Origin of the sequence: Streptomyces sp. NPDC090032, from assembly GCF_044748025.1 — a bacterium.
Taxonomy (GTDB): Bacteria; Actinomycetota; Actinomycetes; order Streptomycetales; family Streptomycetaceae; genus Streptomyces.
In genome coordinates, this window is record NZ_JBIVFF010000005.1 from 352,439 (window position 1) to 408,618 (window position 56,180).

General features: G+C 68.3%; 53 protein-coding genes and 1 riboswitch (2 of these 54 running past the window's edge). Of the genes, 25 read left to right on the forward strand and 28 right to left on the reverse strand.

Annotated elements, in window-relative coordinates; translation table 11 throughout:
- The 7 genes from yidD to ACIPWY_RS14350 form a co-directional block, all read left to right on the forward strand.
- Positions 1–337, forward strand: partial view of a membrane protein insertion efficiency factor YidD gene (gene yidD, locus ACIPWY_RS14320; RefSeq protein WP_100597227.1) — the 3' portion only. Its footprint begins 23 nt before the window's first position; only the last 337 of its 360 coding nucleotides appear in the window; the start codon falls outside the window, past its left edge; it ends in the stop codon at positions 335–337.
- 3 nt (positions 338–340) lie between these two features.
- Positions 341–1,633 carry a membrane protein insertase YidC gene (gene yidC, locus ACIPWY_RS14325; protein WP_393699273.1) on the forward strand — a complete coding sequence of 431 codons (1,293 nt, stop codon included), beginning with the start codon at positions 341–343 and terminating at the stop codon, positions 1,631–1,633.
- 15 nt (positions 1,634–1,648) lie between these two features.
- Positions 1,649–2,161 carry a R3H domain-containing nucleic acid-binding protein gene (locus ACIPWY_RS14330; RefSeq protein ID WP_362907759.1) on the forward strand — a complete coding sequence of 171 codons (513 nt, stop codon included), beginning with the start codon at positions 1,649–1,651 and terminating at the stop codon, positions 2,159–2,161.
- A 106-nt stretch (positions 2,162–2,267) separates the two neighbouring features.
- The gene (rsmG, locus tag ACIPWY_RS14335) at positions 2,268–2,984 is read left to right on the forward strand and encodes a 16S rRNA (guanine(527)-N(7))-methyltransferase RsmG (protein ID WP_362907760.1); all 717 of its coding nucleotides are present in this window, start codon (positions 2,268–2,270) and stop codon (positions 2,982–2,984) included.
- A gap of 507 nt (positions 2,985–3,491) precedes the next feature.
- Complete coding sequence (locus ACIPWY_RS14340; protein WP_362907846.1) at positions 3,492–4,568, forward strand: AAA family ATPase; 1,077 nt, start codon at positions 3,492–3,494, stop codon at positions 4,566–4,568.
- Positions 4,565–5,668, forward strand: coding sequence for a ParB/RepB/Spo0J family partition protein (locus ACIPWY_RS14345; protein WP_362907761.1), 1,104 nt, complete (start codon positions 4,565–4,567; stop codon positions 5,666–5,668). The genes ACIPWY_RS14340 and ACIPWY_RS14345 overlap by 4 nt, the downstream gene beginning before the upstream one ends.
- 321 nt (positions 5,669–5,989) lie before the next feature.
- The gene (locus ACIPWY_RS14350) at positions 5,990–6,607 is read left to right on the forward strand and encodes a GNAT family N-acetyltransferase (protein ID WP_362907762.1); all 618 of its coding nucleotides are present in this window, start codon (positions 5,990–5,992) and stop codon (positions 6,605–6,607) included.
- A 107-nt stretch (positions 6,608–6,714) separates the two neighbouring features.
- Here ACIPWY_RS14350 and trxA read toward each other — a convergent pair whose 3' ends face one another.
- The 7 genes from trxA to ACIPWY_RS14385 form a co-directional block, all read right to left on the reverse strand.
- Positions 6,715–7,047: a thioredoxin gene (gene trxA, locus ACIPWY_RS14355; RefSeq protein WP_362907763.1), complete on the reverse strand. Its 333-nt coding sequence runs from the start codon at positions 7,045–7,047 to the stop codon at positions 6,715–6,717.
- Positions 7,048–7,094: 47 nt separating this feature from the next.
- Positions 7,095–8,057 carry a thioredoxin-disulfide reductase gene (trxB, locus tag ACIPWY_RS14360; RefSeq protein ID WP_393699269.1) on the reverse strand — a complete coding sequence of 321 codons (963 nt, stop codon included), beginning with the start codon at positions 8,055–8,057 and terminating at the stop codon, positions 7,095–7,097.
- A 143-nt stretch (positions 8,058–8,200) separates the two neighbouring features.
- Positions 8,201–9,256, reverse strand: coding sequence for an anti-sigma factor family protein (locus ACIPWY_RS14365; protein WP_393699267.1), 1,056 nt, complete (start codon positions 9,254–9,256; stop codon positions 8,201–8,203).
- The gene (gene sigM, locus ACIPWY_RS14370) at positions 9,253–9,978 is read right to left on the reverse strand and encodes an RNA polymerase sigma factor SigM (RefSeq protein ID WP_393699265.1); all 726 of its coding nucleotides are present in this window, start codon (positions 9,976–9,978) and stop codon (positions 9,253–9,255) included. The genes ACIPWY_RS14365 and sigM overlap by 4 nt, the downstream gene beginning before the upstream one ends.
- A gap of 28 nt (positions 9,979–10,006) precedes the next feature.
- On the reverse strand, positions 10,007–11,725 hold the full coding sequence (locus tag ACIPWY_RS14375; RefSeq protein ID WP_362907767.1) for a protein kinase family protein: 1,719 nt from the start codon (positions 11,723–11,725) through the stop codon (positions 10,007–10,009).
- A gap of 119 nt (positions 11,726–11,844) precedes the next feature.
- The gene (murJ, locus tag ACIPWY_RS14380) at positions 11,845–14,073 is read right to left on the reverse strand and encodes a murein biosynthesis integral membrane protein MurJ (protein WP_393699262.1); all 2,229 of its coding nucleotides are present in this window, start codon (positions 14,071–14,073) and stop codon (positions 11,845–11,847) included.
- A 45-nt stretch (positions 14,074–14,118) separates the two neighbouring features.
- A complete protein-coding gene (locus ACIPWY_RS14385; protein WP_362907769.1) occupies positions 14,119–16,455 on the reverse strand; it encodes a DUF6049 family protein in 2,337 nt (778 codons plus the stop codon).
- A 193-nt stretch (positions 16,456–16,648) separates the two neighbouring features.
- Between ACIPWY_RS14385 and ACIPWY_RS14390 the strand changes: the two genes are divergently transcribed.
- Positions 16,649–18,100 (forward strand): CCA tRNA nucleotidyltransferase, encoded by a 1,452-nt coding sequence (locus ACIPWY_RS14390; RefSeq protein ID WP_362907770.1) that lies wholly within the window; start codon positions 16,649–16,651, stop codon positions 18,098–18,100.
- A gap of 104 nt (positions 18,101–18,204) precedes the next feature.
- Here the strand turns inward: ACIPWY_RS14390 and ACIPWY_RS14395 are convergent, their stop codons facing one another.
- The 4 genes from ACIPWY_RS14395 to ACIPWY_RS14410 form a co-directional block, all read right to left on the reverse strand.
- The gene (locus ACIPWY_RS14395; RefSeq protein ID WP_362907771.1) at positions 18,205–18,693 is read right to left on the reverse strand and encodes a hypothetical protein; all 489 of its coding nucleotides are present in this window, start codon (positions 18,691–18,693) and stop codon (positions 18,205–18,207) included.
- A gap of 114 nt (positions 18,694–18,807) precedes the next feature.
- A complete protein-coding gene (locus ACIPWY_RS14400) occupies positions 18,808–20,064 on the reverse strand; it encodes an MFS transporter (protein WP_393699259.1) in 1,257 nt (418 codons plus the stop codon).
- A 116-nt stretch (positions 20,065–20,180) separates the two neighbouring features.
- Positions 20,181–21,263 (reverse strand): inositol-3-phosphate synthase, encoded by a 1,083-nt coding sequence (locus tag ACIPWY_RS14405; RefSeq protein ID WP_393699257.1) that lies wholly within the window; start codon positions 21,261–21,263, stop codon positions 20,181–20,183.
- A 43-nt stretch (positions 21,264–21,306) separates the two neighbouring features.
- Positions 21,307–21,987, reverse strand: a complete 681-nt coding sequence (locus ACIPWY_RS14410; protein WP_362907774.1) for a helix-turn-helix transcriptional regulator — start codon at positions 21,985–21,987, stop codon at positions 21,307–21,309.
- A 385-nt stretch (positions 21,988–22,372) separates the two neighbouring features.
- Here ACIPWY_RS14410 and ACIPWY_RS14415 point away from each other — a divergent pair, with 385 nt between their 5' ends.
- Both ACIPWY_RS14415 and ACIPWY_RS14420 read left to right on the forward strand, forming a co-directional pair.
- Positions 22,373–25,126: a transglycosylase domain-containing protein gene (locus ACIPWY_RS14415; protein WP_393699255.1), complete on the forward strand. Its 2,754-nt coding sequence runs from the start codon at positions 22,373–22,375 to the stop codon at positions 25,124–25,126.
- 141 nt (positions 25,127–25,267) lie between these two features.
- Positions 25,268–26,779 carry a glycosyltransferase 87 family protein gene (locus ACIPWY_RS14420; protein ID WP_362907776.1) on the forward strand — a complete coding sequence of 504 codons (1,512 nt, stop codon included), beginning with the start codon at positions 25,268–25,270 and terminating at the stop codon, positions 26,777–26,779.
- Positions 26,780–26,863: 84 nt separating this feature from the next.
- On the opposite strand, the gene ACIPWY_RS14425 is transcribed toward ACIPWY_RS14420, so the two are convergent.
- From ACIPWY_RS14425 to ACIPWY_RS14435, 3 genes are all read right to left on the reverse strand, one after another.
- Entirely contained in the window at positions 26,864–27,895 is a 1,032-nt protein-coding gene (locus tag ACIPWY_RS14425; RefSeq protein WP_326774958.1) for an alanine racemase, read from the reverse strand.
- Positions 27,896–28,014: 119 nt separating this feature from the next.
- Positions 28,015–29,136 carry a peptidoglycan bridge formation glycyltransferase FemX gene (gene femX / locus ACIPWY_RS14430; protein WP_362907777.1) on the reverse strand — a complete coding sequence of 374 codons (1,122 nt, stop codon included), beginning with the start codon at positions 29,134–29,136 and terminating at the stop codon, positions 28,015–28,017.
- Between the two features lie 116 nt (positions 29,137–29,252).
- The gene (locus ACIPWY_RS14435; protein WP_362907778.1) at positions 29,253–29,567 is read right to left on the reverse strand and encodes a hypothetical protein; all 315 of its coding nucleotides are present in this window, start codon (positions 29,565–29,567) and stop codon (positions 29,253–29,255) included.
- Between the two features lie 266 nt (positions 29,568–29,833).
- Between ACIPWY_RS14435 and rpsF the strand changes: the two genes are divergently transcribed.
- The 4 genes from rpsF (at position 29,834) to rplI (ending at position 31,567) form a co-directional block, all read left to right on the forward strand.
- Complete coding sequence (gene rpsF, locus ACIPWY_RS14440; RefSeq protein WP_052578287.1) at positions 29,834–30,124, forward strand: 30S ribosomal protein S6; 291 nt, start codon at positions 29,834–29,836, stop codon at positions 30,122–30,124.
- Between the two features lie 75 nt (positions 30,125–30,199).
- Complete coding sequence (locus ACIPWY_RS14445) at positions 30,200–30,808, forward strand: single-stranded DNA-binding protein (protein ID WP_383890063.1); 609 nt, start codon at positions 30,200–30,202, stop codon at positions 30,806–30,808.
- Between the two features lie 57 nt (positions 30,809–30,865).
- On the forward strand, positions 30,866–31,102 hold the full coding sequence (rpsR, locus tag ACIPWY_RS14450; RefSeq protein WP_003949403.1) for a 30S ribosomal protein S18: 237 nt from the start codon (positions 30,866–30,868) through the stop codon (positions 31,100–31,102).
- Between the two features lie 18 nt (positions 31,103–31,120).
- Positions 31,121–31,567 carry a 50S ribosomal protein L9 gene (gene rplI, locus ACIPWY_RS14455; protein WP_362907780.1) on the forward strand — a complete coding sequence of 149 codons (447 nt, stop codon included), beginning with the start codon at positions 31,121–31,123 and terminating at the stop codon, positions 31,565–31,567.
- A gap of 95 nt (positions 31,568–31,662) precedes the next feature.
- Here the strand turns inward: rplI and ACIPWY_RS14460 are convergent, their stop codons facing one another.
- On the reverse strand, positions 31,663–33,000 hold the full coding sequence (locus ACIPWY_RS14460; RefSeq protein ID WP_362907781.1) for an MATE family efflux transporter: 1,338 nt from the start codon (positions 32,998–33,000) through the stop codon (positions 31,663–31,665).
- A 458-nt stretch (positions 33,001–33,458) separates the two neighbouring features.
- Here ACIPWY_RS14460 and dnaB point away from each other — a divergent pair, with 458 nt between their 5' ends.
- Positions 33,459–34,934, forward strand: coding sequence for a replicative DNA helicase (gene dnaB, locus ACIPWY_RS14465; protein ID WP_362907782.1), 1,476 nt, complete (start codon positions 33,459–33,461; stop codon positions 34,932–34,934).
- A gap of 115 nt (positions 34,935–35,049) precedes the next feature.
- Entirely contained in the window at positions 35,050–36,435 is a 1,386-nt protein-coding gene (locus tag ACIPWY_RS14470; protein WP_362907783.1) for a serine hydrolase domain-containing protein, read from the forward strand.
- Between the two features lie 122 nt (positions 36,436–36,557).
- On the opposite strand, the gene ACIPWY_RS14475 is transcribed toward ACIPWY_RS14470, so the two are convergent.
- Both ACIPWY_RS14475 and ACIPWY_RS14480 read right to left on the reverse strand, forming a co-directional pair.
- The gene (locus tag ACIPWY_RS14475) at positions 36,558–37,010 is read right to left on the reverse strand and encodes a GNAT family N-acetyltransferase (RefSeq protein ID WP_362907784.1); all 453 of its coding nucleotides are present in this window, start codon (positions 37,008–37,010) and stop codon (positions 36,558–36,560) included.
- A gap of 81 nt (positions 37,011–37,091) precedes the next feature.
- Positions 37,092–37,550, reverse strand: coding sequence for a MarR family transcriptional regulator (locus tag ACIPWY_RS14480; protein WP_362907785.1), 459 nt, complete (start codon positions 37,548–37,550; stop codon positions 37,092–37,094).
- Positions 37,551–37,691: 141 nt separating this feature from the next.
- Between ACIPWY_RS14480 and ACIPWY_RS14485 the strand changes: the two genes are divergently transcribed.
- Both ACIPWY_RS14485 and ACIPWY_RS14490 read left to right on the forward strand, forming a co-directional pair.
- Entirely contained in the window at positions 37,692–38,906 is a 1,215-nt protein-coding gene (locus ACIPWY_RS14485; RefSeq protein ID WP_362907786.1) for an MFS transporter, read from the forward strand.
- Between the two features lie 88 nt (positions 38,907–38,994).
- Complete coding sequence (locus tag ACIPWY_RS14490; protein WP_362907787.1) at positions 38,995–39,420, forward strand: heme-binding protein; 426 nt, start codon at positions 38,995–38,997, stop codon at positions 39,418–39,420.
- 113 nt (positions 39,421–39,533) lie between these two features.
- Here ACIPWY_RS14490 and ACIPWY_RS14495 read toward each other — a convergent pair whose 3' ends face one another.
- Both ACIPWY_RS14495 and ACIPWY_RS14500 read right to left on the reverse strand, forming a co-directional pair.
- Entirely contained in the window at positions 39,534–40,400 is an 867-nt protein-coding gene (locus ACIPWY_RS14495) for a GNAT family N-acetyltransferase (protein ID WP_393699247.1), read from the reverse strand.
- A 5-nt stretch (positions 40,401–40,405) separates the two neighbouring features.
- Positions 40,406–40,942 carry a DUF2269 family protein gene (locus tag ACIPWY_RS14500; protein WP_362907789.1) on the reverse strand — a complete coding sequence of 179 codons (537 nt, stop codon included), beginning with the start codon at positions 40,940–40,942 and terminating at the stop codon, positions 40,406–40,408.
- Positions 40,943–41,018: 76 nt separating this feature from the next.
- On the opposite strand from ACIPWY_RS14500, the gene ACIPWY_RS14505 reads away from it, so the two are divergent.
- Both ACIPWY_RS14505 and ACIPWY_RS14510 read left to right on the forward strand, forming a co-directional pair.
- The gene (locus ACIPWY_RS14505; RefSeq protein ID WP_362907790.1) at positions 41,019–41,651 is read left to right on the forward strand and encodes an HAD-IB family phosphatase; all 633 of its coding nucleotides are present in this window, start codon (positions 41,019–41,021) and stop codon (positions 41,649–41,651) included.
- 388 nt (positions 41,652–42,039) lie between these two features.
- Positions 42,040–43,566, forward strand: coding sequence for a globin domain-containing protein (locus tag ACIPWY_RS14510; RefSeq protein ID WP_362907791.1), 1,527 nt, complete (start codon positions 42,040–42,042; stop codon positions 43,564–43,566).
- A gap of 71 nt (positions 43,567–43,637) precedes the next feature.
- Here the strand turns inward: ACIPWY_RS14510 and ACIPWY_RS14515 are convergent, their stop codons facing one another.
- The 5 genes from ACIPWY_RS14515 to ACIPWY_RS14535 all read right to left on the reverse strand — a co-directional run bounded on the left by ACIPWY_RS14515 (position 43,638) and on the right by ACIPWY_RS14535 (position 47,343).
- Positions 43,638–44,120, reverse strand: a complete 483-nt coding sequence (locus ACIPWY_RS14515; RefSeq protein WP_362907792.1) for an NUDIX hydrolase — start codon at positions 44,118–44,120, stop codon at positions 43,638–43,640.
- 62 nt (positions 44,121–44,182) lie between these two features.
- Positions 44,183–45,088 carry a LysR family transcriptional regulator gene (locus tag ACIPWY_RS14520; RefSeq protein ID WP_362907793.1) on the reverse strand — a complete coding sequence of 302 codons (906 nt, stop codon included), beginning with the start codon at positions 45,086–45,088 and terminating at the stop codon, positions 44,183–44,185.
- 238 nt (positions 45,089–45,326) lie between these two features.
- Entirely contained in the window at positions 45,327–46,463 is a 1,137-nt protein-coding gene (locus tag ACIPWY_RS14525) for a cystathionine gamma-lyase (RefSeq protein WP_393699243.1), read from the reverse strand.
- Positions 46,460–46,951 carry a low molecular weight protein-tyrosine-phosphatase gene (locus tag ACIPWY_RS14530; protein WP_383890024.1) on the reverse strand — a complete coding sequence of 164 codons (492 nt, stop codon included), beginning with the start codon at positions 46,949–46,951 and terminating at the stop codon, positions 46,460–46,462. Before ACIPWY_RS14530 ends, ACIPWY_RS14525 begins: the two co-directional genes overlap by 4 nt.
- Positions 46,952–46,962: 11 nt before the next feature.
- Positions 46,963–47,343: a phage holin family protein gene (locus tag ACIPWY_RS14535; RefSeq protein WP_362907796.1), complete on the reverse strand. Its 381-nt coding sequence runs from the start codon at positions 47,341–47,343 to the stop codon at positions 46,963–46,965.
- Between the two features lie 80 nt (positions 47,344–47,423).
- Here ACIPWY_RS14535 and ACIPWY_RS14540 point away from each other — a divergent pair, with 80 nt between their 5' ends.
- The 4 genes from ACIPWY_RS14540 (at position 47,424) to ACIPWY_RS14555 (ending at position 49,738) form a co-directional block, all read left to right on the forward strand.
- The gene (locus ACIPWY_RS14540; RefSeq protein WP_362907797.1) at positions 47,424–47,741 is read left to right on the forward strand and encodes a cupin domain-containing protein; all 318 of its coding nucleotides are present in this window, start codon (positions 47,424–47,426) and stop codon (positions 47,739–47,741) included.
- Between the two features lie 144 nt (positions 47,742–47,885).
- On the forward strand, positions 47,886–48,098 hold the full coding sequence (locus tag ACIPWY_RS14545) for a DUF5326 family protein (protein ID WP_362907847.1): 213 nt from the start codon (positions 47,886–47,888) through the stop codon (positions 48,096–48,098).
- 248 nt (positions 48,099–48,346) lie between these two features.
- A complete protein-coding gene (locus ACIPWY_RS14550) occupies positions 48,347–49,177 on the forward strand; it encodes an IclR family transcriptional regulator (protein WP_383890260.1) in 831 nt (276 codons plus the stop codon).
- A gap of 99 nt (positions 49,178–49,276) precedes the next feature.
- Positions 49,277–49,738, forward strand: coding sequence for an SsgA family sporulation/cell division regulator (locus ACIPWY_RS14555; protein WP_362907799.1), 462 nt, complete (start codon positions 49,277–49,279; stop codon positions 49,736–49,738).
- 79 nt (positions 49,739–49,817) lie between these two features.
- Here the strand turns inward: ACIPWY_RS14555 and ACIPWY_RS14560 are convergent, their stop codons facing one another.
- Positions 49,818–51,170, reverse strand: coding sequence for a YibE/F family protein (locus ACIPWY_RS14560; protein ID WP_393699240.1), 1,353 nt, complete (start codon positions 51,168–51,170; stop codon positions 49,818–49,820).
- Positions 51,171–51,241: 71 nt separating this feature from the next.
- A riboswitch (TPP riboswitch) is annotated at positions 51,242–51,398 on the forward strand.
- Between ACIPWY_RS14560 and thiC the strand changes: the two genes are divergently transcribed.
- On the forward strand, positions 51,391–53,175 hold the full coding sequence (gene thiC / locus ACIPWY_RS14565) for a phosphomethylpyrimidine synthase ThiC (RefSeq protein ID WP_362907801.1): 1,785 nt from the start codon (positions 51,391–51,393) through the stop codon (positions 53,173–53,175). Its footprint overlaps the riboswitch before it by 8 nt.
- A gap of 87 nt (positions 53,176–53,262) precedes the next feature.
- On the opposite strand, the gene ACIPWY_RS14570 is transcribed toward thiC, so the two are convergent.
- From ACIPWY_RS14570 to ACIPWY_RS14580, 3 genes are all read right to left on the reverse strand, one after another.
- The gene (locus tag ACIPWY_RS14570; protein WP_401533329.1) at positions 53,263–54,129 is read right to left on the reverse strand and encodes a hypothetical protein; all 867 of its coding nucleotides are present in this window, start codon (positions 54,127–54,129) and stop codon (positions 53,263–53,265) included.
- Positions 54,130–54,312: 183 nt separating this feature from the next.
- A complete protein-coding gene (locus tag ACIPWY_RS14575) occupies positions 54,313–55,488 on the reverse strand; it encodes a metallophosphoesterase (RefSeq protein WP_393699759.1) in 1,176 nt (391 codons plus the stop codon).
- Between the two features lie 203 nt (positions 55,489–55,691).
- Positions 55,692–56,180, reverse strand: partial view of a LacI family DNA-binding transcriptional regulator gene (locus tag ACIPWY_RS14580; RefSeq protein WP_362907804.1) — the 3' end only. It continues 624 nt past the right edge of the window; 489 of the gene's 1,113 nt are visible here — the last part of the coding sequence; its start codon lies off the right edge, out of view; the stop codon is at positions 55,692–55,694.

Consider the following 56,180-nt stretch of genomic DNA (forward strand, 5'->3'; position numbering starts at 1 on the left):
GATCAAGCTCTATCAGTGGACCATCAGCCCTCTGCTGGGGCCTGTGTGCAAGTACTACCCGTCGTGTTCCCACTACGGCTTCACAGCGATCGACCGTCATGGTGCGATCAAGGGAACAGCTCTCACCGCCTGGCGCATCCTCCGGTGCAACCCATGGTCGCTCGGCGGTGTCGACCATGTTCCGCCGCGCAAGCGTCCGCGGTGGCACGAAATGCTGCGTAACGCCTGGCGCGAACGCAAGGGCGGGCCTTCCGCCGCCGGCGCGCCTTCAGAGTGTGGCCACACCAGCCCCTCGAGCCCCGCCGCCGAGACCCCGTCCCATGCTCAAGGAGCTTGATTAGTGGACACGATTGCCGGTTTTTTCAGCTTCATCACGACACCAGTTTCCTGGGTCATCGTCCAGTTCCACTCGTTGTACGGGGCGATCTTCGGCCCTGACACGGGCTGGGCCTGGGGCCTGTCCATCGTGTCCCTGGTGATCCTGATCCGTATCTGCCTGATCCCGCTCTTCGTGAAGCAGATCAAGGCCACTCGGGCCATGCAGACGCTGCAGCCCGAGATGAAGAAGATCCAGGAGCGCTACAAGAACGACAAGCAGCGCCAGTCCGAAGAGATGATGAAGCTGTACAAGGAGACGGGTACCAACCCGCTCTCCTCGTGCCTTCCCATCCTGGCGCAGTCCCCGTTCTTCTTTGCCCTGTACCACGTGCTCAACGGCATCGCGACGGGCACCACGATCGGTGTCATCGACGACAACCTGCTGGCGAGCGCGCGTAAGGCGCACATCTTCGGCGCCCCGCTCGCGGCCAAGTTCACCGACTCCGCGGACAAGGTCGCCTCGCTCGGCGCCACGCTGACCGACGTCCGCGTCGTCACCGCGATCATGATCGTGATGATGTCGGCGTCGCAGTTCTACACGCAGCGCCAGCTGATGACGAAGAACGTCGACATGACGGTCAAGACGCCGTTCATGCAGCAGCAGAAGATGCTGATGTACGTCTTCCCGGTCATGTTCGCCGTCTTCGGTATCAATTTCCCGGTCGGTGTCCTCGTCTACTGGCTGACCACCAACGTGTGGACCATGGGCCAGCAGATGTACGTCATCCGCCAGAACCCGACCCCGGGCAGCAAGGCCCAGGCCGCGTTCCTGGAGCGCCTGCTCAAGCACGTCACGCATGCGGAGAAGACGCGCAACCGCCGCGAGCGGGCCGTCGTCAAGGCGATCGTCGCCAAGGGCCGCGAGCGCAACGAGTTCGAGCGCAAGTTCGTCAACGGCCTGACCAAGGTGAACCTCGCGGCCCAGGCCGACGGAACCGTCATCAAGAGCGCGGCCGGCACCCTGACCGAGGACGAGGACGGGACCCAGGCCACGGGCGGCACGCCGAAGCGGCAGCAGCCCAAGCGCCAGTCCAAGTCGCAGCGCCAGCACGGCACCGCTCAGGGCGCGGCCAAGGACGAGTCCGACGCGCCGGAGCCCACGTCCCTCGAGAAGAAGGACGAGGCGGAAGACGCCAAGCCCGAGGCCAAGCCGGCTGGTGGCAGCAAGCCCGCTTCCGGCACCCCTGCCCGCAGCAAAGCCAAGTCCGGACAGCGCAAGGGCCCGCAGCGGCCCAAGTCCCCGTCCAAGAAGTAAGAAGGAGTCCATCTCGTGACGGAAGGCACCACCTCCGCCGCTCCTGAGGGCAGCGACACCCTGACTCGCCTCGAGCAGGAAGGCGAGATCGCGGCGGACTACCTCGAGGGTCTGCTGGACATCGCCGACCTGGACGGCGACATCGACATGGACGTCGAGGCCGACCGCGCCGCCGTCTCGATCGTCAGCGATGCGTCCACGCGCGATCTGCAGAAGCTGGTCGGCCGCGACGGTGAGGTCCTCGAGGCGCTCCAGGAGCTGACCCGCCTGGCGGTCCACCGGGAGACCGGAGACCGCAGCCGCCTCATGCTGGACATTGCCGGTTACCGCGCGAAGAAGCGTGCGGAGCTCTCCGAGCTGGGCGCCAAGACCGCGGCCGAGGTGAGGAGCAACGGCGAGCCGGTCAAGCTCGACCCGATGACGCCCTTCGAGCGCAAGGTCGTCCACGACGCGGTCAAGGCCGCCGGCCTGCGCAGCGAGTCCGAGGGCGAGGAGCCGCAGCGCTTCGTCGTCGTGCTCCCTGCCTGAGCGGTACGTCGCTCTACGGCCCCGTCTGTTCGCAGGCGGGGCCGATCTTTGTCAGCCTGATAGTCAGCCACCCAACGCGGTAGCGCGGTACGGAAGGACGGTCCACGTGACGGAGGCAGCAGAGCTTCCCCCGGCTCCTGAACAGGCCCGAGCGGTATTCGGCGAGCGCTACACGGACGCGGTCCGGTACGCGGAGCTGCTGGCCGACGCGGGGGTGCAGCGTGGTCTCATCGGTCCCCGGGAAGTGCCCCGGCTGTGGGAGCGGCACATCCTGAACTGCGCCGTGCTGTCCGAGGTCGTGCCGGAGGGCGTCACCGTGTGCGACGTGGGCTCCGGTGCCGGGCTGCCGGGTATCCCGCTCGCCCTGGTCAGGCCCGACCTGAAGATCACGCTCCTGGAGCCGCTGCTGCGGCGCACGACCTTCCTCACCGAGGTCGTCGAGCTCCTCGGCCTCGACCATGTGACCGTGGTGCGCGGCCGTGCCGAGGAGGTCCTCGGCAAGCTCACTCCCGTCCATGTGGTCACGGCGCGCGCTGTCGCTCCGCTGGACCGCCTCGCGGCGTGGGGCGTTCCTCTGCTGCGGCCGTACGGCGAGATGCTGGCCCTCAAGGGCGACACCGCCGAGGAAGAGGTCAAGAGTGCGGGGGCCGCCCTGAGCAAGCTCGGTGCGGTGGCCACCTCGGTGCTGCATGTCGGGGAGGGCGTCGTGGATCCGCTCTCGACCGTGGTGCGTGTCGAGGTCGGGGAGAGCCCCGGCGGTGTGCGATTCGCGGCGAAGCGCGCCAAGGCGGCTCGCGCCGGGCGGGTTCGGCGTCGGCGGTGACGGTGCTCCTCGTCGTCGAGGCCTCTGCTGTGTTCTAGGCGACAGTGCATTTCTCGCGGTGATGGCCACTCGGGTCCTCGGGACCTGAGCGGCCATTGTTTTTGAGGTGACGCTTGTCTCTTGGGTCTCCTGCGTCTGGGGCCGAGGGCTCGTGTTCTTCCACCGGTGGCTTGTGCGCTGGTTTTGGCGCTGTGGGGCTCTGGGTGGGGTGCCTCCGAGGAGCGTCCGCGGGCTGCCACTGATCCCTCCTGACGGCGACTCGTACCCCGTGAAACCTGCCAAACGTATGCATGTCGGGGTGTCGCACGGGTGCCGACCGGGCCGCGGTGCATCGTGTTTCACGTGAAACGTCGCTCACTGCTGCATGGCATCATCAGCCGCGGTCGCGCCGCGGCTGCCCCCCGCGACCGTAGGCCTCTCGGATCCCTCGAATCGGGCACGGAGTTGTCCACAGAGGCCGTTTCCTCCACAGAAGACAGGGCCTCGCTGGTTCACGACCCCGAAAGCATGGGAGGCTCTGTTCATTGCGAGCCTGAAGTCGAGGAGAGTGAATCCTTGCGGTCCGACGCCAACATCGCGGGACCGATGACCGATCCGGTCCCCGGTCCCCGTACCGAGTCGGTGGGGGAGGATGTTTCACGTGAAACACCGCCTCCGATGGACGACACCCCTATCGGTCGTGCTGCCCAGCTGGCGGTAGAAGCCCTTGGTCGAGCAGGCGAGGGCCTGCCGCGACCTGAGCAGACCCGCGTCATGGTGGTTGCCAACCAGAAGGGCGGGGTCGGTAAGACCACCACGACGGTCAACCTTGCCGCCTCGCTGGCACTGCACGGTGCCCGCGTTCTGGTGATCGACCTGGATCCGCAGGGCAACGCCTCCACGGCTCTGGGAATCGACCATCACGCCGAAGTCCCTTCGATCTACGACGTGTTGGTCGAGAGCAAGCCGCTCTCCGAAGTCGTGCAGCCCGTAGTCGATGTCGAGGGCCTCTTCTGCGCCCCCGCCACCATTGACCTCGCCGGCGCGGAGATCGAGCTGGTCTCGCTGGTGGCGCGCGAGAGCAGACTGCAGCGCGCGATCCAGGCGTATGAGCAGCCCTTGGACTACGTCCTCATCGACTGCCCTCCGTCGCTGGGCCTGCTGACGGTCAACGCCCTGGTCGCTGGCGCCGAGGTGCTGATCCCTATCCAGTGCGAGTACTACGCACTGGAGGGCCTGGGGCAGCTCCTGCGCAACGTGGATCTGGTGCGCGGGCATCTGAACCCGGATCTGCATGTGTCGACGATCCTGCTCACGATGTACGACGGCCGTACCCGGCTGGCGTCGCAGGTCGCCGACGAGGTCCGGAGCCACTTCGGGGAAGAGGTCCTACGGACGAGCATCCCGCGCTCCGTGCGCATCTCCGAGGCCCCGAGCTATGGGCAGACCGTGCTCACCTACGATCCGGGATCGAGCGGCGCACTGTCCTACCTCGAGGCGGCGCGGGAGATGGCGCTGCGCGGAGTCGGGATCCGCTACGACGCTCAGCATGCCCATACGGGCACTCAACTTGACCAGCACAGCACGGTGGAGGGTATCCAGTGAGCGAGCGACGGAGGGGACTGGGCCGTGGCCTCGGCGCACTGATTCCAGCAGCCCCCACCCCTGATAAGACGGCACCCGCCGGCGCGATGGGCGGTGCCTCCGGCTCGCCTTCCGCCGGGCCTGTCCTGACCGCGGAGCGCGGAGTGGCGGCGGCGAAGGTCGCCTCGCTTCCGCAGCCCCAGGTTTCACATGAAACAGGGGACTCTTTCGGCGGGGCGGTGGACGCTCCGGACGCGTCGGCGGGAGCATACTTCGCCGAGCTTCCGATCGAAGCCATCACGCCCAACCCGCGTCAGCCGCGCGAGGTGTTCGACGAGGACGCCCTCGCTGAGCTCGTCACCTCGATCAAGGAAGTCGGGCTTCTCCAGCCCGTCGTCGTACGGCAGCTGAGCGCGTCGCGCTTCGAGCTCATCATGGGTGAGCGTCGCTGGCGTGCCTGCCGCGAGGCCGGGCTGGAGCGCATTCCGGCGATCGTCCGGGCGACCGACGACGAGAAGCTTCTTCTCGATGCCCTCCTGGAGAACCTGCACCGCGCTCAGCTGAATCCGCTGGAAGAGGCAGCCGCCTACGACCAGTTGCTGAAGGACTTCAACTGCACGCACGACCAGCTGGCCGACCGGATCGGCCGTTCGCGGCCGCAGGTCTCCAATACGCTGCGGCTCCTGAAGCTCTCACCGGCCGTTCAGCGCCGGGTGGCTGCGGGCGTGCTGTCGGCCGGTCATGCGCGTGCCCTGCTCTCTGTGGAGGACTCGGAGGAGCAGGACCGCCTCGCTCACCGGATCGTCGCCGAGGGGCTCTCGGTGCGGGCCGTCGAGGAGATCGTGACCCTGATGGGCTCACGCCCGACGAGCACGGCGCGCGCCAAGGGTCCGCGGGCCGGGGCTCGTCTCTCGCCGGCTCTCAGCGAACTCGCCACGCGGCTCTCCGACCGGTTCGAGACGCGGGTGAAGGTCGACCTCGGACAGAAGAAGGGCAAGATCGTCGTCGAGTTCGCCTCGATGGACGATCTCGAGCGCATCCTCGGTCAGCTCGCTCCGGGTGAGGGGCCTGTCCTCCAGCACGGAGCGGCCGAGGACGAGGATCAGGAGAACGAGGGCTAGGAGAACGGGGGTTGGTCCCGTTCGCCGTAGATCTCACGAGAGCAGGCCGTGTCCGGTGTGTACCGGAACACGGCCTGCTCTTTGCTTTCTGTCGGTATCGATGGAATCGCTTCGTGGATACGATGCGACGGGAAAGAGCGCACCCCTCAAAGTCACCTCATACGGGAGGCGGGTCATGCAATCGGTGAGTCGTGCCGGGCTGATGACCGCGGGTCTCGGGCTGGGCGCGGTCGGCGGTTTCGTCGGCAGCCTGCTCAGGGAACGGAGCGCTCTGACAGCCGCCCGTGACGCGGCGGGCGAAGGAAGTGAGGAACTGCCTTCATGGGGCGTCGGCTCGTACCGCTCACACTGGACAACCTTCAGGATCTTCCCAAGCGTTGCCGGTCGTGTGTCTTCTGGGAGCTGGATCCGGTCAGCGGCCAAGCCGCGGTAAAGGCGGGCACTCCGGGGCTGGAGAAGGAGGCCTGGATCTCGGCCGTCCTCCTGGAATGGGGTTCCTGCGGACGGGTCGTCTACGTGGACGATGTCCCGGTCGGATTCGTGCTCTACGCGCCGCCGGCTTACGTTCCCCGCTCCACCGCCTTTCCCACGAGCCCGGTCTCCCCCGATGCCGTGCAGCTGATGACCGCGTGGATCACGCCTGGGTATCAGGGCCAGGGACTCGGCCGTGTGATGGTGCAGACCGTCGCCAAGGATCTGCTGCGCAGGGGGTTCAAGGCGATCGAGGCGTTCGGCGATGCGCGGTGGAAGGAACCGGCCTGCATCCTTCCCGCGGACCATCTGCTGGCCGTGGGCTTCAAGACCGTGCGCCCTCACCCCTCTTATCCGCGCCTCCGCCTCGAGCTGCGTACGACGCTCTCGTGGAAGGAGGACGTCGAGCTTGCCCTGGACCGGCTTCTCGGAGCGGTGCAGAAGGAACCGGCGCTCCGGCCTCTGTGAGCTCCACGGCAGCCGCTGCGGTCACGCGAACGGGCCAACCCGGTTGGGTTGGCCCGTTCGTGTTTCACGTGAAACATCGCCGCTCCGTCGTGGAGCCGCGGCGCCGATTACTCGGCGATGAAGTCCTCGAGGTCGCGCACGATGGCGGCCTTCGGCTTGGCGCCGACGATGGTCTTGGCGACCTCGCCGTTCTGGTAGACGTTCAGCGTCGGGATCGACATGACGCCGTACTTCGCGGCGATGGCCGGGTTCTCGTCGATGTTGAGCTTGACGATCTCGATCTTGTCGCCGTGTTCGGCGGCGATCGCCTCGAGAGACGGCGCGATCTGGCGGCACGGACCGCACCAGGCGGCCCAGAAGTCCACCAGGACGGGCTTGTCGCTCTTGAGCACGTCCTCTTCGAAGGAAGCGTCGGTCACGTTCTTGAGGTTGCCGGCCACGGCGGGCTCCTTAGTTACTTTGGTGATGCGGTGGGGCGGGTGTGGGTTCAGACAGCGGCGGCAGCGGCGGACTCGCTGTCGGTGAGAGCGGCGAGGTAGCGCTCGGCGTCGAGAGCGGCGGAGCAGCCGGTGCCGGCCGCGGTGATCGCCTGACGGTAGGTGTGGTCGACGACGTCACCGGCACCGAAGACACCGGTCAGATTCGTCCGGGTCGAGGGGGCCTCGACCTTCAGGTAGCCCTCGTCGTCCAGCTCGAGCTGGCCCTTGAAGAGCTCGGTGCGCGGGTCGTGGCCGATCGCGATGAACAGGCCGGTGACCGGGAGCTCGGAGGTCTCACCCGTCTTGACGTTGCGCAGCGTCAGGTGAGAGAGCTTCTGGTCGCCGTGGACCTCGGCGATCTCGCTGTCCCAGGCGAACTTGATCTTCGGGTCGGCGAAGGCGCGCTCCTGCATGGCCTTGGAGGCACGCAGGGTGTCGCGGCGGTGGACGATCGTCACGGACTTGGCGAACCGGGAGAGGAAGGTGGCCTCCTCCATCGCGGTGTCACCGCCGCCGATCACGGCGATGTCCTGGTCCTTGAAGAAGAAGCCGTCGCACGTCGCGCACCAGGAGACACCGCGGCCGGAGAGCGCGTCCTCGTTCGGCAGGCCGAGCTTGCGGTGCTGGGAGCCGGTCGTGACGATGACGGTCTTCGCGCGGTGCACGATGCCCGCCGTGTCCGTGACGGTCTTGATCTCGCCCGCCAGGTCGACGGAGATGATGTCGTCCGGGACCAGCTCGGCGCCGAAGCGCTCGGCCTGGGCGCGCATGTTGTCCATGAGCTCGGGGCCCATGATGCCGTCCTGGAAGCCGGGGAAGTTCTCCACCTCGGTGGTGTTCATCAGGGCACCGCCCGCGGTGACAGCGCCCTCGAACACCAGCGGCTTCAGCGACGCGCGCGCGGTGTACAGGGCCGCCGTGTAGCCGGCGGGCCCGGAGCCGATGATGATCACGTTACGGACGTCGCTCACGGCTTGATTCCTCGTCTCTGCGGGACTGCTGCGTACTGCCGGGGGAGCCCGTCTCCGGACTCTCACCCCACCCAACGGATCCTACGGGGCGCGCATTCCCGCCGTGTCCGGGAGCACACGCGAAGTGTGCCTCCGTCCGGAAGTCAGTGCCGCGCGTAGGAGTGGGTCAGCAGCAGTTTGCCGCGAGTCGTGGACGGCTGCTTCACGCAGTCCGCGTCGATGACATACGCCGAGACCTGGGCAGGATCCGACTCGTGAGGCAGCACGACGAGGTAGGCGATGGTGCCTTCGTAGTCTCCCCGCTCGATGGCGAGGGCCGGCGTCTTCTCACGGCCGGTGCCCCGCTGTATGCAGTCCGGCACCACGATGGTCTTCTCCCGCATCGGAGAATTCGTCCGAGGAGTCTTCGGCCCCGACTGCTGGATGTCGAGGGACGGCTTGGACGTCGACGAGTCGGAAGGTGCGCTCTTCGTCAGAAGGTCCTGCACCTGGCTCTCGAGCTTGTTCTCGGAGAAGGAGTGCGCGGAGCTTGCCTGACGGGTCGTGCCGCTGTCGGGAGCGCCGGTGGGCGTGCCGCCCCCGTTCTGGAGGAGAAGGACTCCCAGGCCGATCGCCGCCGCGGTGAAGACCGCTCCGAGCGCGGCGCCGCGACGGCGCCGGGTGCGGGTGCGGCCACTGCGCCCTGGACCTGTCGCGGCACGGGGGTGACCGGAGGGGCGGTCCGCGGGGGTGGCCGACGAGTCGGTCGGCGTTGTTTCACGTGAAACAGGCGACGCGGACAGCGGCCCGCGGGCGGCGTCAGACTTCTCGGCGGCTCCAGACTTGGCCGTCCCCGACTCGATCGCTCCAGACTCGGCCGTCCCGGACTCGGCGGCTTCAGACCTGGCCGCCTCGGTCTCGGCTGCCTCGGCATCGGCTTCGTACTCGGCGTAGCCAGGTGCCTCCGTGTCGAGCAGCGCCTCTGCGGCGAGCGCGGCGTCGATGCGGCCCGCGATGTCGGCAGGCATCTGGGGCGGTCCTGGGAGCGTGCCGAGCATCCCGCGGATCTCTTCCAAGGAGGCGTAGACATCGGCGCACAACTCGCAGCCGCTCAGGTGCTCCCGTACCTCCTCGGTGCGGGAAGGGGAGAGCAGGCCCTCGGTGAGTTCGGAGATCTCGGCGACTTCGGGGTGCTCGGCCGTGTCGGTCGTGGATGTCACGCTCGCCCACCTCCGCCCTTCACGGCAGCTGAATCACTTGGTCCTGCCCCGTCCCGGGGCCCTGCTGCCGGTGGGACGGATGTCCCCTGCGTCCGGTTCCTTCCGGGCGCTTCCGGGGGCGGGTTCTTGCGACTCGCGCTCTCGCCGTTGTCGGTTCTCAGATGGGTGACCAACGGCAGGAGTCTGGCTCTGCCACGCGAGCAGCGGCTCTTGACGGTGCCGGTGGGAACACCGAGAACGCGGGCTGCCTCGGCCACCGGGTAGCCCTGCATGTCGACCAGGACGAGCGCGGCCCGCTGGTCGACGGGAAGGGTGCCCAGCGCTTCGAGCAGTTCACGGTGGAGGTCGTTGCGTTCGGCGGGAGCGGCCGCGGACTCGTGGGGTTCGAGGAGCTGATCGAGGCGCTCCGTGTCCTCGACCGGAGAGGTCTTCCGCGAGGCGGCCTTGCGCGCCCGGTCGAGGCAGGCGTTCACGGTGATGCGGTGCAGCCACGTCGTGACGGCGGACTGCCCGCGGAAGGTGTGCGCCGCCCGGTAGGCCGAGACCAAGGCGTCCTGGACCGCGTCGGCGGCTTCCTCCCGGTCTCCCAGGGTGCGCAGGGCCACGGCCCACAGCCGGTCCCGATGGCGGCGCACCAGCTCGTTGAAAGCGTCCTTGTCACCCGCGACATGACGGGTGAGGAGGTCCTGATCGCTTGCTTCGCCGTAGGCGGCGTCGTCCACTTTCGAACCCCCTCCCCCAGGTGAGCCCTCAGCCGGTGAACTTCACGTCGGTGAGAGCCTGCTTGTAACCCGCTCCGTAGTAACCGTCGGATCCTGACTTCGGCAGGGCCGTCATCCACAGCAGCACATACCGCGTCTTCACCGGTTTGTCGGCGTCGATCTTCGCGGTGGTGCCCGTCGTGGTGTCCGAGCCGATGCTCTTCATGGAGTCGATCGATGTCGTGGGCGACAGCGAATCGGCCGCGTACAGGGAGACCGTCGTGTGGTCGCCGCCGTACTGAAGAGCTATCGACGCGGCCGATACATCCTTGGCCGAGCCGAGGTCGTAGACGATACCGACGCCGGGCTTGTACGGCGCCAGCTTCGGGCCGTCGTTATAGGTCTTGGTCCGCCAGAAGGTCTTGCTGTCGCCGTCGTAGGTCTTCGCCACGTCACCCGGGGCCTGTGCCTCGCCCTTGGCGACGTACTCCCTGGCGTCCTCGATGGCCATCGGCTTCGTGGGCTTGTGATCGTCGCCCTTGTCGTCGCCGTCGGTGTTGTGCGACGTGTTGGAGTCGCTCGACGTGCCGCGGTCCATCAGAGCTTCCGCGAGCTGCCAGCTGCCGAGGCCGAGGGCCACGATGAGCAACGCCGACACGGCCCACTTGAGCGCCTTGCCCGTCCGGCTCTGCAGCGGGGGCGGGGGCACCGGCGGCATGGGCCGGGCCACGCCGGGACGCGCTGCCTGACGGCCGTACGTGCCCTGCTGGTAGGTCGTCCGCTGGTACTCCGCAGGCGCCGTGAACACGGGCTCCGGGGGACGGATACGAGGCATCTCACCGACGGCCTTCACCAGGTCCTCGGTCGTGGTGCACGGCGGATCCTGCCGCGACGCCGTCGCCCCCTCGTTCACGAGGGCCCGCATGGCCAGCTCGGACAGGCCGCGGTGCACGCCGGCCCGCACCTGGTCGGGCGCGATCAGACCGATGTCCTTGGGCAGCCCGGACAAGCCGTACGCGTCGTCCTCGTAAGGCCAGCGCTGCGTCAGGGCGGCGTACAGGAGGGCACCGATCGCCTCGGTGTCCGTGCGCTGTGGTGTGTCCGAGGTGATGCCGCGCAGGGCGGCGTTCACCGCGAGACCGCGGATGCGCCACTGGCCGGTCGAGGTGCGCAGCACCGCGCTCGGGGTGAGCCGTAGATGCGCGAGGCCCTCGCGGTGCGCCGCGGCCATCGCCTGGGAGACCTGGTTGACGAGCTGGTACGCCTCGTGCACCTCGAGGGGGCCCGAGGCGAGCAGCGCGGTCAGCTCCGTGGCATCGGGCAGCCACTCGTGCACCACGTACACGAGGTCGTTCTCCTCGACCGCGTCCAGGACCTGGACGAATCGGGGGTCGCCGAGCAGCGCCGATGAGCGTGCCGCGGCGAGAACGGACCGTGCCCGCGGATGATCGGCGGGGAGCAGGTGCACCCCGACGGCCCGGCGCAACTTCTCGTCCACCGCGCGCCAGCTGCTGAATCCGTCCAGCCGGGTGACGCACTCCTCTAGGCGATAGCGTCTGGCGAGTTTGTGACCGCTGTGCAATTCGGGGGGAGCGGACGAGCCGGGGCTCGTCGACCCGTCGGTGTCCTCCGCGTCCTCGTTCGCTGCCGTGTCCCGCTCCCGGGTCTGGGCCACCCCGTCGGCCGTGGTCTGCTCCGCCTGCGCGGTCAGTGGCTCGTCACCACTGTTGTCTGCCACGTCGACGGCAGCCGTACTCCGTTCCGCCACCGTCGTTCCTGCCTCCCCATCCGTTGCGCGCTCTGCGACGCCAAAGCCAATTGTGCCCACAGTCCGGCGATAAGCACGACACGCGGCAGCCCGCGATGGTTGTGCGGCCTGCCGTGCTGCTAGCGGCCGAGACGCCCGCGGACCATTCCGACCATCGAGTTGAGCTCTTCGATCCGCATGCGCCGGGCGGCGACATAGAAGACACCCAGCAGTACGGCCCCGCCCACGACCAGCGCTGCGATCGATCCCGCCGCGCCGCTGCCGAGCGCCCTGGTGATCAGGAATCCGACCGCCCCACCGGCGACGGCCGCCGGGATCGAGGCCATGCAGAGGCGGGCGTACGTACGGATGACCTGCGTGCCGTCCAGGTCGCCGCCGAGACGCTTGCGCAGGCGCTGCCAGGCGACGCCCACACCGATCGCGTAGGCGAGGCCGTACGAGGCGGCCATGCCGACCACGGCCCACTGGGCGGGCAGGAGGAGGTAGGCGATCGCCGAGGCGGCCGCGTTGACGGCGGCCACGATGACCGTGTTGTAGAAGGGCGTCCGGGTGTCCTCGTACGCGTAGAAGCCGCGCAGCACGACGTACTGCACGGAGTACGGGATCAGGCCGAGGCCGAACGCCATCAGGATGTAGCCCATGGACTGGGCGCCCTGCGTGCCGCTGGAGCCGAACAGCAGGGTGCACATCGGGACGCCGAGGGCGACGAACATGAAGGCGACCGGGACGATCGCCACCGCGGACGTACGCAGGCCCTGGGAGATGTCGTCGCGGACCGCTCCGGGGTCGCCGTCGTGGGCCGCCCGCGAGATGCGCGGCAGCATCGCCGCCATGACGGAGACCGTGATGATGGCCTGCGGCATGCCCCAGATCAGCTGGGCGTTCGAGTAGCCCATGATGCCGGCGCCGGCCTTGCCGGACGCCTTTCCGGCGGCTGTGGCGAGCTGGGTGACGACGAGAACGCCCGCCTGGTTGGCGAGGACGAACAGCACGGTCCACTTGGCGAGCTTGACCGCCTTGCCGAGGCCGTGGCCCTTCCAGTCGAACCGCAGCCGGAACCGGAAGCCGGTCTCGCGCAGGTACGGGATCATCGCGAGCGCCTGGACCGTCAGACCGAGCAGGGTGCCGATGCCGAGCAGCCGGACACCGTCCGCGGGAATCGTGTCGACGTGCAGCTGGGAGTCCGCGGCCGTGCCGTAGACGTAGATGAACATGCCGAACGTGAAGATCATGACGATGTTGTTCAGGACCGGGGTCCACATCATCGCGCCGAATTTCCCGCGGGCGTTCAGGATCTGGCCCATGACCACGTGCACGCCCATGAAGAAGATCGTGGGCAGGCAGTAGCGGGCGAAGGTGACGGCGACGTTGTTGGCGGCCGGTTCATTGGCGATCGGCGCCGACATCAGCCGGATCAGGAGCGGTGCCGCGAAGACGGCCACAGTGACGATCACGCCGAGCGCGACCATGACGAGGGTCAGCAGACGGTTGGCGTAGGCCTCGCCGCCGTCCTCGTCCTCCTTCATGGACCGCACGAGTTGCGGCACGAACACAGAGTTGAGGCCGCCGCCCACGGTCAGGATGTAGATCATCGTCGGCAGGGTGTACGCCACCGTCCACGCGTCACCGAGCGTCGCGGAGCCGAGGGCCGCGGTGATGACCACGGTGCGTACGAAACCGGTGAGCCGGGAGACCAGGGTGCCCGCGGCCATGACGGCGCTCGACTTCAGGAGGCCCGACGCGCGTCCCCCCTGCTTCGGGGCGGGGACAGGTGCGGGTGTGGCGCCCTGGACGGGAGGCTGCGCCGGTCCTGCCGTGGGCACCGGAGCGTCGGCCGGCGGACGGCCGACGCCAGTGCTCTGCTGGTCGCGGAAGAGATGGGCGAAGGCGTCGGGCTCGTGCTGCTCCTCACCGGCCTGCGTCATCAGATCGTCGACTCCCACGAACTGTGTGGTCCTGGCGTCGTCACCGTACGGAAGGTACTGAGACGGGCCCTCCGGCTCGGGGGCCGGCGTCTGGGCCCACACGCGGGGGTCCGGGGGGTACTGGGCCGCCGGCGGCGGGGCATAGAGCGGCTGCGGGGCCTCATAGGTGCCGGGAGGCGGCGGAGGGTGCGCGGCGCGGTCGTAGAGCGCTTCCGTCACCGGATCCTGCGCGGTGAGGTCCTGGGCCTGGTACGGATCCTGGTCGTAGGCGTCCTGGAGGTACGCGTCCTGCGGATACGCGTCAGGGGCGGGGTGGGGCGGCGGGACCTGGCCGGGCGCTCCCGGATGACCAGAGGGCGGGCCCTCGGCCGAGGCTGAGCCGCCCGGGCCCTGGCCACGGTCATCGTCGTACGGCGCGTTCATGGTTACCCCACCTCATCGTCCCCGGGCCCACGGCCACGACATCGCTCAACGGTCCACTCTCTCACCAGTGCCGGACGCGTCCGTGTTTTCCGGAGCGGTTTCCGGTGTCGGGTCACTCGGCTGCTCGGGGTCGCCTTCCCCGGGCTCGGCGCCCGGGTCCCCGTTCGGTCCGTCGTCAGGGCCTTCCTCGGTGCGTTGAGCGGCGGCGCGCTTGCGCTGGGTGTACATGCGGAAGCCGGCGAGGACGAGGAGCAGGACGCCGCCGGCCATGACGAGCATCACGGTCGGCGTGATCTCGGTGACGTTCACGTCGAACCGGACCTCGGGGCCGTACGGCTGGCCGTCCTCCGTGTACAGCTGGGCGAAGACCGGGACCCTGCCGTTGGCGTTCGAGGTGGTGGTGAACTTCACCGACTGGCTGTGCCCGCCGGCGACCTTCACCTGCTGCTCATGGTACGGACCGTCGCCGATCTTGAGGCGAGTGCCGTTCGTCGACGTGAGGCGCAGGACGAGGTGCTCGACGCCCTGCACCAGGTTGTTCTGGACCGTCACAGGGATCGTCGCGCTGCGTCCCGAGAGCTTCGCCTCGGACTTGTCGATGAGCCTGACCTGCTTGGTGAGCGCCGTGAGGTAGTCGGCGACGCCGTCGCGGTACGCCCGCGCCTCGGCGGGCCGGCCCCGCCAGGACATGGACATCTGCCGGTCCATGGCCCGTCCGAACGGTGTCACCACGCGGGACGGGTCGGAGAGGATCACCTGGAAATTGGTGAGCTTGGTCTGGGTGTCCTGGATGGCCTGGAAGGCCGACGTGGGCAGTTCCTGCTTGCGCAGGTACGTGGGGTAGGACCGGGAGGAGGGGACTCGGGTCGTCGCGTCGGGGTCGGGGTCCGCCTTGGTGGCCGCGGACAGGCTCTCGGACTCCGACCAGCTGCTGTCCTGCTCGGCCTTGATCGCCTGTGCCATGGACTGCGCCTGGCTGGCGGAGGGCATGCGCTGCGGCGCGACCACGATGTTGCGCTCGTTGTCCGGCTCCTGAAGGTTGATCGTCAGGCTCTGCGCGAGGAACTGCTGCACGGCGAGCGTCGAGTTCTCGGCCTTCGTCATGTCGCCCTCGAAGGCTTCCGACAGCCGTGCGTCGGTCACCACGGCCGTCGTGCCGCTGCCGATGGGGCGGGCCGCCGACGGGGTGTACGGCATGCTGCTGGGCTCCTGAAGGCTGTCACTGCGGGTGATCACCTTGTCGGCGCCGGCGGATGTCGCGACATTGACGATGCTGGGGTCGATCGCGCCGTCGGCGGGCCAGGCGTAGCTCGTGTCGGGTTTGACGTGGAGAACCGTCTCGACCGTCGTGGTGGCCGCATCGGTGGCGTCCTTGAGGTGTCCCAGGGAACCGGTCACCTTCGTGCCGTTGTGGGCCAGCGAGGCGAGATCCGGGTCGGCGAAGGGGAGGGCGACGATCTTCTGGTCGGCGACGGCGTTCTTCAGATCGTTCAGCCACTGCTTGGCGACCGCCTGGTTCTTGCCGTTGATCTCGGTGCCGTCCGGCTCCTTGATCTTGTACGGCCTCGTCATGGCGTCGACCGAGGCGAGGAGGTCGGGGTCGATCACCCAGGTCACATCGAGGGCGGTGCCGAGGGACAGCATCTGCTGGAGACGTCCGCCCGGAGCGATCTCCTTGGCGAGGTTGTCGTCATGGAAGACGCGCGTCTGTTGTTCGTCGGATCCCGTCTCCCCCGTGAGGTGGGTCTGCGAGATGAGCGGCCACAGGAACGTCGTCTTCGTCTTCGTGTCCGCGGCCTCGGGCTGCCAGGGCAGGAAGGTCCGCTGGATGCCGAGCGTCTGCTGGTACTGCTGCGTCGCTGTCTGACCGGTCAGGGCGACACCGAGCTGGTAGACGCCGTCGGCGCCGAGATCCAGCTCCTTGACGGGGACGGAGAGGCTGAAGCCCTGCGTCGCGCCGGGGGCCAGCTTGGAGATCTTCTTGGCGTACTTGCCGCCGATCTCCGTGCCGTCCGGCACTCCCCCCGCCGCGTGTCGGGAGGCGTTGTCGATCGAGGCCCGCCCGCCGAGGGCGGAACCGAGGCGGAGCGCCACGTGGGCGTTAGTGACAGCCTGCTTGCTCTCGTTCGTGAGGGTGCCGGTGACGGTGACCGTGTCGCCGTCGACCGGTGCGCTCGGAGTGAGCGAGTTCACGGCGACATCGACGGTGCTCGTGCCGATCGGGGGGGCCGCGGGCGTCTGCGGGGAGGCAAATCCGGGGGAGCCGCCCAACAGCGTCAGGACGGCCAGGAGAGGGGCTCCGGCAAGCAACGCCCCCGTGCGCCGCCGCCTTCGACGGGCAGGTGAGGGAGTCATCCCTTGGAAGTCTGCCGCCTCGGCCACGCGCTCGCCCGTCCCTCGTCGTCGTCAGTGGTCGTCGGATAGTCCACGCATGGTAACGAGGTGCGCTGTGGCGAAGTGCCGCGGACTGCTCCACATGATCGGAAGACAGGGTAGGGGGCATCCGGCACGGCTCGCGCACACCCAGGGAAAACGGGGCGGAACCCTGGGCTCGGGCCACGTACCCTTTTCTGTTGTGCCGAACGCCAATGAAGAAAATCCCAGTGCCCTGAGCCAGGTGCAGCGCCGCGCGGTGAGCGAGCTGCTGCGGGTGGCCCCTGTCGCCGACGACCTCGCCCGTCGATTCCAGGAGGCCGGGTTCTCTCTTGCTCTGGTCGGCGGCTCGGTCAGGGATGCGCTCCTCGGCAGGCTCGGCAACGATCTGGATTTCACGACGGATGCCCGTCCCGAAGATGTGCTCAAGATCGTCAGGCCTTGGGCGGATGCTGTGTGGGAGGTCGGGATCGCCTTCGGGACGGTCGGCTGCCAGAAGGACGGCTACCAGATCGAGGTCACCACGTACCGCTCCGAGGCGTATGACAGGACCTCGCGCAAGCCGGAGGTCTCGTACGGCGACTCCATCGAGGAAGACCTCGTGCGTCGCGACTTCACGGTGAACGCGATGGCCGTGGCCCTGCCGGAGAAGGAGTTCATCGACCCGCACGGCGGGCTCGACGACCTTGCCGAGCGAGTGCTGCGTACACCCGGGACCCCCGAGGAGTCCTTCTCCGACGATCCCCTGCGGATGATGCGGGCCGCGCGGTTCGCCGCGCAGCTGGACTTCGAGGTGGCCCGCGAGGTCGTCGAGGCGATGAAGGACATGGCCGACCGGATCGAGATCGTCTCCGCGGAGCGGGTGCGGGACGAGCTGAACAAGCTGATTCTCTCCGCACACCCGCGCGAGGGCCTCACCCTCCTCGTCGATACGGGTCTCGCCGACCATGTCCTGCCTGAGCTGCCCGAGCTGCGTCTGGAGCGGGACGAGCACCACCGGCACAAGGACGTCTACGACCACACGCTGATCGTCCTCGAGCAGGCGATGGCGCTGGAGTCGGACGGACCGGATCTCGTGCTTCGTCTCGCGGCCCTGCTGCACGACATCGGCAAGCCGAGGACGCGGCGCTTCGAGGACGACGGCCGGGTCTCCTTCCACCACCACGAGGTGGTGGGCGCCAAGATGACGAAGAAGCGCATGACGGCGCTGAAGTACTCCAACGAGCTGGTGAAGGACGTCTCGCGACTGGTCGAGCTGCACCTGCGCTTCCACGGATACGGCACCGGCGAGTGGACCGACTCCGCCGTTCGTCGCTACGTCCGTGACGCGGGTCCGCTGCTGGACCGCCTGCACAAGCTGACCCGCTCCGACTGCACGACGCGCAACAAGCGGAAGGCGAATGCGCTGGAGCGCGCGTACGACGGCCTGGAAGAGCGCATCGCGCGGCTCAAGGAGCAGGAGGAGCTGGACTCGATCCGCCCCGACCTGGACGGCAATCAGATCCAGGAGATCCTGGGCATCAAGCCGGGGCCGGCGATCGGGCAGGCGTACAAGTTCCTGCTGGAACTGCGGCTCGAGAACGGGCCGATGGAGCATGACGTGGCGGTGGCGGCGCTCAAGGAGTGGTGGGCGGCGCAGCAGATCGCCGAGTGAGTGTCCTGGGTTGGTGTTTCACGTGAAACACCAACCCAGGCCGGACATGCCGAAGGGCGCTGTTTCACGTGAAACAGCGCCCTTCGGCATGGTGATGCGTGGTCTTACTTGGTTTCCTTCAGGCAGAGCACCACGTCGTGGCTGCCACCGCTCTGGTAGTAGGAGACCTCGGTGCCCTGGACCGAGTTGCACTTGTCGACATCGCTCGTGCCGTCGAACTTCTCGATGACCTTGTACTCGGAGTCGCTCGAGGAGCAGTCGACGTCCTTCAGGTCCGGAGCCGACGTCGTGCCGTTGTTGTGCAGGCAGCTGCCGACCGCGGTCGTCTCGGCGTCGCTCTGGCCGAGGTACCACTTCACGCCGTAGAGCGCGACGGCGACCACGATCAGGGCGACTATGCGGAGGGCCTTCTTCTTACCGCCACCCGACGGCCGGCCGGGCGGGATGGGCGTGCCCGGGGCGTGCGGCGGGTACGGCTGCTGAGGAACCCCGGGCTGGCCGGCGACCGGAGCGTACGGACCGCCCTGCGGCGGGCCAGAGGGCTGCTGGCCCTGGGCGAACGGATTCTGGCCCTGCGGCGGCGGAGTGGTCACTTTGGGGGTCCCCCTCGAACTTAGGCGCGATGGCGCGGATAAGACGCCCGTAAGTTATCCGTACCGACTGACAATTCTGAAGTCGGGAGGGGCCCTGTGTCATTGATGTGACACTTACTGGGTGTCAAAACGGGTCATAGCACCAGCAATTGCCGCGTAGAGCAGGGCCACTGTGAGCACGAGCGGGACCGACTGCCCGTCAGGCGGCAGTATCAGTGCGGCCACTGCGGCCGCGCCGACGAACGCGACGTTGAACAGGACGTCGTAAACGGAGAAGATCCGGCCACGGAAGCCGTCGTTCACCGAGGACTGCACGACCGTGTCGGTGGCGATCTTCGCGCCCTGGGTCGTCAGGCCCAGGACGAAGGCGGCGGCCATCATGGGGGCGGGCGCGAACGGGAGCGCCAGGGCGGGTTCGAGGGCAGCTGCCGCCCCCGCGCAGACGATGATCCACCGGGCAGGTCCCAGCCGTCCCGCGGCCCAGGGCGTGACCACGGCGGCGGCGAAGAATCCCGCCCCCGAGAACGCCACGGCGAGGCCCAGCAGAGCCAGTCCGTCGGACTCCGTGGACGACCAGGAGTAGCGGCAGAGCATGAGGACCATGACCGTCAGCGCCCCGTAGCAGAACCGCATCAGCGTGATGGCGGCCAGGGCGCGGGCGGCCGGAGGGCGGGCGGTCAGGTGGCGAACGCCTGAGGCGAGTCCCTGCGCCGTGCCGGTGAGCGCCGTCCGCAGGCCCGGCCGTACCAACTCGGGGTCCGGACCGAGGAGTTCCGCGGACATGGGCAGGGAGGCGAGCGCTGCGCAGAGGTAGAGAGCCGCCCCGACGAGCACCACGAGGGCGTCCGAGTCCGAGATGAGCAGCCGCACGGCGAACGCGAGCCCGGCGCCCAGCGTGGCGGCAAGCGTGCCGGCCGTCGGCGAGATGGAGTTCGCCATCACCAGACGCTCGTCATCGACCAGGCGTGGCATGGCGGCGGAGAGCCCGGCGAGGATGAAGCGGTTGACGGCGGTCACGCACAGGGCGGAGGCGTAGAAGAGCCAGTCCGGCGCACCGCCGAGGATCAGGACGGCCGTCACGGACGCCAGGGCGGTCCGCAGGAGGTTGCCGTAGAGGAAGACCTGGCGGCGGGGCCAGCGGTCGAGGAGGACGCCTGCGAACGGGCCGATGACCGAGTACGGCAGAAGCAGCACGGCCATGGCCGAGGCGATGGCGCCGGCCGAAGTCTGTTTCTCCGGTGAGAACACCACGTAGGTGGCCAGCGCGACCTGGTAGACGCCGTCCGCGCCCTGTGAGAGCAGCCGCAGTGTCAAAAGGCGCCGGAAGTCTCTCAGGCGCAGGAGTACCCGCAGGTCACGGACGACAGCCATGGGGCACAGCCTCACATACGGGAAAGGTCCCCGGGCACACGTCGTGTGCATCCGGGGACCTCAACAGCCCACAAGGAGAGGCGCGTTACTACGGGTACGCGCCGCACTGTGTGTGGTTAGCGCTCGACCTCGCCCTTGATGAACTTCTCGACGTTCGCGTAGGCCTCGTCGTCGAAGTGCTGCACCGGCGGGGACTTCATGAAGTACGAGGACGCCGACAGGATCGGGCCACCGATGCCGCGGTCCTTGGCGATCTTCGCGGCGCGCAGGGCGTCGATGATGACACCCGCGGAGTTCGGGGAGTCCCAGACCTCGAGCTTGTACTCAAGGTTCAGCGGAACGTCACCGAAGGCGCGGCCCTCGAGGCGGACGTAGGCCCACTTGCGGTCGTCGAGCCACTGGACGTAGTCCGACGGGCCGATGTGGACGTTCTTCTCGCCCAGGTCGCGGTCGGGGATCTGCGAGGTGACGGCCTGCGTCTTCGAGATCTTCTTGGACTCGAGGCGCTCGCGCTCGAGCATGTTCTTGAAGTCCATGTTGCCGCCGACGTTCAGCTGCATGGTGCGCTCGAGACGGACACCGCGGTCCTCGAACAGCTTCGCCATGACGCGGTGCGTGATGGTGGCGCCGACCTGGGACTTGATGTCGTCACCGACGATCGGCACGCCCGCCTCGGTGAACTTGTCCGCCCACTCCTTGGTGCCGGCGATGAAGACCGGAAGGGCGTTGACGAACGCGACCTTGGCGTCGATGGCGCACTGCGCGTAGAACTTCGCGGCGTCCTCGGAACCGACGGGCAGGTAGCAGATCAGAACGTCGACCTGCTTGTCCTTCAGGACCTGGACGACGTCGACCGGGGCCTCGGGGGACTCCTCGATGGTCTGGCGGTAGTACTTGCCCAGACCGTCGTGGGTGTGGCCGCGCTGGACGGTCACGCCCGTGTTGGGCACGTCGCAGATCTTGATGGTGTTGTTCTCGCTGGCACCGATGGCGTCGGAGAGGTCGAGGCCGACCTTCTTCGCGTCGACGTCGAAGGCGGCGACGAACTCGACGTCACCGACGTGGTAGTCGCCGAACTGGACGTGCATCAGGCCCGGGACCTTGGCGTCCGGGTCGGCGTCCTTGTAGTACTCGACGCCCTGGACCAGCGAGGCGGCGCAGTTGCCCACGCCGACGATGGCTACGCGAACCGAACCCATTCCGGTTGCTCCCTGTGTGTATCGGTGAAACCCCGAATGGGCCTCACGTGGCGGTGTCGTCGGACGGATCCGGCCGGGTGCTGTCCCGGTGCCGGGGCAGGCCGCCCGTCTCTCCAGATGTGTCCTGCTGAGCTGCGTCGGAGGGGTCGGATCGCCGCTGATCCCGCCCCGCCCGCTCGCTCTCGATGAGCTCGTTCAGCCAGCGCACTTCGCGCTCCACGGATTCCATTCCGTGCCGCTGGAGCTCAAGGGTGTAGTCGTCAAGGCGTTCCCGGGTGCGGGCGAAGGAGATGCGCATCTTTTCGAGGCGCTCCTCGAGACGGCTGCGACGGCCTTCGAGCACGCGCATACGTACGTCACGCGAGGTCTGCCCGAAGAAGGCGAACCGCGCGGCGAAGTGCTCGTCCTCGTAGGCGTCGGGACCGGTCTGCGAGAGCAGGTCCTCGAAGTGCTCCTTACCTTCCGCCGTCAACCGGTAGACGATCTTGGCGCGACGCCCTGCGAGTGGTGCGGCGAGGGCGTCCTCGGGTGCGCTCCCCGATTCCTCGATCAACCAGCCGCTTGCGACCAGCGTCTTGAGGCAGGGGTAGAGGGACCCGTAGCTGAAGGCGCGGAAGACCCCCAGCGATGTATTGAGCCGTTTCCGCAGCTCGTAGCCGTGCATCGGGGACTCGCGGAGCAGTCCGAGGACAGCGAACTCGAGGATGCCGGAACGTCGGCTCATCGTCGCCTCCTCTCTGCCGCGGTCGGGTACCACGACTACTTACGGACTCTTTATGCCGAGCTGATGTATCGACTCGATACATCACGACGATAGAACGGCCGCACGGATGCGACAAGAGGGATCACGGTGAACGGCGTCACATCACCGATTCATACCAAGCAAGTTGCCTGATTTGGGGTGAACTTCGGCCCTAGGTGGGTTTTGCCGGTGCGTAGTCTGTCCGCCATGCAGACCGCCGGGAACCAAGTGACGCCTGTGGGCGTCGTTGTCCCCGGTGCATTGCGGGTGAGTGCCAGAAGGGGCGCATCCGTATTTCGGGGGGACCGGAAACCAGCCGCCTTTTCCAGGCGCGTATCTCCGCGCCTGCCCGAGGAGTAGTCGTTCGATGAGCGAGCACCGTCGCAAACCGCCGCAGCCACAGGGCGGCGGACGTGCCGCGGCCCGTCGTGGCACGTCCGGCGCATCGCCGGGCCGTCGCGCGGCACCGCGTGACGCCACCGGATCGCCTTCTGATGCGTATGGAACGCCGGGGTCCACAGGATCGTCCGGCTCGACGGGCGACGACCGCCCGTACGGAGGCCGCGCGGAAGCGCGCCGAGCCGCGCAGCGCAGCGCCGGAGGGAGCCGCAGGAAGGCACCCGACGGCGGCGCCGGACGCGGCGGTGGCGGCGGCCGGCGCGGCGGAGGCGGCCCCGAGGGGCCGAGCGGGCCCGGGCGCGGCAGGGGCCGCGGACCCTCCCGGCCGCAGAAGAAGAGGTTCATCGACTACCCGCGCTCCGACAAGTACGGAGTGCACCGCTGGCTGCCGTCCTGGCGCCTGGTGACGGGTCTGTTCGTCGGCCTCTGCGGCAGCCTCATGGCCGCGGCGGGCATCGGGTACGCCCTGGTGGACGTCCCGAAGACGGCGGACACGGCCAAGGCCCAGAACAACGTCTACTACTGGGCCAACGGCGATCAGATGGTCGCGACCGGTGGTGAGACGAACCGGCAGATCATCAAGTACGAAGAGATCCCCGAGGCCATGCGGTACGCCGTCATGTCCGCCGAGAACAAGACGTTCGAGTCGGACAAGGGCGTCGACCCGATGGGCATCGCCCGCGCGTTCGTCAACATGGCCAAGGGTGGCGCGACGCAGGGCGGCTCGACCATCACCCAGCAGTACGTGAAGAACGCGATGCTCGACGACCAGTCGCAGACGATCTCGCGCAAGGTCAAGGAGCTGTTCGTCTCCATAAAGGTGGGCCGTACGGAGCCCAAGGAGAAGGTGATGGCCGGCTACCTGAACACCGCGTACTACGGGCGCGGTGCCTACGGTATTCAGGCGGCTGCCCGCACGTACTTCAACAAGGACGCCCAGAAGCTGGACGCGAGCCAGTGCGCATTCCTGGCATCCGTGCTCAAGGGCGCGACGTACTACGACCCCGCCGGTGCGCCGGAGATCGACCCGGTCCAGGCGACGCCCGCGAAGAACAGGGAGCGCGCGGAGAAGCGGTGGAGCTGGATCCTCGACGAAGAGGTCAAGGACAAGCGTCTGAACTCCGCGGACCGGGCGAAATTCAAGGCAGAAGGCTTCCCCAGGCTGCAGGGCCCCCGGTCCAACGGCAAGCTGGGCGGCCAGGTCGGCTACCTGGTGGACCTGGCCAAGGCCTACGCCATCAACAACAGCGATGGCAAGATCACCGCCCTCGACCTGCAGAAGGGCGGCTACGAGATCCACACCACCTTCGACAAGAGGAAGGTGGACAAGCTCGAAGCGGCCGTGAAGAAGGTCCGCAAGGAGAACATCAACGAGAAGCTCCGCCCGAAGACGGACAAGTACGTCCAGTTCGGTGGCGCCTCGGTGAACCCGGGGAGCGGCGCGATCGAGGCCATCTACGGCGGTGAGGACGCGACAACGCACTACACGAACAACGCCGACCAGACCGGTGCCCAGGTCGGCTCGACCTTCAAGCCGTTCGTGTTGGCCGCCGCGATGAGGGACGGGGTACGCGACCCCAAGCTGGGCGAGGTGCAGGGCGACACCGAGCGCACGCCGGTCTCCCCGAAGAGCCTCTACAGCGGCCAGAACAAGCTGAAGATCAAGAAGTACAACGGCGAGGTCTGGACGGACAAGAACGGCAAGGAGTGGCTCCAGACGAACGACGGCGGGGCGTCCTACAACCGGCCGACCTTCCAGATCGACCTTCGTGAGGCGATGCGGGAGTCCGTCAACTCCGCCTATGTCCAGCTGGGCATGGACGTGGGTCTGGACAAGGTGAAGCGGGCCGCGAAGGACGCAGGCATCAAGGACAACAGCTTCGCGAGCGCCAACTACCCGTCCTTCTCCCTGGGCACCTCCGACCCGAGCGCGATCCGTATGGCCGGCGCCTACGGCACCTTCGCCGCCAGAGGTCAGCGGAACGATCCGTTCTCGGTGACGTCGGTCGACCACGCCGGTGAGACGGTCTACCGGCACGAGAAGGCGCCGGTCAGGGCCTTCCAGCCGGCGGTCGCCGACAACGTCACCGACGTTCTGAGGACCGTCGTCGACAAGGGAACGGGTACCAACGCGAAGCTGCCCGACCGCCAGGTCGCGGGCAAGACCGGTACGACCGACGGCAATAAGTCCGCCTGGTTCGTGGGGTACACCCCGCAGCTGTCGACGGCCATCACGATGTACCGGATGGACGACGACGAGAACAGCAAGAAGCGCCAGTTCTTGGAGATGTACGGCACGGGTAACCAGGAGAAGATCCACGGAGCCTCGTTCCCGTCCGAGATCTGGCACGACTACATGTTGGAGGCCCTCAAGGGAGTGGAGCCGAAGACGTTCCCCGTTCCCGAGCCCATCGGTGAGATCGTCGGCGCCACTCCGAGCCCGAGCATCACTCCCTCGGCGACTCCTTCTCCCTCGGATTCGGCATCGACGGAACCGTCCCCCAGCCAGTCCTCCCCCGGCCCGTCGCCGTCGACCAGCGAGTCCTGCAGCAGCTGGTCGTGGAACTGCAACGACAACGGCGGTACATCGGACGGCGGCACCGGTGGGACTCCATCGGGCGGCACCGACGGAGGCGTCACCAGCTCGCCGTCGACGCCAGGAGGCAACGGTGGGAACAACGGAAATGGCAACGGAGGCTTCTTCGGAGGCCCAACGGGCTAGCCGGAGCTGATCTCACGCCGCCTGTTTCACGTGAAACGCTGCGTGTTCCACGTGAAACAGTGCGTGATACGCGCAAAGTGAGGGCCGCCGCACCGATCAGGTGCGGCGGCCCTCGCCCCGTTCTCAGGCGCGTACGGCAGGATGTGCGGCATGCCCAGTGCAGAGACGACGCGCACCCATGTGCAACAGCCGGACCCGGTACGGCCGACCAAGGAGGACGAGGTCGCCGCAGCGGGGAGCGAGCTGATCGGCGGACCGATCGGACGATGGGCGCTGCTCGGGAGCTCCTGGTGGACCCCCGTGCGCGTCATCGCGCTGGTGATGATCGGCATGTTCGCGCTGGGCATGGTGCAGAAGCTCCCCTGCTACGACGGCGCGTGGTTCTTCGGCGCCAGTTCGCAGTACACGCACGCCTGCTACTCGGACATCCCGCACCTCTATCAGGGACGGGGCTTCGCCGACGGCCTGGTGCCCTACTTCGACAAGCTGCCCGGCGACATGGACTACCTCGAGTACCCGGTGCTGACCGGTGTGTTCATGGAGGTCGCGTCCTGGCTGACCCTGGGCGGCGGCTCCATCCAGCACCTGGAGAAGGTCTACTGGATGGTCAACGCCGGGATGCTGATGATCTGCGCGGTGGTGATCGCCATCTGCGTGACCCGCACCCACCGGCGACGCCCCTGGGACGGCCTCCTGGTCGCCCTCGCACCCGCTTTCGCGCTGACCTCCACCATCAACTGGGATCTGCTCGCCGTGGCCCTCACAGCGGCCGCGATGCTGATGTGGTCACGGGGCCGGTCGGTGGCCTTCGGCGTTCTGCTGGGCCTGGCCACGGCCGCGAAGTTCTATCCGTTCCTGGTGCTCGGCCCGCTGCTCTTGCTCTGCTGGCGTGCCGGGCGCTGGCGCGACTTCGGGAAGGCCTTGGCCGGCTCGGTGGGCGCGTGGCTCGTCGTGAACCTGCCGGTGATGCTGCTCGCCCCTGAGGGCTGGTCGAAGTTCTACCGCTTCAGCCAGGAGCGCGGCGTCGACTTCGGGTCCATCTGGCTGATCATCCAGCAGCGGTGGGACGCGCAGATCAGCCCCGACGACGCCAACACCTACGCGATGGTGCTGATGGTCCTGGCGTGCTTGGGCATCACCGCACTCGCCCTCACCGCGCCACGCCGACCCCGCCTCGCGCAGCTCGCCTTCCTGGTCATCGCCGCCTTCATCCTCACCAACAAGGTCTACTCGCCGCAGTACGTCCTGTGGCTGATCCCCTTCGCCGCCCTCGCCCGGCCGCGCTGGCGGGACTTCCTGATCTGGCAGGCGTGCGAGGTCGCGTACTTCCTCGGGATCTGGATGTATCTCGCGTACACCACGAGCGGTGACAAGCACCGGGGGCTGCCCACGGACGGCTATCACCTCGTCGTCCTCATCCACCTGCTGGGCACGCTCTATCTGTGCGCGGTGATCGTGCGCGACATCCTGATGCCGGAACGGGATGTGGTCAGACGCTCCGGGGACGACGATCCATCGGGCGGTGTCCTGGACGGAGCGCCGGACGTGTTCGTACTCGGGCACGCCGCCCATCCCCCGCGGCATGCGGCGCACAACGAGGAGCGGCCACAAGTGAGTTGGGGCTGGGGCAAGGACGAGGAGCGTTCGCTCTGAGCGAACGCACAGAAAGGGCCGGACACCGCGATGGTGTCCGGCCCTTCCGTTTGTCCGCAGGACTCGGCGTGACGCCGGCCTAGGTCAGCGGTCGAGGATCCGGTCGAACTGCGTGGTGGTGTGCCGCAGATGAGCCACCAGCTCCTCGCCCACCCGGGGCTCGGGGGCATCGGACGGCACGAAGAGGATCGAGACCTGCATGTGCGGGGGCTCTGCGAACCAGCGCTGCTTGCCGCCCCAGACGAACGGCGACAGGTTCCGGTTGACGGTCGCGAGGCCCGCGCGGGCGACACCCTTGGCACGCGGCATGACGCCGTGCAGCGCCTTGGGAGCCTCCAGGCCCACGCCGTGCGACGTACCGCCCGCGACGACCACGAGCCAGCCGTCCGAGGCGACCTTCTGCTGGCGGTAGCCGAAGCGGTCGCCCTTGGCGACGCGTGTGACGTCCAGGATCGCGCCGCGGTACTCGGTCGCGTCGTGGTCGCCCAGCCAGAGCCTCGTCCCGATGCGCGCCCGGAACCGGGTCTGCGGGAACTGCTGCTGAAGACGGGCGAGTTCCTGGGCCTTGAGGTGGCTGACGAACATCGTGTGCAGCGGCAGCCTGGCCGCGCGCAGACGGTCCATCCAGCCGATGACCTCCTCGACGGCGTCGGAGCCGTCGGTGCGGTCCAGGGGCAGGTGGATCGCGAAGCCCTCCAGCCGGACGTCCTCAATGGCGGAGTGGAGCTGGGGCAGTTCCTGCTCGCTCACGCCGTGCCGCTTCATCGAGGACATCACCTCGACGACGACACGGGCGCCGACGAGGCCGTGCACGCCGTCGACGGAGGAGACGGAGCGGATCACACGGTCGGGCAGCGGCACGGGCTCCTCGCCCCGCCGGAACGGGGTCAGGACCAGCAGATCACCGCTGAACCAGTCCTTGATCCGGGCGGCTTCGTAGGTCGTGCCGACGGCGAGGACGTCCGAGCCGAAGCGGGTGGCCTCGTCCGCGAGCCGTTCGTGGCCGAAGCCGTAGCCGTTGCCCTTGCAGACAGGGACGATCCCCGGAAACTGCTCGAGCACGTGCTTGTGGTGTGCCCGCCAGCGCGCGGTGTCGACGTAGAGCGTGAGCGCCATGGCCGGTCCCGGAACCTTTCTCGTGGCTGCGGTGTATCAGAGGTATGAAGAAGCTTTGGAGCTACGTGAATTGTGCAGGGTCCGCCCGGGCCGTGTGGACCAGGCGGGCCGGGCGGGGCTCAGCGCCGCGACATGTAGATGTCGAGGGCCTTGTGCAGCAGCTTGTTCAGCGGGAAGTCCCACTCGCCGAGGTATTCGGCAGCCTGCCCACCGGTTCCCACCTTGAACTGGATGAGACCGAAGAGGTGGTCCGACTCGTCGAGCGAGTCGCTGATGCCGCGCAGGTCGTAGACCGTCGCGCCGAGCGCGTAGGCGTCGCGGAGCATCCGCCACTGCATCGCGTTCGAGGGCCTGACCTCACGGCCGATGTTGTCGGAGGCTCCGTAGGAGTACCAGACGTGCCCCCCGACCACCAGCATCGTCGCCGCCGACAGGTTCACCCCGTTGTGGCGGGCGAAGTACAGCCGCATGCGGTTGGGGTCCTCGCTGTTGAGGGCCGTCCACATGCGCTGGAAGTACGAGAGGGGGCGGGGCCGGAAGTGGTCGCGCACAGCCGTGATCTCGTAGAGACGCTGCCACTCGGCGAGGTCCTGATAGCCGCCCTGGACGACCTCGACGCCGGCCTTCTCGGCCTTCTTGATGTTGCGGCGCCACAGCTGGTTGAAGGCCTTGTGCACGTCCTCGAGGGAGCGGTTGGCCAGCGGCACCTGGAACACGTAGCGGGGCTGTACGTCACCGAAGCCGGCGCCGCCGTCCTCGCCCTGCTGCCAGCCCATGCGCCGCAGCTTGTCGGCGACCTCGAAGGCGCGAGGCTCGATGAAGTCGGCCTCGATGTCGCGCAGACGCTTGACGTCCGGGTCCTGGATGCCCTTCTTGATCGACGTGGCCTCCCAGCGCCGGATGATCACCGGCGGGCCCATCTTCACGGAGAAGGCGCCCTGTTGCTTGAGGTGCGCCAGCATCGGACGCATCCAGTCGTCGAGGTTCGGAGCGAACCAGTTGATGACCGGGCCCTCGGGCAGATAGGCGAGATAGCGCTTGATCTTGGGCAGTTGCCGGTACAGGACCAGGCCTGCGCCGACCATCTCGCCGGTCCGCTCGTCGAACCATCCCAGGCTCTCGGAGCGCCACTCCGCCTTCACATCAGCCCATGCCGGGACCTGCATGTGGCTAGCCGAGGGCAGGCTCTGGATGTATGCCAGATGCTGCTCTCGGCTGATGGTCCTCAGGGTCAGGCTCATTCGGGGCGCTCCTCGGGCTGGTGTGTCCCCATGGGTACAAGGGCTCCGGCTCTCGCGCCGAAGCCTACTGCGCCCTGCGAGCGCCCCGACTGGGCCTATAGAAGGTTCGCGTGCCGTCAGCCGATGACACCGCCGAACAGACCCCCGTGGGCCATGCCGATGAAGAGGCCGATCGCCGAGGCGCCGAGGCCCAGGATGAGACCGAAGCGCTCGCGCGTCGTCACGGAGATGAACTGGCCGTATGCGCCGGTCAGGACGCCCACCAGACCCGCCCAGGAACTCAGCAGGTGGAGGCTGCTGAAGAGCGAAGAGATGATGGCGATCGCCCCGAGGATCATCGCCACCGCGACCAGTGAGTCCTGGAGGGGATGGGGCTTCCCGTCCGTGGCGAAGAGAGATGTCGCGGTGTTGGGTCGCATTGCCTGTGCCATGTGGCACCTCCTGCGGAAGGCGGCGCATCGTAGCGCCATACACACCCGATGTGTACAGATTGTGCCCTCCTGCGGCCGGATTTCAACCGGAAGCCGTGGTGCGGGTAGTCTGTACCGTCTGCACCGGTGTCTGCCTCATGCCCTGACCAGGGATCCCCGCCAGCGGGGCCCGATTGTCAGTGGCGGCCGATACCGTTGCGTACGCATCACGACCCTCCTGCCACGGAACGACCGTGGCCGCTGAGTCCAAAGGAGGTGGGTTCCACATGCGTCACTACGAAGTGATGGTCATCCTCGACCCCGATCTCGAGGAGCGCGCTGTCTCCCCGCTGATCGAGAACTTCCTTTCCGTTGTCCGTGAGGCCAACGGAAAGGTTGAGAAGGTCGACACCTGGGGCCGTCGTCGTCTCTCGTACGAGATCAAGAAGAAGCCCGAGGGCATCTACTCGGTCATCGACCTGCAGGCCGAGCCTGCGGTCGTCAAGGAGCTCGACCGCCAGATGAACCTGAACGAGTCGGTCCTCCGGACCAAGGTCCTCCGTCCCGAGACCCACTGAGCTTCCTAGCTCAGCGGCACTCGGGTTTCGAGTAGCAGCAAGCAGCCAGCAGCAAACCCGCCGAGAGGTTCCCCCATGGCAGGCGAGACCGTCATCACGGTCGTCGGCAATCTTGTCGACGACCCCGAGCTGCGCTTCACCCCTTCCGGTGCGGCGGTCGCGAAGTTCCGTGTCGCGTCCACTCCCCGCATCTTCGACAAGCAGACCAATGAGTGGAAGGACGGCGAAGGCCTGTTCCTGACCTGCTCGGTCTGGCGTCAGGCGGCGGAGAACGTCGCGGAGTCGCTTCAGCGAGGCATGCGCGTCATCGTGCAGGGCCGTCTGAAGCAGCGGTCCTACGAGGACCGTGAGGGCGTCAAGCGCACGGTCTACGAGCTGGACGTCGAGGAAGTCGGCGCCAGCCTGAAGACCGCCACGGCCAAGGTCACCAAGACCACCGGTCGCGGTGGCCAGGGTGGATACGGCGGCGGTGGCGGCGGCCAGCAGGGCGGCGGCAACTGGGGCGGTGGCTCCGGTGGCGGTCAGCAGCAGGGTGGCGGCGGTGCTCCCGCCGACGACCCCTGGGCGACCGGTGCGCCGTCCGGCGGCGGCCAGCAGGGCGGCGGCGGTGGCTGGGGCGGAAGCTCCGGCGGCTCCGGCGGCTCTGGTTCTGGCGGCGGCTACTCGGACGAGCCCCCCTTCTAGGCCTCAGGGCCAAGGGTGGGCCGTTCCCACACTTCTTGATCACACAGGAGAAACACCATGGCGAAGCCGCCTGTGCGCAAGCCTAAGAAGAAGGTCTGCGCTTTCTGCAAGGACAAGGTCACGTACGTGGACTACAAGGACACGAACATGCTGCGGAAGTTCATTTCCGACCGCGGCAAGATTCGCGCCCGCCGCGTGACCGGCAACTGCACGCAGCACCAGCGTGACGTCGCCACGGCCGTGAAGAACAGCCGTGAGATGGCGCTGCTGCCCTACACGTCCACCGCGCGATAAGGGAAGGGTGACCGACTAATGAAGATCATCCTCACCCACGAGGTCTCCGGCCTCGGTGCCGCCGGCGAGGTCGTAGACGTCAAGGACGGCTACGCCCGCAACTACCTGATCCCGCGGAACTTCGCGATCCGCTGGACCAAGGGTGGCGAGAAGGACGTCGCGCAGATTCGTCGTGCGCGCAAGATCCACGAGATCGCGACCATCGAGCAGGCCAACGAGATCAAGGCCCGCCTCGAGGGCGTCAAGGTCCGCCTGGCTGTCCGCTCCGGCGACGCCGGTCGTCTCTTCGGTTCCGTCACCCCGGCCGACGTCGCTTCGGCGATCAAGGCTGCCGGTGGCCCCGAGGTCGACAAGCGCCGCATCGAGCTGGGCTCGCCGATCAAGACGCTGGGCGCCCACGAGACGTCCGTGCGTCTGCACCCCGAGGTTGCCGCCAAGGTCAGCGTCGAGGTCGTCTCCGCCTAAGCACTGCGCTTGGCAGAGCTGAAGCAAATGTTGGGCCGCACCCCTCGGGGTGCGGCCCAACATGTTTCACGGTCACCGTTTCACGTGAAACCGGGTCAGCGCGTGGCGCCTGTGATGATCCAACGGCCCGAGCGTGAGCGCAGCCACAGGGTCAGCAGCCGCACGGTCATCATCAAAGTCATTGCGCCCCACAGTGCGGTGAGCTCCCCGCCGAAGACCGGCACCAACAGGGCGACCGGCGTGAAGACTGCGAGGGTGACGAGCATCGCCCGGGCGAGATACGGGCCATCGCCGGCTCCCATCAGGACCCCGTCGAGCACGAAGACGATGCCGCAGATGGGCTGGGAGAGCGCAATCATCAGGAGAGCGGGCATTGCCGCGTTCTGCACCACCTGATCATTCGTGAACAGTGGGATGAAGAGCGGTCGGGAGACGATCACCAGGAGTCCGAGGACGACTCCCACGGCAATGCCCCACTGCACCATGCGGCGACAGGCATCCCGTGCACCCTGGGCGTCGCCAGCTCCGAGGTAGCGCCCGATGATGGCCTGGCCCGCGATGGCGATGGCGTCGAGCGCGAAGGCCAGCAGGCTCCACAAGGAGAGGATGATCTGGTGCGCGGCGATCTCCGCATCGCCGAGCCGGGCTGCGACCGCGGTGGCGATCATGAGGATGGCGCGTAGCGAGAGGGTACGAACGAGCAGCGGGGCGCCCGCTCGGGCGCAGGCTCGTATCCCGGCGGCGTCAGGGCGCAGGGAAGCGCCGTGACGACGTGCACCGCGCACGACGACGAAAAGATAGACAGCGGCCATGGCGACCTGGGCTATGACGGTGCCCCAGGCGGATCCTGCGATGCCCAGGCCGGCGCCGTAGACGAGCCCCGCGTTGAGTGCGCCGTTGGCGACGAAGCCTCCGACCGCGACATAGAGCGGGGTCTTGGTGTCCTGGAGGCCACGCAGGACTCCGGTGGCGGCGAGGACGACGAGCATCGCGGGGATGCCGAGCGAGGAGATCCGCAGGTAGGTGATCGCGTAAGGCGCCGCGGTGTGGGAGGCGCCGAACAGCTCGACGACTGCGGGAGCCGTGGGCAGGACGATGGCGATGACCGCAGCGCCGAGCAGCAGCGCGAGCCAGATCCCATCCATGCCCTGGCGGATCGCGGACTGGAGATCTCCGGCGCCGACGCGGCGGGCCACCGCGGCCGTGGTCGCGTAGGCCAGGAAAACGAAGACGCTGACCGCGGTCATCAGGAGGGATGAGGCGACAGCGAGACCGGCCAGTTGGGCGGTGCCCAGATGGCCGACGATGGCGCTGTCGGCCATCACGAAAAGAGGCTCGGCGACGAGCGCGCCGAAGGCGGGGACGGCCAGCGCGACGATCTCGCGGTCATGTCGCCGCCGGGCGGCTTTGGACGCCGCGGGAGCCTGTGTCATGAGCACCAATGTAATCTTCCACAGGTAAGAGATGCAACCGCCCTGGAGTCCTTACTTCGGTGCCTCCTGGGCGTGGCGTCACACACCGTTTACGGCGATCTTGGGCCGACCGGGAAAGTATTTTTCCTGCACAGCCGGTGGATGGGAAAGTCGCAGGTCAGGCACGTTTCTGCGCGCCCCTTGAGGGCTTGTTCACAGGGCTGTCCACCGTGTCGTGCACAGGTTTTGCGGAGTTCTCCACAGCGAGAGGCCCTTCATCCACACCGCCTGTGGATAACCAGATTGGCTGAAGGTGCCGAGGGGCCTACCGTGGTGCGGCGCCCGCCACGATTTCAGGCCTCGGAAACGTCATGAACCGACGCGTCAGAACCGGAGTCGGGTCCCCATATTTGTCAGTGTCGTGCCGTAAGAAAGAGGGCACGGCGAGGTCCGCCCGGCGGACTGGAGGAGGTGGCCCGGTGAGTATCTCCGAGCCTTTGGACGACCCCTGGGCCGACAGCGGTCCCAGTGACCGTCTGCCTGCCTCCCGCCAGCGTGGCAGCGGTGGGCGGGTGCGCGAGGAGCAGCACGATCGCGGTGGCGACGGCGGCTGGGACGACGGACCTCCGTCCTTCGAGCGAGTCCCGCCCCAGGACCTCGACGCCGAGCAGTCCGTCCTCGGCGGCATGCTTCTGTCGAAGGACGCGATCGCCGACGTCGTCGAGGTGATCAAGGGCCACGACTTCTACCGCCCCGCGCACGAGACGATCTTCACGGCGGTTCTCGACCTGTACGCGAAGGGCGAGCCGGCCGACCCGATCACGGTCGCGGCCGAGCTCACCAAGCGTGGCGAGATCACCAAGGTCGGTGGCGCATCGTATCTGCACACCCTCGTCCAGACGGTTCCGACGGCGGCCAATGCCGAGTACTACGCCGAGATCGTCCATGAGCGGGCGGTTCTGCGTCGGCTCGTCGAGGCGGGCACGCGCATCACGCAGATGGGATACGCGGCCGACGGCGACGTCGACGAGATCGTGAACAGCGCGCAGGCCGAGATCTACGCGGTCACCGAGCAGCGCACCAGCGAGGACTACCTCCCACTCGGCGACATCATGGAGGGCGCCCTCGACGAGATCGAGGCGATCGGCTCCCGTAGCGGCGAGATGACCGGTGTGCCCACCGGCTTCACGGACTTCGACTCCCTGACGAACGGCCTGCACCCGGGCCAGATGATCGTCATCGCCGCCCGCCCCGCCATGGGTAAGTCCACACTGGCGCTCGACTTCGCCCGGGCCGCCTCGATCAAGCACAACCTGCCCAGCGTCATCTTCTCCCTGGAAATGGGCCGGAACGAGATCGCGATGCGTCTGCTGTCCGCGGAGGCACGGGTCGCACTGCACCACATGCGTTCCGGCACCATGACCGACGAGGACTGGACCCGGCTCGCGCGCCGGATGCCCGAGGTGTCGGCAGCCCCGCTCTACATCGACGACTCCCCGAACCTGTCGATGATGGAGATCCGCGCGAAGTGCCGTCGCCTCAAGCAGCGCAATGACATCAAGCTCGTGATCATCGACTATCTGCAGCTGATGCAGGCCGGTGGTTCGAAGCGCTCCGAGAGCCGTCAGCAGGAAGTCTCGGACATGTCGCGAAACCTGAAGCTCCTGGCCAAGGAGCTGGAAGTGCCGGTCATCGCGCTCTCCCAGCTGAACCGTGGCCCCGAGCAGCGTACGGACAAGAAGCCGATGGTGTCCGACCTGCGTGAATCCGGCTCGATCGAGCAGGACGCGGACATGGTGATCCTGCTGCACCGCGAGGACGCGTACGAGAAGGAGTCGCCCCGCGCGGGCGAGGCCGACATCATCGTGGGCAAGCACCGTAACGGTCCGACAGCGACGATCACGGTCGCCTTCCAGGGTCACTACTCGCGCTTCGTGGACATGGCGCAGACCTGATCCCGCTCGACCTGGTTCTGCTCGCCCTGAAGCTGGGTGCTCCGAAGCGGTTCGGCTCGGAGCCGTCGGCTTAAAAGCGGTCGACGCCCGGCGGCCGGCGGGGTGGACTTGGGGCATGACGACATCCCCTGAAGAACTGCTGCCCACGACGCGCCGAGCTCTGTTGCACCGCATCGCCACCGCTCAGGCGGAAGGCCGGTCCCCTTCGCTGGTGGCCGGGGTCGTGCGCGACGGTGAGCTGGTGTGGAGCGGTGGGCGTACCTGCGTGGACGGGCATGCTCCGGACGAGCACGTGCAGTACCGGATCGGCTCGATCACCAAGACGTTCACGGCCGTGCTGGTGCTGAGGCTGCGCGACGAGGGGTTGCTCGACCTCGGGGACCCGCTGGAAAAGCATCTGCCGGGCACGGGTGCCGGTCAGGTCACCATTGCCGAACTGCTCGCGCACACTGGTGGGTTGGCTGCTGAGACTCCGGGGCCGTGGTGGGAGCGTTCGCCGTCTTCGCTGCGCCCCGAGCTCGCGGATGTGCTGGGTGAAGAGCCGTTCAGGCATCCGGTCGGCAAGCAGCATCACTACTCCAACCCCGGTTATACGTTGCTTGGATCGGTGGTCGAGGCATTGCGCGGTGCCCAGTGGGAGGACGTCCTGCGCCGCGAGGTTCTGGATCCGCTCGGCCTGCACCGGACGAGCGGGCAGCCGCAGGCCCCGCACGCCGGTGGCTGGGCCGTGCACCCTTGGGCCGATGTGATGATGCCGGAGCCCGCGGAGGACCTGGGGCTGATGGCTCCGGCGGGACAACTCTGGTCGACGGCAGCGGACTTGGGGCGGTTCGCCGTATTCCTGATGGAGGGTGACGACCGGGTTCTGAGTGCACAGTCCGTACGCGAGATGCGTACGCCCGCGGCACCCACGCTGCCGGGGGACTGGGACTCCTCGTACGGTCTCGGGCTTCAGCTCGTACGGAGGAACGGACGGGTGCTGGCCGGGCACGGGGGTTCGCTGCCCGGGTTCGTGGCGGGGCTGTGGTTCAGCGAGGAGGACGGTCTGGCCGCGGTCACCCTCGCCAACTGCACGTCGGGAGTGCCCGCATCGACGGTCAGTACGGACCTGCTCCATGTCGTCGCCGAGGCCGAGCCGCGCATCCCTGAGCCGTGGCGGCCTCTGCCGGAGGTCGATGCGGCGGTGCTGGAGCTCGCCGGGCCCTGGTACTGGGGGACGCAGAGCACGGTACTGCGGCTGACGGCCGACGGAGGCGTCTCGCTCGGGCCGTTGACGGGTGGGGCGCGGGACTCACGATTCCGTCCGAACGGCGACGGCACCTGGACGGGACTGGACGGCTACTACGCGGGGGAGCTCCTGCGCGTCGAACGTCGGCCCGACGGGTCGGTGAGCCATCTCGATCTCGGATCGTTCGTCTTCACGCGTGAGCCGTACGAGAAGGAGGCGCCGGTTCCTGGCGGGGTGGATCCGGAGGGCTGGCGGGGGCTTCCTCGTTCCTAGCTGATCTCGTTCCCGATCGGCTTCGCTCTCCAGGTCGGTCTCGATCCCGGTCGACATGGCGAAGGGGCCGGGTGGTCGTCCGTTTCACGTGAAACACGCGACCACCCGGCCCGTCGGCGTTGTCAGAGCTGGAGCTTGAAGCCCACATGTGACGCCTCGAAACCCAGTCGCTCGTAGAAGCGATGGGCATCGGTCCGGGTGGCGTCGGACGTCAGCTGTACCAACTGGCAGTTCTGGCGGCGGGATTCGTCGATGGCCCACTCGATGAGCAGTGTGCCGAGCCCGCTGCCACGCTCGTCCGCGTGAATGCGGACGCCCTCGATGATCGAGCGTGTGGAGCCCTTCCGCGAGAGCCCGGGGATGACGGTGAGCTGGAGGGTGCCGACAGTGCGCCCCTCGCGCACGGCGACGACCAGGTGCTGGTTGGGGTCCGCGGTGATGCGGGCGTGCGCCTCCAGGTATGGCGTGAGGTCGTCCGGTGACTCGCGGCGGGCGCCCAAGGGGTCGTCCGCCAGCATCGCCACGATGGCCGGGACGTCTGCGGCGATGGCAGGCCGTATTTCAAGATCTCCCATGGCCGCAGCCTATGCGGCCATGGGTAGGTGGCCCCGGCCTGCCCGGTGCCGGCGGCCCCGCGTCCTTGCCGGCTCGGCGCCTCAGGCCGGGACGCGTACGGCTTCCACCGCGCGGACCAGCGGGGCGAGTTCGGGGTTCTTCGCCGCTTCGTCGAGTGCTTCGCGCAGGGCGGAGTCATTGGTGGGCCGCGCATCGGCGAGGAGGGCCAGACCGGCCTCGCTCACGTTCGTGTAGATGCCGCGCCGGTCGGTCGGACAGAGATAGCGGGCCAGTAGACCGCGGTCTTCAAGACGCGTCACCAGGCGCGTGGTGGCGCTCTGGCTCAGGACGACGGCGTCGGCGACCTGCTTCATCTGCAGGTGACCCCCTTCGCCGTCGTGCTGGCGGCTGAGGACATCAAGGAGCGAGTACTCCCGCACGCTCAGGTCGTGCTTCGCCTGCAGAGCGCGCTCGATATGGGTCTCGATCCTCCCGTGGAGCAGAGAGAGGGTGCACCAGCCCTGGGCCAGGGCGGTGAGTGCGGGGTCTGTGGCGGTCATGGCTCTAGTTCCTCCATCCCGATGCGGCTGAACCCAGGATAGTCCACGTGTGAAATTGTCCGCGCTTGCAAGTAGTGCGCGTCTGCAAGTATTGTGAACGCACGCAAAGCGCACCTGCAACAGTTTGGGAAGGTGAACCCTATGCCTCTCGCGCTTCTGGCTCTCGCGATCGGGGCCTTCGGGATCGGAACCACGGAATTCGTGATCATGGGGCTGCTCCCAGAGGTCGCGGGTGACTTCGGCGTCTCCATCCCCACGGCCGGATTCCTGGTGACCGGCTACGCCCTCGGCGTCATGTTCGGCGCCCCCCTCATGACGATTCTGGGCACCCGCATCTCGCGCAAGCGGATGCTGCTGCTCTTGATGGTTCTGTTCATCGTGGGCAACGTGCTCTCCGCGGTGGCGCCCGTCTTCCTCGTCATGGTGATCGGCCGCGTGGTCGCCTCACTCGCGCACGGCGCCTTCTTCGGAATCGGCGCGGTCGTCGCGGCCGAGCTGGTCGCCCCCGAGAAGAAGGCCGGAGCCATCGCCATGATGTTCACCGGCCTGACCGTCGCCAACGTCGTCGGCGTACCCCTGGGCACGCTCATCGGCCAGAGCGTCGGCTGGCGCGTCACTTTCCTGGCCGTCGCCGGGCTCGGAGTCGTCGGACTGCTCGGCATCGCCAAGCTCGTCCCCGACGTGCCCAAGGCCGAAGGCGTCCACCTGCGGCACGAGCTCGCTGCCTTCAAGAACGTCCAGGTCCTGCTGGCGATGGCCATGACAGTGCTCGGCTTCGGCGGAGTCTTCGCTGCCATCACCTACATCGCGCCGATGATGACGCACGTCGCCGGTTACGCCGACACGTCGGTGACCTGGCTCCTCGTCCTGTTCGGCCTCGGCATGGTCGCGGGCAACCTGATCGGCGGAAAGTTCGCCGACCGCAAGCTGATGCCGATGCTGTACGTCGCCCTGAGCGGGTTGGCCGTCGTGCTGGCCCTGTTCACGCTGACCGCCCACAACAAGGTCCTGGCGGCGATTTCCATCGCGCTGATCGGCGCACTCGGTTTCGCCACGGTGCCGCCGCTGCAGAAGCGGGTCCTCGACCACGCCCACGGCGCTCCCACGCTGGCCTCCGCGGTCAACATCGGCGCCTTCAACCTCGGCAACGCCCTTTCGGCCTGGCTCGGCGGCCTGGTCATCGCGGCCGGCCTCGGCTACACGGCCCCCAACTGGGTCGGCGCCGTCCTCGCCGCCGCCGCGCTCGTCCTGGCCGTCGTGTCCGCCGGCCTTGAGCGCCGGTCCAAGGTCTCGAGCCCGGTTGTCGCAGGCGCGACGCCGGAAGGGACCCGGCAGGCGGAACCCGCTCACAGCTGAGCGGCCACCGCTCACCTCACCCCACCCGCAGGGCCACCGTCGTCCCCGCACCTGTTCCACCGCACAAACCCGCAAGGAGAACCCCCTCATGAGCACCACCACCACCGCAGTCGCGCCGCTGACCATCCAGGACGCGGAGATCCTCGTGACCGCCGCCCGTCGTGCGGCCGAGTCCGCCGGAGTGACCGTCAGCGTCACCGTCCTCGACGCCGGCGGACACCTGCTCGCCTTCCGTCGCGACGACCAGGCCGTGCTGATCTCCGGCGAGACCAGCACCCGCAAGGCGTACACCGCCCTCCAGCTGAACGCCCCGACCGCGGACCTCGTCGACCTGGTCAAGCCCGACGGCCCCTTCCACAGCCTGCCGACCGCCCTGGACCGGCCGCTGCTCTTCATCGCGGGCGGCATCCCCGTCCACCGCGACGGGCGTCTCATTGGCGCCATCGGTGTCGGTGGCGGCGCACCGGAGCAGGACCACGGGTTCGCCACAGCAGCCGTGACGGAGCTCGTCTGAAGCTGAACGAGACGTAGGCGCGACGCGTCTCCCCAGACAGAAGTCCGCCCCCGGACACCGTGATCCCACAGTGTCCGGGGGCGGACTTCGTCGTGTGCGCTGCCCGGTCCAGCTCAACCCGCGGCGACCGTCAGGGGCGCGAAACGGCGTGTCCAATCGCCGGGGAGGCCGGGGGTGCCGTAGGTCATCACGGCGTTGAAGGCCTGGGACTCCACCCCCCGTGCCTTGATCCACGCCAGCAGTTCCTCGTGGCGCACGTCGATGTCGGTACGCAGGGGGCGATCCGTTCCGGCGGCGAGCGAGGTGACGAGGGCCTTCGCCGTCTCGGTGTCGCGGGCGATCAGCGGGCCGATGACGTGGGTGTCCATGTTGGGCCAGGCGGCCGCGAATCCGATGAGTTCGCCACCGTCCTCGGCCACGCGCAGCTGGTCGGCGAAGGCCGGCAGGCGGGTCAGGACGTGGGTGCGGTCGGGGCCGAAGACCTCCGCGTCCAGACGAAGGATGGCCGGGAGATCCTCCGCGGTCGCGGCGCGCGTGGCCACGGACGGCGTCGCTCCGCCGGGGGCGAAATGCCCCCGCACCATCTCCGCGCGCCCGGTGACCTTGAAATCCAGCCCCTCGTAGAGCGGGCGGCCGTACGGGGTCGCGTGCAGGGTGAGCGGTGTGGTGTCCGCCTGCTCGACGACGTACTGCATGAGGCGGCGGCCGATGCCGCGACGGGCGTGGCGTTCGGCGACGAGCACCATGCCGATGGCGCTCAGCGTGGGCCGGTTCGGCGGGCCGTAGTCGGTCACCACGCAGGCGCTCACCAGGCCCTCGTCGGGGTCGTCGATGCCGTAGCCGGTGCCGGCCGAGAGCAGCAGGCCCCATTTGTGTTCCTCGCGGGGCCAGCCGCGGTCCTCGGAGAGGTCGGCGCACGCCATGAGGTCGCGCGGGGTGAGTCGGCGGATGGGCAGATCAGAGAGCGGAGGTGTCGACACGCAGGTCAGGCTGTCTGACGCAGCCGGTCCGCGTCCACCGCTTTGCGGGCAGCAAGCTGCTGCTTTCGGCCACGTCGCGTCAGTCCCCACGGCTTGAGGACCGAGATCACCGTCATGAAGAGATAGGCGGTCAGGGAGACGATGGGACCGGCCACCAGATCGCTCGGTCGAGGCAGCGGAGTACCGGCCGTGACCGCCGCGACCGCGGCGTTGGCGCCGGGACGCAGGGCGAAGATCGAGGCGGCGGTTGTGGCGAGCGTGAGCCAGAACTTGGCGTAGACCCAGCGGTGCCGTGCGAGGCCCCAGGGCGTTCCCAGCGACAGCAGCAGGCCGCTCAGCAGAGTGAGCAGGGCGAGTGGGATCACCAGCCAGTCCGTGAAGACCTTCATGGCGCGGCAGGCGCCCTCGACCATCGGATCGGAACCCGTGGTGATCGCCGTGACGGCGAGCGCGAGCAGACCGAGCGTGAGCCCCAGCCAGCAAGCGGAGGACGTCACGTGGACGACGAGGGTGGCCCGGCGTGCGGGACGGCGTAGTTTCACGTGAAACACCGTGCCGGGAGTGGCCTTCGAGGGCGTCCGACAGAGGGAGTAACCCCGCGTACTAGCCTCGGCGTACATGGCAAGACTGCATCTCTTCGATCTGGACGGAACGCTGCTGCACGGCACGTCGGCGCCCGTGGAAATCTCCCGTCAACTGGGGTTCGAGGCCGAGGCGGTGGCCCTGGACCGCGAGATCGGCGCTCAGCGCATCGGTCCGCCGGAGTACGCGCGGCGGGTGCACGCCCTGTGGGCGGGGCTCACGCCCGACCACGTGACGGCCGCGTTCGAGGGTGCGCCGTGGCTGACGGGAATCCGGGAGACCTGGGCGGAGATACGGGCGCGCGGTGAGTACTGCGCTGTGGTCTCGCTCTCGCCGTCGTTCTTCGTGGAGCGGCTGACGGGGTGGGGCGCCCATGCGGCATACGGTTCGCGCTTTCCCGCGGTGCCCTTCGCCGAGCCCGTCGACCCCACGGGCCTTCTCAGTGCCGCGGCGAAGGTGAAGATCGCGGACCTGCTCTGTGAAAGGTTCGGGGTGCCCCGGGCCGATTGCATTGCCTACGGCGACTCGTTCTCCGATGTGGAGCTGTTCGGCGCCGTGCCGGTATCGGTCGCGATCAATGCGGATCAGCACGTCGCGGGTCTGGCGACCCACTCGTATGCAGGCCGCGATCTGCGGGAGGCGTACGAATTGGTACGGCACACCCGCTAATTGAGGGATTGCAGGGGCATATCGCCTGTCGAATTCCTTGCTGGGCAAGGGGGACTTGTGCGTTTGGCGGGTGCCGGTAGGGTCGACTCCGGTCCGAGGCAGGCGCGCCCGGCGCAACCCGGACCATGCACGCAGGCCAAGACAGCCTAACGGGACGGAGAGATCGAAGACCTGCTATTTCCGCTATGTGGCTTGCGGGATCGCGCCGGATGGCATGCTGGGTGAGGAACTGCGGGCAATGTCACATTCCTGCCTTACTTGTCCGTAGCGGGCCGGAATGCGGGTTCACTTGGGCCGCCGCATTCTGTCGCGGCAGAACGGGGAAAGAGCGACTTCCGATCGCGGAAGTACGCAGACCGACCGAAAGATGTTCGAGGCGAGGCACAGCATGGACGCTCCGACCACTACGTCGGCCGACTCCGGCTCCGGCGGCGGGGGCGGTTGGTTCACTCCGCGCAAGGCGCCGCCCACCGGCCCGAGCCCGGACCAGGAGACGCCGTCAGAGGGGCGCAAGGTCACGCCGATACGGCCTGTCGGCCGACCCGATCGAATATCGGACGGCCACGTGGAGACGGTGCCCGCGCAGGGCCCCGCCCCGGCGACGGAGGCCGCACCCGCCCCCCAGCACGCGTCAGCACCTGGCCCCACCCCGCCTCAGGCGTCGCCCTACGGGAACGCGCGCCCTCAAGCCGCCCGGCACGGGCAAGGATCGAGCCCCGCGCAGCCACCGCACTCCGCACCCCCGGCACCAACGGCGCCCAGGGCAGAGACCACCCCCCGCCCGGCTCCCGCGCCCGAGGCCTCCCCCGACACCCGGCTCATCCGCCGCACACTGGAGGAGGTCGGCCCCGACGCCGACAAGGTCACCTCGTACTTCTACGCGCTGCTCTTCGTGCGCCACCCCGAACTCCGGCCCCTGTTCCCCGCCTCGATGGACACCCAGCGCGACCGGCTGCTCAAGGCGCTGCTGATGGCGGCCGAGCACGCGGACAACAAGAGCGTTCTCGTCCCGTACCTGAAGAACCTGGGCGGCGGGCACCGCAAGTACGGCACGCAGCCCGAGCACTACCCCGCCGTCGGCGAGTGCCTGATCGGCGCGCTGTCCCGGTACGCGACGACGACCTGGGACCAGGAGACGGAGGCGGCCTGGGTGCGCACGTACACGACGATCTCCCAGGTCATGATCGACGCGGCGGCGGCGGACGAGCTGCGCGCGCCCGCGTGGTGGTACGGAGAGGTGGTCTCGCACGACCTGAGGACCCCGGACATCGCCGTGGTCACGGTCCGGCCCGACCAGCCGTACCCGTTTCTCGCCGGGCAGTACACGAGCGTGGAGACGCCGTGGTGGCCGCGGATCTGGCGGCACTACTCCTTCGCCTCGGCGCCCCGTTCCGACGGGCTGCTCTCGTTCCACGTGAAGGCCGTTCCGGCGGGGTGGGTCTCCAACGCGCTCGTGCACCGTGCCCGCCCGGGCGATGTGATCCGCCTCGGCCCGCCCTCCGGTTCGATGACGGTGGACCACAGCTCCGACAGCGGGCTTCTCTGCCTCGGCGGTGGCACCGGCATCGCGCCCATCAAGGCCCTCGTCGAGGATGTCGCCGAGCACGGCCACCGGCGCCCGGTCGAGGTGTTCTACGGGGCTCGCACCGACCACGACCTGTACGACATCGACACGATGCTGCGGCTGCAGCAGACCCATCCCTGGCTGGCGGTCCGTCCGATCGTCGATCAGCAGGCCCATCTGCAACTGCCCGACGCGGTGCGCGAGTACGGCCCCTGGAACGAGTACGACGCCTATCTCTCGGGTCCGCCCGGCATGATCCGCAGCGGTGTCGACGCCCTGCGGGACATAGGGATCCCGGTGGACCGGATCCGCCATGACTCCGTGGAGGAACTCGTCGTGACCGGCAACTGAGGCCGGCGGCCGAGCACCCTGCAGACGGGCCCGTGCGGAAGCGGGCAACCAAGACCCGAGGCTCCGCCCCGTCAGCCCAGGTCAGGCGCGTGCATCGCCCGTACGCCCTCGATGTTGCCGTCCAGATAGTGCCGCAGGGACAGAGGGACGAGATGGACCGAGGCGATGCCGACGCGGGTGAAGGGCACCCGCACGATCTCGTACTCGCCGCACGGCTCCTCGATCTCGGGGCCGTGCCGCTGGCTGAGGTCCATCGACTCGAGTCGGCAGACGAAGAAGTGCTGGACCTTCACGCCGGTGGCGCCGCCGTCCTCGCTGATGTGCTCCACGGTGTCCACGAAGCAGGGCACCACATCGAGGATCTTGGCGCCGAGCTCCTCGTGCACCTCGCGGTGCAGGGCGTCGACGACGGTCTCGTCCTCGGGTTCGACCCCGCCGCCGGGGGTCAGCCAGTACGGATCCATGCCGGGCTTGGTCCGCTTGATCAGGATCAGGTCGTTGCCGTCGAGCAGGACGGCGCGTGCGGTGCGCTTGACCACGGGTCGGACGGTCATGGGAGGAATGTGGCCCCGCCGGTTCCACGTGAAACATTCCGTACCGACCTGGCCTCAGTCAATCAGCACCAATCGACGGCGGCACGCAGCAGCCACTCGTGCGCCCGCGCGATGTGTGGCATGGCCAGCGTGCCCGTACGCACGACAAGGAAGTACGTCCGCAGCGGAGGCACCGGGGGATCGAGCAGCGCCACGACCTCGCCGCGCTCCAGAGCCGGCGCGCAGAGGTAGCGCGGGAGCACCGCCAGCCCGGCCCCAGCGATGGTGCAGGCCAGCACCGCGCGTAGATCCGGCACGATGACCGTGCCCGAGGTGGCCGGGCGTGAGTCGAAGACGGCGGCCCAGTAGCGGGCCACGAACGGCAGCGACTCGTGCGCCTCGACCAGCGGCAGATCCTTCAGTGCGGCCGCGCCGTCACGGCGCAGGGTGCCCGGCCCTATGCGGGCGGCCCACCGCGGTGCGGCCAGCAGGACGTGCTCCTCGTCGCACAGCGGAGTCGCGGTGAGCAGGCCGCCGCGTGGGCGGGCCGTCGTGATGACCAGATCATGATGTCCGGCACCAAGGCCCTCGAGGACTTCCTCGGCGTTGCCGAAGGAGGCGCGCAGGGCGAAGCTCTGGCCGTCGTCACGGGTGAGCGCGGTGAGGGCGGGCAGCGCGCGCTCGGCGGTGAACTCCGGCGGACCCGCGAGGTGCAGGGTGCGGACCGGCGACTCCTCGTCGATGCCGGTCTCGGTGATCTCCACGAGGGCGTCGAGGTGCGGAGCGGCCTTGTGGGCGAGCTCGTCTCCGATGGAGGTGGGGGTCACGCCACGTGCCTGGCGCAGGAACAGCGGGCGGCCCAACTGCCGTTCCAAGGTGCGGATCTGGGATGTCACCGCGGGCTGCGAAAGGCCGAGCAGGGCGGCGGCCCGCGTGAAGGAGCCCGCCCGGTGCACGGTCACGAACGTGCGCAGCAGGGCGAGATCCATGGCGGTGTCCTCCCCTCGCGGCCCCCGGGCCGGTCCCAACTATAAATATGTCGATAGGTCTCTGTCGCTACTGTGATTGGACACTGACACAGAGTCAACTAGCCTTATGCGCGCGGTTCTTAGCGCGCAGGAACCGGGGACGGTCCGAGCCACGAGGGGGGAGGCTCGGGCCGTCCATTGTGCGTAGCCAGGGATGAGGCCGATGCCGCGACGGGCACGAAGTGGCCCCTGAGAGGCCTTAGGCGGCCGTCTCGTCGAGCGCGCGCAGCACATCGGCCACCAGGTCGTCCGGGTCCTCGGCGCCGGCGGAGAAGCGGATGAAGCCCTCCGGGACATCGTCCCCGCCCCAGCGGCGACGGCGCTCGGCGGTGGACCGCACGCCGCCGAAACTCGTCGCGTCGTCCACCAGCGTCAGGGCCTCCATGAACTGCTCGGCACGCGCGCGCGTGGGCAGCGTGAAGGAGACCACGCATCCGAAGCGCCGCATCTGCTGCGCGGCGATCTTGTGCGAGGGGTCGTCGGGCAGACCCGGGTAACGCAGGCCCTCGATGTCGTCGCGGTCGCGCAGGGCGAGAGCGAGCGCGAGCGCGTTGGCGTTCTGCCGCTCCGCCCTCAACTGGAGCGTGGCGAGCGAGCGATGGGCGAGCCAGGCCTCCATCGGGCCGGGGATCGCACCGACGATCTTGCGCCAGCCCCGAACCGAGGCGGTCAGCTCGGCGTCGCGGCAGGTCACGTAGCCGAGCAGGATGTCGCCGTGGCCGGTGAGCTGCTTGGTGCCGCTGGCCACGGAGAAGTCGGCGCCGAGCTCCAGGGGGCGCTGGCCGAGTGGTGTGGCGAGCGTGTTGTCGACCGCGACCAGGGCGCCACGTGCGTGTGCCGCTTCGGCGAGCCGCCGCACGTCGCACACGTCGAGGCCGGGGTTCGACGGCGTCTCGATCCACAGGAGCTTCGCGCCGTCCAGGACGTCGAGCTGGGCGTCGCCGCCGGTGGGTGCGGTGCGGACCTCGATGCCGAACGCCGTGAGCTGCTCGCGGACGAGCGGGAACACCTGATAGCCGTCGCTCGGCAGAACGACCACGTCGCCGGCCTTGAGCTGCGAGAACAGCACCGCTGAGATGGCGGCCATCCCGGAAGCGAAGACGAGGGTGTCGACATCCTCCTGGCCGGGCGCCTCGAGTTCGCCGATGGCCCGCTCCAGATGGGTCCACGTCGGGTTGTCATCCCGGCCGTACGTATAGGGCCCCGAGACATCGCCCGGCAGGTGGAAGTGTGCTGCGAAGACAGGCCCTGGGAGCGTCGGATCGTTCTTCGCGGCTTCGGGCAGCCCCGCCCTCACTGCCCTTGTACCGTCCCCGATCTGCGCCGATTGCGTCATGTCGCCCGTCCTTCCAGTGCTGCGCGTACCGCGTCGAGCAGACCATCGCTCGCCGACTCCACCATTCTCAGACATTCCTCGAAGCCATCGATACCGCCGTAGTACGGGTCCGGTACGTCCAGATCTGTTCCGGCCGAGGGGTCGTACGAGCGCAGCAGGCGGACTTTGTCGGCGTCCTTCGGGGTCGGCGCCAGGCGACGCAGGGTGCGCAGATGCCCGGCGTCCAGGGCGATCACCAGATCGAGCCGGGAGAACCACGAGGCGCTGAACTGCCGGGCGGAATGGGCACTTTCATAGCCGCCGTCCGACAGCACGGAGACGGTGCGGTGGTCGGCACCGTCTCCCTCGTGCCAGCCGTCGGTGCCCGCGCTGTCCACCTCCACGAGGCCGTCGAGCCCGGCCTCGTGGACGCGCGCGCGGAAGACCGACTCGGCCATGGGCGAGCGGCAGATGTTGCCGGTGCAGACGAAGCACACACGGAAGGGCATATCGGCCGGTCTCAGTCCTTGTCGTCGGGCAGCACGACGTTCAGCGCCCAGGAGACGACCGAGATGATCAGGCCACCGAGGACGGCGGTCCAGAACCCGTCGACGTGGAAGCTCAGGTCGAACTGGTCGGCCAGCCACGAGGTCAGCAACAGCATCAGGGCGTTGACCACGAGCGTGATCAGGCCGAGCGTCAGGATGAAGAGCGGGAAGGTGAGGACCTTCAAGATGGGCTTGACCAGGAAGTTCACCAGGCCGAAGAGCAGCGCCACGATGATCAGCGTGCCGACCTTCTTGCCGGTGCTGTCACCCGTCAGCGTGATCTTGTCGAGCAGCCACACCGCGACGGCGAGGGCCCCTGCGTTGGCAATCGTCTTGACTACAAAATTCTTCATGTGTCTGATCGTGGCAGACGAGACCGGATCATGAGAGTGGCCCAGCGAGGCCGCTCACAGGCAAGGGGCGGACAAGAGGGATGAAGGCATTCCGGTTGGACGAACTGGAAGCGGAGCGTGCCGCGAACGACGGCGCGTATCTGCAGTTCCTGCGGGAGCGGAACATGTCGGCCGGGCTCTACGCCCTCGACGCGGGGGACCAGGACCCGCAGCAGCCGCACCAGCAGGACGAGGTGTACCTCGTCGTCAGCGGTCGCGGATCGCTCACTGTCGGCATGGAGACGACCCAGGTGGCGCGCGGCAGCGTCGTGTATGTGCCGGCCGGGGTGGCCCACAAGTTCCATCACATCAGCGAGGACCTGCGGGTTCTGGTGGTGTTCTCTCCGCCTGAGAGCTGACGGAGGGGCTCGGGGTTCCCTAGGGGGTTACTCAGGGGACGACAAGGGGTCCGCGGTCCCCACGGGGCGCCTCGGCATGCCAGCATCGAATGCAGAAGCCGTATCGAAGCGATACAGCTCGGGAGAGAGGTAGGGACGATGGCAGTGCGAGAGATCTTCACGGGTATGCCGTGGTGGGTGAAGTGGGTCGCGGTGCCGGTCATCGCCCTGGTCGTCTTCGGCGGGCTGATAGCCAGCGTCGTGGGCTTCGTGATCGGTCTGCTCTTCAAGGTGCTGGTCTTCGTGGCCGTGGTCGGTGGACTCATCTACGTCGTACGGAAGTTCATGGCGGGCTCTTCCTCGCGCAGCGACTGGTAACACCGGGCAACGGTTCGCTCAGTACAGGGCAACGGTTCGCTCGCGCGGGGGAAGTTTCCCCGCGCGGCACGCTTGAAGTGGTGGCCAGGGCTAGAGTCCGGAACTCGACGGCCGCACCCCCGTGATTCCCGAGAAGCGGGGGGAGACCCCACGCGCTTCGGGAGTGAACCTTGGCCACGGCTGAACCGCTTTCCGCCGCCCCGTCGTCCGCCGACATCACGTCCCCCGACGGCATGTCTGCTGACGCCATGTCCCCACCCGCGGTACCCCCGCCCCTCGGCTGTCGCACGCACACCTACGACGACGCTCACGCCGAGGGCACCACCGGCGCCCCGCCCACCCTCATCGGCTCCGTCCAGCGCGCGATGCGCCTCCTCGAGGCCGTCGCGTCGCACGAAGAGGGAGCGCCCGCCAAGCAGCTCGCCCGGGAGGCCGGCCTCGCGCTCCCCACCGCGTACCACCTGCTGCGCACGCTCGCCCATGAGGGCTATCTCCGCAAGGAGAAGGGCCTGTTCGTCCTGGGTGCGGCGGCCGAGCGGCTGAGTAGCAGCGGAGCGCAGCAGAATCGTCGCGGCATGATCACCGACGCACTGCAGCACTGGCGCGACGCCATCGGGGTCCCGGTGTACTTCTCGGTCTACCGCGAGGGCGAGATCGAGGTTGTGGCTGTCGCCGACACGCCCGGGAATCCCGCGGTCGCGGAATGGGCCGACTTCCGCGAGACGGGGCACGCTCACGCGATCGGCCAGTGCCTCCTCGCCCAGCTCGACGACGAGAGCCGACGCGATCACCTCGACCGCTATCCCGCGTATTCGATCACCCCGTACACGGTGCGCGACGACCGCTCGCTGCTGCGGCGGCTGAACGGCCTGGGGCGGATGCAGCCTGTGGTGGAGCGCCAGGAGTACGCGTTGGGCACGGTCTGCGCCGCGTTTCCCATCACCGTCGGGTCCACCGCGGCGACGATGGCGGTTTCGCTTCCGTCCCATCAGGCCGGTCGTCTGCTGCCCGCGGCACGGCAGTTGCAGAACGAAGTCGGCAAACTCGTAAGGACACTCGCCTTCTCTATCAGCATCTGAAAACTCACTCCTTGTGATCCCGCATGTACGTTAAGCAAGATGCGAAGGTGTCGGGAAGGTTGTTCCCGCCCGATCGACGGCAAATTGACGGGGTAGGCGATGCGCGAGTCGGTACAGGCAGTACAAGCAGAGGTCATGATGAGCTTCCTCGTCTCCGAGGAACTCTCGTTCCGCATCCCGGTGGAGCTGCGGTACGCCGCCGCTGATCCCTACGCCGTGCGGCTGACCTTCCACCTCCCCGGGGACGCCCCGGTGACCTGGGCCTTCGGTCGAGAGCTCCTGGTGGACGGGGTGGCTGGTCCCTGCGGCGACGGTGATGTGCGCATCGAACCGGTGGAACTGGCGGGCAGCCCGGGCGAGATGCCGGGCGAGGTGCACATCCGGCTCCAAGTGGGCGGTGACCAGGCGCTGTTCAGAGCGGGTGTCGCTCCCCTCGTCGCCTTCCTGGACCGCACCGACAAGCTCGTCCCGCTCGGCCAGGAGCGGGCGCTCGCCGATTTCGAGGCGCATCTCGACGAGGCACTCGACCGGATTCTCGCCGAGGAGCAGAGCGCCGGCTGACGGGCTCCAGAAGTCCGTGGGCGATCAACTGATGTAACGCTTCAGCAGAGTGGCGCCTTAGGGGTGCCCACGCAGAGGTTCAGCGCTTCCGTCGCCGGCCCCTTCCTCCGCGTGCCGGACCGGCCGCGGCAGCGGACGGGGGCCCCGGACGGTCGGCGGAGACCACCAGAGCCGCGAGCGCGGTCGTCAGCGGCACCGAGGCGACCAGGCCGATCGAGCCGACCAGGGTCCGCACGATCTCCTCGGCGACCAGCTCACTGTTGGCGACGGTTCCCACACTGCTCTGTGCGATCGAGAAGAGCAGCAACAGCGGTAGGGCCGCGCCCGCGTACGCCAGGACCAGCGTATTGACCACGGACGCGATGTGGTCGCGACCGATCCGGATGCCCGCGCGGTACAGGGCGCGCCGGCCCATCGTCGGATCGGCCTGGTGCAGCTCCCACACGGCCGACGTCTGCGTGACCGTCACATCGTCAAGCACGCCGAGCGAACCGATGATGACGCCGGCGAGCAGCAGACCGCTCATGTCGATGTGCGGGTAAAGCCCGTGGATCAGGCCCGTGTTGTCGTCGGTGTTGCCGGTCAGCGCGGCCCAGTCGATGAACCCCGATCCGAGGACGCCGATCAGGAGCAGCGACACGAGAGTGCCGAGCACCGCGACCGAGGTACGGGCCGTCAGACCGTGGCACATATAGAGCGCGATCAGCATGATGGCGCTCGCCCCGACCACCGCCACCACCAGCGGATTCGAGCCCTGAAGGATCGCGGGCAGGATGAAGAAGGTCAGCACCATGAAGCTGACGGCCAGCGCGACGAGCGCCATGACGCCGCGCAGCCGGCCCACGACGACCACGGCCAGCGCGAAGATCCCGGCAAGCACCGCCATCGGGAGCCTGCGGTTCACATCGGTGACGGAGTACTGGAGTTCCTTGGGCGCGTCGGGCGCGTAGGCCACGATCACCTTCTGGCCGCCGTGCAACTGCCGTGGCGAGTCCGGCTGCACGATCTCCGTGAACGTACGCCCGGTGTCCTTGCCGCTGTCCACACGGACGGTCGCCTTCCCGCACGTGCCCTTCGCCTGCTGTTCGGCGGACTGGCCCTCGGCGGTCGACGTGTCGCCGGTCGGGGTCTCGCCCGAGGCGTTCACGGACTTGCAGTCGACCTTGTCGACCTGGGTGACGGTGCCCTGTTGGGTCTGCCGGTCGAAGCCGACGCCCGTGCGGGCGTGGGGCGGGGCGCCTCCGGGCCAGAGAACCACGAGGCCGACGACGACCGCGACGGAGAACGGGATGAGCACCGCGGCGATGACCTTACGCAGATGCTTGGAAACGGGCGCAGCGGGGCCATGGCTGTGGGAATGCCCGTGTCCGGAGTTCCCCTGGTCATGGGGAGGATGCGGCGGCGGAGGGGGAGGCTGCTGCGTGTTGGTCACCGCCCGATCATCGCAAGAACGGCGGGGGCCCTCTGTTCAGCACGCCAGAAATGACGCTAGCGTGGGGGCACCTTTGCACACGCGGGAGCTCGGAGCACCGGGCTGAGAGGGCGCTGACCTCCGCTTCGGCGATGTTTCACATGAAACATCGCCTGACGGAAGCCGCTGCGTCGACCGCCGAACCTGTTACCGGGTAATGCCGGCGTAGGGAGTAGGTCTCATGACCACATCGGACGCACGCACGCCTGCCTCCAACCTGTCCGCAGAGGCGGGTGAGGCCGGGAAGTCCATCGGCTGGCACAAGGGGTACGTCACGGGCTCACGCCCCGACCTTCAGGTGCCGGTCCGCCAAGTGCACCTCACCAACGGCACGGCGGTCACGCTGTACGACACGTCCGGGCCGTACACCGATCCGAGCGTCGACACCGACGTCCGCAGGGGCCTTGCGCCGCTGCGGGAGAACTGGATCATCAGCCGCGGCGACACCGAGGAGTACGCGGGCCGCCCGGTCCGCCCCGAGGACGACGGCATCAAGCACACCTCGCCGCGCGGCGGTCTGCGCAACCTTGACGCGGTCTTCCCCGGCCGCCCCCGCCAGCCGCGCCGCGGGCGTGACGGACAGGCGGTGACCCAACTCGCGTACGCCAGGCGCGGGGAGGTCACGCCCGAGATGGAGTACGTGGCCATCCGGGAAAATGTGGAGCCCGAGGTCGTCCGCGAGGAGATCGCCGCGGGGCGCGCGGTTCTGCCGGCCAACGTCAACCACCCGGAGATCGAGCCGATGATCATCGGCAAGCGATTCCTGGTGAAGGTAAACGCCAACATCGGCAATTCCGCGGTCACTTCATCCATCGAGGAGGAGGTGGAGAAGATGACCTGGGCGACCCGCTGGGGCGCCGACACCGTCATGGACCTCTCCACCGGCCGCAACATCCACACCACGCGCGAATGGGTCCTGCGCAACTCCCCCGTCCCGATCGGCACGGTCCCGCTCTACCAGGCGCTGGAGAAGGTCGACGGCCGTGCCGAGGAGCTGACCTGGGAGATCTACAAGGACACGGTCATCGAGCAGGCCGAGCAGGGCGTGGACTACATGACGGTCCACGCGGGCGTGCGGCTGCCGTACGTCCCGCTCACCGCGAACCGCAAGACGGGCATCGTCTCGCGCGGTGGTTCGATCATGGCCGCCTGGTGCCTGGCGCACCACAAGGAGAGCTTCCTCTACGAGAACTTCGCGGAGCTCTGCGAGATCCTCGCGGCGTACGACGTCACGTACTCGCTGGGTGACGGCCTGCGGCCGGGCTCGATCGCGGACGCCAACGACGAGGCGCAGTTCGCCGAGCTGAAGACGCTCGGGGAGCTCAACACGATCGCGAAGAGCTTCAACGTGCAGACGATGATCGAGGGCCCCGGGCACGTCCCGATGCACAAGATCAAGGAGAACATCGACCTTCAGCAGGAGGTGTGCGAGGAGGCGCCCTTCTACACACTCGGCCCGCTGACGACCGACATCGCCCCTGCGTACGACCACATCACCTCCGGCATCGGAGCCGCGATGATCGCGTGGTGGGGCACGGCGATGCTCTGCTACGTCACGCCCAAGGAGCACCTGGGCCTGCCGAACCGTGACGACGTCAAGACCGGCGTCATCACCTACAAGATCGCGGCCCACGCGGCGGACCTCGCCAAGGGGCACCCGGGCGCGCAGGAGTGGGACGACGCCCTCTCCGACGCGCGCTTCGAGTTCCGCTGGGAGGACCAGTTCAATCTGGCCCTCGACCCGGACACGGCACGGGAGTTTCACGACGAGACGCTCCCCGCCGAGCCGGCGAAGACGGCCCACTTCTGCTCGATGTGCGGGCCGAAGTTCTGCTCGATGAAGATCTCCCAGGACATCCGCCGCCAGCACGGCGGGACGAAGAGTGAGATCGAGGAGGGCATGGCGGAGAAGTCCAAGGAGTTCGCCGCCGCCGGCAACCGGGTCTATCTGCCGATCGCGGACTGACCTCACCCGCGCTCATACGGGCCTACGCCCTGTTCGCCGACCGCCTTTCGCGACCGGTGGACAGGGCGGGACCATGGCCGGTCGGACCTAGTCCGGCTGGTGTTCCGGGCCTCCGAAGTCGGGGCTTGTGAAGTCCGGGCTTGAGTACCTAGGGACCGCGGGGGAGGTGCCGTCGGCGCCCCCCGGGCTGCTGAATCCGGGCCTGTTGTACCCGAGGTGGGGCATACGGCCCGCGGGTCCGTGGCCGCCCCCGCGGTTCGCCGGGGCCGGTGGAGGTTCCGCGAGAGCCTCCCGGAGGAACGGCAGGATGCCGCGCTCCAGGAGCACAAGGCACCAGGCTTCTCTGGCCCGGTCCACCTCCTCGTTCGACTCGGTGTGCGCGCCGGCCTGCAAGGACGTCGCGCCGTTGCGCAGAGCGGTGAGCAGCAGGCCCACGCCGGCAACGAGGATTCCCGCCACGGTGAGCGCGCCGAACACCCAGCCGACCGTCAACAGGGTCTGGGCGAAAGCCGGTTCCGGATCGAGCATCTTCAGGATGTAGCCGACGAGCAGGAAGATCGCGGCAGCCGTCCCGGCGAGCACGGGGGCGAGGACGGCGACGACGGCGATGACACCGGCGCCGGTCGTCTCCGTCACCTCGCCCACGGTGGCGGCCAGTCCGATCGAGCCGCCGGACTCCGCGGAACTCTCTCCCTCGCGCAGCGGACGTACGGGCCGCGGCGCGGCGCGCAGGTCGGCGCGGACCTTCACGTAGTTCTGGTACTCGGTCGCGGCGGCGGCCGCGATCAGTGCGGTGGCGTTGAGCGCCATGGTGCGCAGTTGTTCGGCGTTGAGCCGCTGACCCACTGCGGCGAGATCAGGGCGGTCCGGTGCGGTACGCAGCGCATCATCGAGGATCCGCTCGAACTCGGGGCGGTCCTCGTTCAGCAGGTGCGGAGCGCTGTTCATGTGCATCCCCCGATGCTCCGTAGGGCTTGGGGGCTCGCATGGGTGCGAGCCGTCGGGCAGAAACGGAGGGGAGCCTGCTACGGATAAGCCGATGGTAGAGCGGTGACGGCACGCGGTGACAGGGGGTTTCCCGAATTCGGCCCGGTGGCCGGACTGAGCCCCCGTTCGGTGCGCCTGCCCGGGGAACGCCTAGCTATCCATGGGGAGTTGCTGGACCAGCAGCTTTCCGGCCATGGTCACTCCGCCGTCCATCGCGATCGCGAGTCCGCCCGCGTACACGTGCGGGCCCTCGATCAGCGGGCGGCTGTCCTCGTCCGCCGCGTCCTCGGTGCCGACCTCGCCGAGGAGGTACGGGATGGGGCTGTGGCCGTGGACGACGCGCGCGCCGCCGTAGGCCTCGAGGAGCTCGCGCACGGCTTCGGGTCCGGACCCGTCGCGGAACGCGAAGCGCTTGGTGAATTTGCGGAAGAGGTCCCAGCACTCGTCCGCGTCGTTACGCGTGAGGGTCTCGCGGACCGTGTCGTTGACCGCCTCGATCGAGTCGCCGTAGTCGAGGTACGCGGTCGTGTCGGAGTGCATCAGGAGGTGGCCGTCCTCCAGCTCCATCGCGTCGAGCCGGGACATCCACTGCAGATGGACGTCCTGGAGGCGGTCCATGTCCGACTTCTGTCCGCCGTTGAGCAGCCATGCCGCCTGGAAAGTGGCGGTGCCGGCGCCCGAGTTGACCGGGGTGTCGCCGAAGCGCTTGGCGCCGAGGAGGAGCAGTTCGTGGTTGCCCATGAGGGCCTTGCAGTAGCCCCCGGCGGCGGCGGCCTCCGCGGACAGCCGCATCACGAGGTCGATGACGCCGATGCCGTCGGGCCCGCGGTCGGTGAAATCGCCGAGGAACCACAGCCGGGCGGTGCCCGCCGACCAGCTGCCCTCGGCGTCGATGAGGCCCTGCTCGTACAGGGCGGCGATCAGCTCGTCGAGGTAGCCGTGCACGTCACCGACGACGTACAGCGGGCCGAGTCCGTCGGCGGGACGGGGCGCCGGCTCGGTGTCGATCCGCACCTGGACCGTGTCGCCGCGGTTGATGACGGGCAGGTCGCGCTGGGTCGGCGTGTACCCGTCGGGCTGGTCGAACGCGGGGTCCTGAAGGGACGGTTCAGCGTACGAGGGCTCCGAGAACCTGGGCTCCTGGTACGCGGGATCCGGCTCCGCCTGCGCGGGCACGGCAGGGGCCGGTGGAGCGGGGTCGTGGCCGGGCTCCTGGACGTATGCCGGTACGTCGTGGACGTACGCGGGAACGCGGAAGTCGCGCAGCGTCGCCGTGCGCACCTCGGGTCCCTGACCGGCCCCCTGAGTCATCGACCCCTCCACCACCATTGCGCCGCCTCTGCACCCGATCGGACTGCCTGGTCGCAGCGGCCCGCGGTGTCGTGCGCCCATCATAGGAATGCGGCTCGCGCTGTGTGATGCACCAGGGGTGGTGAATCGGATCCGGGCTGCTGTTCACCGTGCTTTTCTCCCGAATTGGTACGGGCTTTTCCGGATGGTCTTCGGGGTGACCACCCGGAAGCCGTCGTTCAGCCGTGTCCCGGCGAGCGGGGCGGGCTGACCGTCGTGCGGGGCGGACGACGCTGGGACGAGGTCCGGACGATGAGTTCCGTCGGTATCACCTGCTCGACCGGCTGGTCCGATTCAACTCCTTCGATGGCGTCGATCAGGAGCTGGACGACCGCGGTGCCGATCCGCCGCGGCTTGAGCGAGAGGGTCGTGATGGGCGGTTCGGTGGTGGCGTAGACGGTCGACTCGCTGCAGCAGACGAGCAGCAGGTCCTCGGGGACGCGCAGGCCGTACCGGCGGGCGGCGGCGAGCAGGTCCGTGCCGTTGGGGTCGAAGAGTCCGTACACGGCGTCGGGCCGGTCGGGGCGGGCCAGGAGCCGGTCGGCGGCGACGGCCCCCGCGCACGGGTCGTGCGCGGGATAGGACTCGTACACGGGTTCCTGTCCGATCCGCTCGCACCAGTGCAGATACGCGGAGGTGGACAGATGGGTGTACGTGTCCGTGGTCGT

What these genes read in the sequence shown, in the direction of transcription:
- ACIPWY_RS14340 (WP_362907846.1), top strand. Translation starts at nt 3,492, where the DNA reads ATGGGAGGCTCTGTTCATTGCGAGCCTGAAGTCGAGGAGAGTGAATCC.
- ACIPWY_RS14350 (WP_362907762.1), top strand. Translation starts at nt 5,990, where the DNA reads ATGGGGCGTCGGCTCGTACCGCTCACACTGGACAACCTTCAGGATCTT.
- murJ (WP_393699262.1), bottom strand. Translation starts at nt 14,073, where the DNA reads ATGAACGCGCCGTACGACGATGACCGTGGCCAGGGCCCGGGCGGCTCA.
- ACIPWY_RS14400 (WP_393699259.1), bottom strand. Translation starts at nt 20,064, where the DNA reads ATGGCTGTCGTCCGTGACCTGCGGGTACTCCTGCGCCTGAGAGACTTC.
- ACIPWY_RS14405 (WP_393699257.1), bottom strand. Translation starts at nt 21,263, where the DNA reads ATGGGTTCGGTTCGCGTAGCCATCGTCGGCGTGGGCAACTGCGCCGCC.
- ACIPWY_RS14410 (WP_362907774.1), bottom strand. Translation starts at nt 21,987, where the DNA reads ATGAGCCGACGTTCCGGCATCCTCGAGTTCGCTGTCCTCGGACTGCTC.
- ACIPWY_RS14415 (WP_393699255.1), top strand. Translation starts at nt 22,373, where the DNA reads ATGAGCGAGCACCGTCGCAAACCGCCGCAGCCACAGGGCGGCGGACGT.
- ACIPWY_RS14420 (WP_362907776.1), top strand. Translation starts at nt 25,268, where the DNA reads ATGTGCGGCATGCCCAGTGCAGAGACGACGCGCACCCATGTGCAACAG.
- ACIPWY_RS14425 (WP_326774958.1), bottom strand. Translation starts at nt 27,895, where the DNA reads ATGGCGCTCACGCTCTACGTCGACACCGCGCGCTGGCGGGCACACCAC.
- femX (WP_362907777.1), bottom strand. Translation starts at nt 29,136, where the DNA reads ATGAGCCTGACCCTGAGGACCATCAGCCGAGAGCAGCATCTGGCATAC.
- ACIPWY_RS14435 (WP_362907778.1), bottom strand. Translation starts at nt 29,567, where the DNA reads ATGGCACAGGCAATGCGACCCAACACCGCGACATCTCTCTTCGCCACG.
- rpsF (WP_052578287.1), top strand. Translation starts at nt 29,834, where the DNA reads ATGCGTCACTACGAAGTGATGGTCATCCTCGACCCCGATCTCGAGGAG.
- ACIPWY_RS14445 (WP_383890063.1), top strand. Translation starts at nt 30,200, where the DNA reads ATGGCAGGCGAGACCGTCATCACGGTCGTCGGCAATCTTGTCGACGAC.
- rpsR (WP_003949403.1), top strand. Translation starts at nt 30,866, where the DNA reads ATGGCGAAGCCGCCTGTGCGCAAGCCTAAGAAGAAGGTCTGCGCTTTC.
- rplI (WP_362907780.1), top strand. Translation starts at nt 31,121, where the DNA reads ATGAAGATCATCCTCACCCACGAGGTCTCCGGCCTCGGTGCCGCCGGC.
- ACIPWY_RS14460 (WP_362907781.1), bottom strand. Translation starts at nt 33,000, where the DNA reads ATGACACAGGCTCCCGCGGCGTCCAAAGCCGCCCGGCGGCGACATGAC.
- ACIPWY_RS14470 (WP_362907783.1), top strand. Translation starts at nt 35,050, where the DNA reads ATGACGACATCCCCTGAAGAACTGCTGCCCACGACGCGCCGAGCTCTG.
- ACIPWY_RS14475 (WP_362907784.1), bottom strand. Translation starts at nt 37,010, where the DNA reads ATGGGAGATCTTGAAATACGGCCTGCCATCGCCGCAGACGTCCCGGCC.
- ACIPWY_RS14480 (WP_362907785.1), bottom strand. Translation starts at nt 37,550, where the DNA reads ATGACCGCCACAGACCCCGCACTCACCGCCCTGGCCCAGGGCTGGTGC.
- ACIPWY_RS14485 (WP_362907786.1), top strand. Translation starts at nt 37,692, where the DNA reads ATGCCTCTCGCGCTTCTGGCTCTCGCGATCGGGGCCTTCGGGATCGGA.
- ACIPWY_RS14490 (WP_362907787.1), top strand. Translation starts at nt 38,995, where the DNA reads ATGAGCACCACCACCACCGCAGTCGCGCCGCTGACCATCCAGGACGCG.
- ACIPWY_RS14505 (WP_362907790.1), top strand. Translation starts at nt 41,019, where the DNA reads ATGGCAAGACTGCATCTCTTCGATCTGGACGGAACGCTGCTGCACGGC.
- ACIPWY_RS14510 (WP_362907791.1), top strand. Translation starts at nt 42,040, where the DNA reads ATGGACGCTCCGACCACTACGTCGGCCGACTCCGGCTCCGGCGGCGGG.
- ACIPWY_RS14515 (WP_362907792.1), bottom strand. Translation starts at nt 44,120, where the DNA reads ATGACCGTCCGACCCGTGGTCAAGCGCACCGCACGCGCCGTCCTGCTC.
- ACIPWY_RS14520 (WP_362907793.1), bottom strand. Translation starts at nt 45,088, where the DNA reads ATGGATCTCGCCCTGCTGCGCACGTTCGTGACCGTGCACCGGGCGGGC.
- ACIPWY_RS14525 (WP_393699243.1), bottom strand. Translation starts at nt 46,463, where the DNA reads ATGACGCAATCGGCGCAGATCGGGGACGGTACAAGGGCAGTGAGGGCG.
- ACIPWY_RS14530 (WP_383890024.1), bottom strand. Translation starts at nt 46,951, where the DNA reads ATGCCCTTCCGTGTGTGCTTCGTCTGCACCGGCAACATCTGCCGCTCG.
- ACIPWY_RS14535 (WP_362907796.1), bottom strand. Translation starts at nt 47,343, where the DNA reads ATGAAGAATTTTGTAGTCAAGACGATTGCCAACGCAGGGGCCCTCGCC.
- ACIPWY_RS14540 (WP_362907797.1), top strand. Translation starts at nt 47,424, where the DNA reads ATGAAGGCATTCCGGTTGGACGAACTGGAAGCGGAGCGTGCCGCGAAC.
- ACIPWY_RS14550 (WP_383890260.1), top strand. Translation starts at nt 48,347, where the DNA reads ATGTCCCCACCCGCGGTACCCCCGCCCCTCGGCTGTCGCACGCACACC.
- ACIPWY_RS14555 (WP_362907799.1), top strand. Translation starts at nt 49,277, where the DNA reads ATGCGCGAGTCGGTACAGGCAGTACAAGCAGAGGTCATGATGAGCTTC.
- thiC (WP_362907801.1), top strand. Translation starts at nt 51,391, where the DNA reads ATGACCACATCGGACGCACGCACGCCTGCCTCCAACCTGTCCGCAGAG.
- ACIPWY_RS14570 (WP_401533329.1), bottom strand. Translation starts at nt 54,129, where the DNA reads ATGCACATGAACAGCGCTCCGCACCTGCTGAACGAGGACCGCCCCGAG.